At 63.3% G+C, this 57167-nt stretch carries 48 protein-coding genes and 2 pseudogenes (1 of these 50 only partly in view); 26 read left to right on the forward strand and 24 right to left on the reverse strand.

Going from position 1 to position 57167, the window contains the following annotated elements:
- Positions 1-3: 3 nt before the first annotated feature.
- From phoR to pstS, 7 genes are all read right to left on the reverse strand, one after another.
- Positions 4-1317 carry a phosphate regulon sensor histidine kinase PhoR gene (gene phoR, locus FHS03_RS07110; RefSeq protein WP_183440315.1) on the reverse strand — a complete coding sequence of 438 codons (1314 nt, stop codon included), beginning with the start codon at positions 1315-1317 and terminating at the stop codon, positions 4-6.
- Complete coding sequence (locus FHS03_RS07115; RefSeq protein ID WP_050408469.1) at positions 1314-2006, reverse strand: response regulator; 693 nt, start codon at positions 2004-2006, stop codon at positions 1314-1316. Before FHS03_RS07115 ends, phoR begins: the two co-directional genes overlap by 4 nt.
- Before the next feature lie 6 nt (positions 2007-2012).
- On the reverse strand, positions 2013-2720 hold the full coding sequence (gene phoU / locus FHS03_RS07120; protein ID WP_050408470.1) for a phosphate signaling complex protein PhoU: 708 nt from the start codon (positions 2718-2720) through the stop codon (positions 2013-2015).
- A 38-nt stretch (positions 2721-2758) separates the two neighbouring features.
- The gene (pstB, locus tag FHS03_RS07125) at positions 2759-3538 is read right to left on the reverse strand and encodes a phosphate ABC transporter ATP-binding protein PstB (protein WP_050408471.1); all 780 of its coding nucleotides are present in this window, start codon (positions 3536-3538) and stop codon (positions 2759-2761) included.
- Positions 3539-3554: 16 nt separating this feature from the next.
- Positions 3555-4412, reverse strand: a complete 858-nt coding sequence (gene pstA / locus FHS03_RS07130; RefSeq protein WP_176348489.1) for a phosphate ABC transporter permease PstA — start codon at positions 4410-4412, stop codon at positions 3555-3557.
- Positions 4409-5353 (reverse strand): phosphate ABC transporter permease subunit PstC, encoded by a 945-nt coding sequence (pstC, locus tag FHS03_RS07135; protein ID WP_371871631.1) that lies wholly within the window; start codon positions 5351-5353, stop codon positions 4409-4411. The genes pstA and pstC overlap by 4 nt, the downstream gene beginning before the upstream one ends.
- A gap of 186 nt (positions 5354-5539) precedes the next feature.
- Positions 5540-6583, reverse strand: coding sequence for a phosphate ABC transporter substrate-binding protein PstS (gene pstS / locus FHS03_RS07140; protein ID WP_183440316.1), 1044 nt, complete (start codon positions 6581-6583; stop codon positions 5540-5542).
- Positions 6584-6855: 272 nt separating this feature from the next.
- Between pstS and ppk1 the strand changes: the two genes are divergently transcribed.
- Positions 6856-8952 carry a polyphosphate kinase 1 gene (gene ppk1 / locus FHS03_RS07145; protein WP_183440317.1) on the forward strand — a complete coding sequence of 699 codons (2097 nt, stop codon included), beginning with the start codon at positions 6856-6858 and terminating at the stop codon, positions 8950-8952.
- A gap of 13 nt (positions 8953-8965) precedes the next feature.
- Positions 8966-9433, forward strand: coding sequence for a SixA phosphatase family protein (locus FHS03_RS07150; RefSeq protein WP_183440318.1), 468 nt, complete (start codon positions 8966-8968; stop codon positions 9431-9433).
- 306 nt (positions 9434-9739) lie between these two features.
- Here the strand turns inward: FHS03_RS07150 and FHS03_RS07155 are convergent, their stop codons facing one another.
- Positions 9740-10795, reverse strand: coding sequence for a polyamine ABC transporter substrate-binding protein (locus FHS03_RS07155; RefSeq protein WP_229426113.1), 1056 nt, complete (start codon positions 10793-10795; stop codon positions 9740-9742).
- Between the two features lie 253 nt (positions 10796-11048).
- Here FHS03_RS07155 and FHS03_RS07160 point away from each other — a divergent pair, with 253 nt between their 5' ends.
- The gene (locus tag FHS03_RS07160) at positions 11049-11267 is read left to right on the forward strand and encodes a hypothetical protein (protein WP_183440320.1); all 219 of its coding nucleotides are present in this window, start codon (positions 11049-11051) and stop codon (positions 11265-11267) included.
- A gap of 4 nt (positions 11268-11271) precedes the next feature.
- Positions 11272-11523: a hypothetical protein gene (locus FHS03_RS07165; protein ID WP_183440321.1), complete on the forward strand. Its 252-nt coding sequence runs from the start codon at positions 11272-11274 to the stop codon at positions 11521-11523.
- Positions 11524-11541: 18 nt separating this feature from the next.
- On the opposite strand, the gene fliD is transcribed toward FHS03_RS07165, so the two are convergent.
- From fliD to alr, 4 genes are all read right to left on the reverse strand, one after another.
- Positions 11542-12927 carry a flagellar filament capping protein FliD gene (gene fliD, locus FHS03_RS07170; RefSeq protein WP_183440322.1) on the reverse strand — a complete coding sequence of 462 codons (1386 nt, stop codon included), beginning with the start codon at positions 12925-12927 and terminating at the stop codon, positions 11542-11544.
- 132 nt (positions 12928-13059) lie between these two features.
- Complete coding sequence (locus FHS03_RS07175; RefSeq protein WP_183440323.1) at positions 13060-13380, reverse strand: PilZ domain-containing protein; 321 nt, start codon at positions 13378-13380, stop codon at positions 13060-13062.
- 137 nt (positions 13381-13517) lie between these two features.
- Positions 13518-14894 carry a DNA repair protein RadA gene (gene radA / locus FHS03_RS07180; RefSeq protein WP_183440324.1) on the reverse strand — a complete coding sequence of 459 codons (1377 nt, stop codon included), beginning with the start codon at positions 14892-14894 and terminating at the stop codon, positions 13518-13520.
- Between the two features lie 2 nt (positions 14895-14896).
- On the reverse strand, positions 14897-15985 hold the full coding sequence (alr, locus tag FHS03_RS07185; RefSeq protein ID WP_183440325.1) for an alanine racemase: 1089 nt from the start codon (positions 15983-15985) through the stop codon (positions 14897-14899).
- 173 nt (positions 15986-16158) lie between these two features.
- Here alr and FHS03_RS07190 point away from each other — a divergent pair, with 173 nt between their 5' ends.
- From FHS03_RS07190 to lplT, 3 genes are all read left to right on the forward strand, one after another.
- Positions 16159-16797 carry a hypothetical protein gene (locus FHS03_RS07190; protein ID WP_183440326.1) on the forward strand — a complete coding sequence of 213 codons (639 nt, stop codon included), beginning with the start codon at positions 16159-16161 and terminating at the stop codon, positions 16795-16797.
- Between the two features lie 53 nt (positions 16798-16850).
- Entirely contained in the window at positions 16851-17573 is a 723-nt protein-coding gene (locus FHS03_RS07195) for a hypothetical protein (RefSeq protein ID WP_183440327.1), read from the forward strand.
- A 90-nt stretch (positions 17574-17663) separates the two neighbouring features.
- Complete coding sequence (gene lplT, locus FHS03_RS07200) at positions 17664-18926, forward strand: lysophospholipid transporter LplT (protein WP_183440328.1); 1263 nt, start codon at positions 17664-17666, stop codon at positions 18924-18926.
- A gap of 1 nt (position 18927) precedes the next feature.
- On the opposite strand, the gene FHS03_RS07205 is transcribed toward lplT, so the two are convergent.
- From FHS03_RS07205 to tsaB, 4 genes are read right to left on the reverse strand one after another with little or no spacing between them, the layout of a single operon-like run.
- The gene (locus FHS03_RS07205; RefSeq protein WP_183440329.1) at positions 18928-19929 is read right to left on the reverse strand and encodes a DUF1853 family protein; all 1002 of its coding nucleotides are present in this window, start codon (positions 19927-19929) and stop codon (positions 18928-18930) included.
- Positions 19913-20983, reverse strand: coding sequence for a uracil-DNA glycosylase (locus tag FHS03_RS07210; protein WP_183440330.1), 1071 nt, complete (start codon positions 20981-20983; stop codon positions 19913-19915). The genes FHS03_RS07205 and FHS03_RS07210 overlap by 17 nt, the downstream gene beginning before the upstream one ends.
- Positions 20980-21450 (reverse strand): ribosomal protein S18-alanine N-acetyltransferase, encoded by a 471-nt coding sequence (gene rimI, locus FHS03_RS07215; protein WP_183440331.1) that lies wholly within the window; start codon positions 21448-21450, stop codon positions 20980-20982. Before rimI ends, FHS03_RS07210 begins: the two co-directional genes overlap by 4 nt.
- Positions 21447-22160 carry a tRNA (adenosine(37)-N6)-threonylcarbamoyltransferase complex dimerization subunit type 1 TsaB gene (gene tsaB, locus FHS03_RS07220; RefSeq protein WP_183440332.1) on the reverse strand — a complete coding sequence of 238 codons (714 nt, stop codon included), beginning with the start codon at positions 22158-22160 and terminating at the stop codon, positions 21447-21449. The genes rimI and tsaB overlap by 4 nt, the downstream gene beginning before the upstream one ends.
- Before the next feature lie 62 nt (positions 22161-22222).
- Between tsaB and FHS03_RS07225 the strand changes: the two genes are divergently transcribed.
- The gene (locus FHS03_RS07225) at positions 22223-22648 is read left to right on the forward strand and encodes a thioredoxin family protein (RefSeq protein ID WP_183440333.1); all 426 of its coding nucleotides are present in this window, start codon (positions 22223-22225) and stop codon (positions 22646-22648) included.
- Positions 22649-22797: 149 nt separating this feature from the next.
- Here the strand turns inward: FHS03_RS07225 and FHS03_RS07230 are convergent, their stop codons facing one another.
- Positions 22798-25914, reverse strand: a complete 3117-nt coding sequence (locus FHS03_RS07230) for an EAL domain-containing protein (protein ID WP_183440334.1) — start codon at positions 25912-25914, stop codon at positions 22798-22800.
- A 175-nt stretch (positions 25915-26089) separates the two neighbouring features.
- Here FHS03_RS07230 and FHS03_RS07235 point away from each other — a divergent pair, with 175 nt between their 5' ends.
- Positions 26090-26596 (forward strand): DUF1993 domain-containing protein, encoded by a 507-nt coding sequence (locus FHS03_RS07235; RefSeq protein WP_183440335.1) that lies wholly within the window; start codon positions 26090-26092, stop codon positions 26594-26596.
- 141 nt (positions 26597-26737) lie between these two features.
- Here FHS03_RS07235 and FHS03_RS07240 read toward each other — a convergent pair whose 3' ends face one another.
- Positions 26738-26932, reverse strand: coding sequence for a DUF1289 domain-containing protein (locus tag FHS03_RS07240; protein WP_050408492.1), 195 nt, complete (start codon positions 26930-26932; stop codon positions 26738-26740).
- Entirely contained in the window at positions 26932-27492 is a 561-nt protein-coding gene (locus FHS03_RS07245) for a DUF1415 domain-containing protein (RefSeq protein ID WP_183440336.1), read from the reverse strand. Before FHS03_RS07245 ends, FHS03_RS07240 begins: the two co-directional genes overlap by 1 nt.
- A gap of 245 nt (positions 27493-27737) precedes the next feature.
- On the opposite strand from FHS03_RS07245, the gene FHS03_RS07250 reads away from it, so the two are divergent.
- The 4 genes from FHS03_RS07250 (at position 27738) to FHS03_RS07265 (ending at position 31661) form a co-directional block, all read left to right on the forward strand.
- Entirely contained in the window at positions 27738-29114 is a 1377-nt protein-coding gene (locus FHS03_RS07250; protein WP_183440337.1) for a transglycosylase SLT domain-containing protein, read from the forward strand.
- Between the two features lie 199 nt (positions 29115-29313).
- On the forward strand, positions 29314-30105 hold the full coding sequence (gene fabI / locus FHS03_RS07255) for an enoyl-ACP reductase FabI (protein ID WP_183440338.1): 792 nt from the start codon (positions 29314-29316) through the stop codon (positions 30103-30105).
- A 24-nt stretch (positions 30106-30129) separates the two neighbouring features.
- On the forward strand, positions 30130-30720 hold the full coding sequence (locus FHS03_RS07260; RefSeq protein ID WP_229426096.1) for a sigma-70 family RNA polymerase sigma factor: 591 nt from the start codon (positions 30130-30132) through the stop codon (positions 30718-30720).
- Entirely contained in the window at positions 30717-31661 is a 945-nt protein-coding gene (locus FHS03_RS07265; RefSeq protein ID WP_183440339.1) for a hypothetical protein, read from the forward strand. The genes FHS03_RS07260 and FHS03_RS07265 overlap by 4 nt, the downstream gene beginning before the upstream one ends.
- 3 nt (positions 31662-31664) lie before the next feature.
- Here the strand turns inward: FHS03_RS07265 and FHS03_RS07270 are convergent, their stop codons facing one another.
- Positions 31665-34592, reverse strand: coding sequence for a DUF2135 domain-containing protein (locus FHS03_RS07270; RefSeq protein WP_183440340.1), 2928 nt, complete (start codon positions 34590-34592; stop codon positions 31665-31667).
- Positions 34593-35053: 461 nt separating this feature from the next.
- Here FHS03_RS07270 and FHS03_RS07275 point away from each other — a divergent pair, with 461 nt between their 5' ends.
- The 6 genes from FHS03_RS07275 (at position 35054) to FHS03_RS07300 (ending at position 42343) form a co-directional block, all read left to right on the forward strand.
- Positions 35054-36544 carry a DEAD/DEAH box helicase gene (locus FHS03_RS07275; RefSeq protein ID WP_183440341.1) on the forward strand — a complete coding sequence of 497 codons (1491 nt, stop codon included), beginning with the start codon at positions 35054-35056 and terminating at the stop codon, positions 36542-36544.
- Between the two features lie 237 nt (positions 36545-36781).
- Positions 36782-37228 (forward strand): MarR family winged helix-turn-helix transcriptional regulator, encoded by a 447-nt coding sequence (locus FHS03_RS07280; RefSeq protein ID WP_229426098.1) that lies wholly within the window; start codon positions 36782-36784, stop codon positions 37226-37228.
- The gene (locus FHS03_RS07285) at positions 37225-38475 is read left to right on the forward strand and encodes an MFS transporter (RefSeq protein WP_183440342.1); all 1251 of its coding nucleotides are present in this window, start codon (positions 37225-37227) and stop codon (positions 38473-38475) included. Before FHS03_RS07280 ends, FHS03_RS07285 begins: the two co-directional genes overlap by 4 nt.
- Positions 38476-38507: 32 nt before the next feature.
- Positions 38508-39470 carry a LysR family transcriptional regulator gene (locus FHS03_RS07290; RefSeq protein ID WP_183440343.1) on the forward strand — a complete coding sequence of 321 codons (963 nt, stop codon included), beginning with the start codon at positions 38508-38510 and terminating at the stop codon, positions 39468-39470.
- A 256-nt stretch (positions 39471-39726) separates the two neighbouring features.
- A complete protein-coding gene (locus FHS03_RS07295) occupies positions 39727-41010 on the forward strand; it encodes a Glu/Leu/Phe/Val family dehydrogenase (protein ID WP_176348516.1) in 1284 nt (427 codons plus the stop codon).
- Between the two features lie 100 nt (positions 41011-41110).
- Entirely contained in the window at positions 41111-42343 is a 1233-nt protein-coding gene (locus tag FHS03_RS07300; RefSeq protein WP_183440344.1) for a malic enzyme-like NAD(P)-binding protein, read from the forward strand.
- Between the two features lie 61 nt (positions 42344-42404).
- Here the strand turns inward: FHS03_RS07300 and FHS03_RS07305 are convergent, their stop codons facing one another.
- Positions 42405-44225, reverse strand: coding sequence for a DUF885 domain-containing protein (locus FHS03_RS07305; RefSeq protein WP_183440345.1), 1821 nt, complete (start codon positions 44223-44225; stop codon positions 42405-42407).
- Between the two features lie 146 nt (positions 44226-44371).
- Here FHS03_RS07305 and FHS03_RS07310 point away from each other — a divergent pair, with 146 nt between their 5' ends.
- Positions 44372-46438 carry a S9 family peptidase gene (locus FHS03_RS07310; protein WP_183440346.1) on the forward strand — a complete coding sequence of 689 codons (2067 nt, stop codon included), beginning with the start codon at positions 44372-44374 and terminating at the stop codon, positions 46436-46438.
- Positions 46439-46498: 60 nt separating this feature from the next.
- On the opposite strand, the gene FHS03_RS07315 is transcribed toward FHS03_RS07310, so the two are convergent.
- Positions 46499-47791: a Xaa-Pro dipeptidase gene (locus tag FHS03_RS07315; protein WP_183440347.1), complete on the reverse strand. Its 1293-nt coding sequence runs from the start codon at positions 47789-47791 to the stop codon at positions 46499-46501.
- 128 nt (positions 47792-47919) lie between these two features.
- Here FHS03_RS07315 and selD point away from each other — a divergent pair, with 128 nt between their 5' ends.
- From selD to FHS03_RS28515, 5 genes and pseudogenes are all read left to right on the forward strand, one after another.
- Positions 47920-48969: a selenide, water dikinase SelD gene (selD, locus tag FHS03_RS07320; protein WP_183440348.1), complete on the forward strand. Its 1050-nt coding sequence runs from the start codon at positions 47920-47922 to the stop codon at positions 48967-48969.
- A 158-nt stretch (positions 48970-49127) separates the two neighbouring features.
- Positions 49128-49976: pseudogene (locus tag FHS03_RS07325) on the forward strand (choice-of-anchor A family protein); the annotation flags it as partial.
- An 18-nt stretch (positions 49977-49994) separates the two neighbouring features.
- A pseudogene (locus FHS03_RS28620) lies at positions 49995-50084 on the forward strand (PEPxxWA-CTERM sorting domain-containing protein); the annotation flags it as partial.
- Positions 50085-50578: 494 nt separating this feature from the next.
- Positions 50579-52273, forward strand: a complete 1695-nt coding sequence (gene leuA / locus FHS03_RS07330; RefSeq protein WP_183440350.1) for a 2-isopropylmalate synthase — start codon at positions 50579-50581, stop codon at positions 52271-52273.
- Positions 52274-52466: 193 nt separating this feature from the next.
- On the forward strand, positions 52467-54059 hold the full coding sequence (locus FHS03_RS28515) for a methyl-accepting chemotaxis protein (RefSeq protein ID WP_183440351.1): 1593 nt from the start codon (positions 52467-52469) through the stop codon (positions 54057-54059).
- Here FHS03_RS28515 and egtB read toward each other — a convergent pair.
- Positions 54051-55310, reverse strand: coding sequence for an ergothioneine biosynthesis protein EgtB (gene egtB / locus FHS03_RS07340; protein WP_183440352.1), 1260 nt, complete (start codon positions 55308-55310; stop codon positions 54051-54053). The genes FHS03_RS28515 and egtB overlap by 9 nt on opposite strands.
- Before the next feature lie 15 nt (positions 55311-55325).
- Positions 55326-56327, reverse strand: coding sequence for an L-histidine N(alpha)-methyltransferase (gene egtD, locus FHS03_RS07345; RefSeq protein ID WP_183440353.1), 1002 nt, complete (start codon positions 56325-56327; stop codon positions 55326-55328).
- Positions 56328-56527: 200 nt separating this feature from the next.
- Between egtD and FHS03_RS07350 the strand changes: the two genes are divergently transcribed.
- Positions 56528-57167, forward strand: partial view of a putative selenate ABC transporter substrate-binding protein gene (locus FHS03_RS07350; RefSeq protein WP_183440354.1) — the 5' portion only. Its footprint extends 239 nt past the window's final position; 640 of the gene's 879 nt are visible here — the first part of the coding sequence; its start codon is at positions 56528-56530; its stop codon lies beyond the right edge, outside the window.

Consider the following 57167-nt stretch of genomic DNA (forward strand, 5'->3'; position numbering starts at 1 on the left):
GGCTTAGCCGGCCAGCAGCTCAGGCTGGGGCGCGGCGGCCGTGGACTTGGGCAGGGTGACGATGAAGGAGCTGCCCTTCCCTGCTTCGGACTTGATGGTCAGGCTGCCGCTGTGGCGCAGCAGCACGTGCTTGACGATGGCCAGGCCCAGGCCCGTGCCCTGGGTCTCGCGCGAACGGCTCTTGTCGACGCGGTAGAAGCGCTCGGTCAGGCGCGAGATGTGTTCGGGGCTGATGCCGATGCCGGTATCTTCCACCACGAACTGCACGCCCTTGGCCGTGTCGCGCCAATGCAGATGGATCTTGCCGCCGGCCGGGGTGTAACGCACCGCGTTCGAGGCCAGATTGCCGAAGGCGCTGTGCAGCTCTTCGGCGCTGCCCATCAGGTCGCCCGCTTCCACCGTCATATCGATTTCGTGCTTGCCGGCGGACAGGCCGCGCGCTTCGCGCAGCACCTGTTCCATCAGCTTGCCGATATCCACGTGCTCGGGACGCAGCGGGTGGTCGACCGATTCCAGGCGCGACAAGGTCAGCATGTCCTCGATCAGGTGTTGCATGCGGTGGCCCTGCTCCGTCATCAGCTTCAGGTGGGCGGCGCGGGTGGCGGCGTCCAAGTCTTCGGAGGCGGCGATTTCGAGGAAGCCGACAATCACCGTCAGCGGCGTGCGCAGCTCGTGCGAGGCGTTGGCGATGAAGTCGCGCCGCATCATTTCCGCGCGCTGGGTTTCCGTGATGTCGTGCGTGACCAGGATCTGGCGCCGGTTCTCGAACGGGATGATGTGCACGATCAGCTTGCGCTCGCGGAAGCTCAAGGTCAGCGGCTGGTCATAGCGGCCCAGGATCAGGTAGTCCATGAAGTCCGGACTGCGCACCAGATTGGTCACGCGCATGCCCTTGTCGCGGTCATGGCGCAGGCCCAGATGCTCTTCGGCGGCCGGATTGCACCACTCCAGGAACAGCACGTCGTCCATGATCACCACGCCGTCCGGCAGCAGGTGCATGGCCTGGCGGAAGCGCGCCAGCCATTCGGTCAGCTCGGCCTCGTTCTTTTCGTCGTCGCGGCGCAGGCGGTAGAGGCGGGAAAAGATGCTGGTCCACGCGCCCCAGCCGTCGGGCAGCTTGCCGCTTTTCGGATCGTCCAGCCAGTCGCTCAACTGGTACAGATAATTCAGCTGCACGAAGACCATCACCAGCAGCGCCACGAAGGCGGCCACCAGGGCCGGCAGCGCGCCGAACAGCCACCACAGCACGCCCACTCCCAGCAGGATCAGGCCCATGCGCAGCGCCGCCGGGACCCAGAACAGCAGTTTCGGATTCATGATTTTTCAGACAGCATGTAACCGACGCTGCGCACCGTCTTGATCAAATGTTCCGCTTCCTTGAGTGCCTTGCGCAGGCGCAGCACATGCACGTCCACCGTGCGTTCCTCGATCACCACGTGATCGCCCCAGACCTTGTCCAGCAGCTGGCTGCGCGAGAACACGCGTTCGGGATGGGCCAGGAAGAACTTGAGCAGCTTGTACTCGGCATGGCCGATGTCGATCTTGTTCTCGCCCATGGAGACGGTGCAGCTGACCGGATCGAGCGTGATCGGACCGGCGCGCATGGTCGAATCAGCGTGCTCCGGGCTCTTGCGGCGCAACAGCGCCTTGGAGCGCGCCAGCAGCTCGCGCGGCGAGAAAGGTTTGGTGATGTAGTCGTCGGCGCCGCCGTTCAAGCCCGCCAGCTTGTCTTCTTCCATGCTCTTGGCGGTCAGCATGATGACGGGGATGTCGTTGAACTGGCGGTCGCCGCGGATGCGGGCCAGCAGGCGCAGGCCGCTCTGGTCGGGCAGCATCCAGTCCAGCAGGATCAGCTGGGGCGTGCGCTTCTGGATGAAGTCCCACGCCTCCTGGGTGCTTTGCACGGCCGCGCAATTCCAGCCGGAATCGCGCAGGGAAAATGTTACCAGTTCAACAATCGCCGGTTCGTCTTCTACAATCAGTACAGTCGTCTTGTCGGATGCCATAAATCTTTATTCTCCGCTGGCCTCTTCGCTGGGCGGCACGGTACGGGTATGGCGGATATCCCTGCCTTCCACCACGTAAATCACATACTCAGCGATGTTTTTCGCATGGTCGCCGATACGCTCGATGGCTTTCGCCACCCACATCGTATCCAGCGCCGCCGAGATTGTACGCGGATCTTCCATCATGAAGGTAATCAGGTTGCGCATGATGGAACGGAATTCGTGGTCGATGATCGCATCCTGGGCGATCAGCTGCAGCGCCTGCTTGCCATCGTTGCGGGCAAAAGCGTCCAGCGCGTCGTGCAGCATATCGCTGGTGGCGTTGGCGATGGAGCGCACCATTTCGTAATGGTTGACGGTGACGGCGCCGCGGCTGTGCAGGCTCTTGGCCGTGCGCGCGATCTTGGTCGCCTCGTCGCCGATGCGTTCCAAGTCGGTAATCACCTTGATGGTGGCCATCACGGTGCGCAGATCGTTGGCCGTGGGCTGGCGGCGCACGATCAGGTGGCTGCAGGCGTCGTCCAGCTGCACTTCGAGCTGGTTGACGGAATCGTCTTCGCGCATCACGCGCTCGGCGCGCTCCAGATTGCCGATGCGGAAGCAGGTCATCGCATCGAGGAACTGGGTTTCCACGATGCCGCCCATCAGCAGCACCTTGGAGCGGATCGCTTCAAGTTCGTTGTCGTACTGTTTGGAAGAATGCTCGCCAATCATGCTGCTCTCCGGATATGTAGTGTAATTTTATTGTGTAATCAGCCGAAGCGGCCGGTGATGTAATCCTGGGTTTCCTTGCGCGCAGGATTCATGAAGATCTGGTCGGTTTCGCCGAATTCCACCAGCTCGCCCAGGTACATATACGCCGTGTAGTCGGAGCAGCGCGCCGCCTGCTGCATATTGTGGGTGACGATGGCGATGGTGTAGTCCTGCTTCAGCTCGCTGATCAGCTCTTCCACTTTCGAGGTCGAGATCGGGTCCAGCGCCGAGGTCGGCTCGTCGAGCAGCAGCACGTCGGGCTTCACCGCCACGCCGCGCGCGATGCACAGGCGCTGCTGCTGGCCGCCGGACAGGGACAGGCCGCTCTTGCCGAGCTTGTCCTTGACTTCGGTCCACAGCGCGGCCTTGTTCAGTGCCCATTCGACGCGCTCGTCCATTTCGCCTTTCGACAGGTCTTCATACAAGCGCACGCCGAACGCGATATTGTCGTAGATCGACATCGGGAACGGGGTCGGCTTCTGGAACACCATGCCGACCTTGGCGCGCAGCATGTTCACGTCCTGGTCGGCGTCGAGGATGTTGCGGCCGCGGTAGGCGATGGTGCCTTCGGCGCGCTGGCCGGGATACAGGTCATACATGCGGTTCAGGGTGCGCAGCAGGGTCGATTTACCGCAGCCGGACGGGCCGATGAAGGCCGTCACCTGCTTTTCGTGGATGTCCAGGTTCACATTGGTCAGGCTGCGGGTCTTGCCGTAGTAAAAGTTCAGGCCCGAAATTTCAATAATCTTGCGCTTGTTGCTCATGGTCTCTTGGCTCATGTGAAATATTCTCGATTTAGTTCGGTATCTTCTGCGTGAAGACGGTGCGCGACAGCACGTTCAGGGCCAGCACGCTGAAAGTCACCAGCAGGGCGCCGCCCCAGGCCAGGGCGCGCCAGTTGTCGTAAGGGCTCATGGCGAACTGGTAAATCACCACCGGCAGATTGGCCAGCGGCTTGTTCATGTCGGCGCTGAAGAACTGGTTGTTCAGGGCGGTGAACAGCAGCGGCGCGGTTTCGCCCGAGACGCGGGCCACGGCCAGCAGCACGCCGGTCACCACGCCGGCCTTCACGGCGCGCAGGCGCACCATCATCGCCACTTTCCAGCGCGGCGCGCCGAGGGCGAAGGCCGCTTCCAGCAGGCTGTTGGGCACCAGGCGCAGCATATTGTCGGTGGTGCGCACCACCACCGGCACGGCGATCAGCGACAGCGCGATGGAGCCGGCATAGCCGGAGAAGTGCTTCACATTGGCCACATACATGGCGTACACGAACAGGCCGATCACGATGGACGGCGCCGACAGCATGATGTCGGTCACAAAACGGGTCAGCTGGGCCACCTTATTGTCCTCGCCGTATTCGGCCAGGTAGATGCCGGCCAGGATGCCGATCGGGGTCGACACCAGCGTGGCCAGGCCCACCATCAGCAGGCTGCCGACGATGGCGTTGGCCAGGCCGCCGCCTTCGCTGCCCGGGGCCGGGGTGGTTTCGGTGAACAGCGCCAGGTTCAAGCCGTGGAAACCGTTGATCAGCAGGGTCGCCAGGATCCAGATCAGGGCGATCAGGCCGACCATCATGGCGCCCACCGACAGGGCGATGCCGATGCGGTGCGCGAACAGGCGCTTGCGGTAGACGGGATTGATGGCCTGCTTCATTTCACACCTTCTTTACGGGACATGCCAGCCAGCATCAGCTTGGCGGCGGACAGCACAATAAACGTGATCGCAAACAGGATCAGGGCCAGCGCGTACAGCGAGGACACATGCAACTGCGAGGACGCTTCAGCGAATTCATTGGCCAGGGTGGAGGCGATCGAGTTCCCTGGCGAGAACAGCGTGGCCGACAGCTTGTTGGCGTTGCCGATGACGAAGGTCACGGCCATGGTCTCGCCCAGCGCGCGGCCCAGGCCCAGCATGACGCCGCCGACCACGCCGGTCTTGGTGTAAGGCAGCACCACCTTGCGCACCACTTCCCAGCGCGTGCAACCGAGGCCGTAGGCGGACTCCTTGAGCACGGCCGGCACGATTTCGAACACATCGCGCATCACCGAGGAAATGAAAGGGATGATCATGACCGCCAGGATCAGGCCGGCGGTCAGGATGCCGATGCCCATGGTCGGGCCGCGGAACAGCACGCCGACGAAGGGCAGCAGGCCCAGCGTCGATTTCAGCAGCGGTTGCACATAGTCGGCGAACAGCGGGGCGAACACGAACAAGCCCCACATGCCGTAGATAATCGACGGCACGCCGGCCAGCAGTTCGACAGCCGTGCCCATCGGGCGGCGCAGCCAGACCGGGCAGATCTCGGTCAGGAACAGGGCGATGCCGAAGCTGACCGGGAAGGCGATCAGCAGCGCGATGCCGGACGTGGCCAGGGTGCCGACGATGGCGATCAGGGCGCCGTATTCATCGTTGACCGGATCCCATTCGACGCGCGTGATAAAGCCCGGCCCGAACTGCTGCAGGGCCGGCATGGCGCCGAGGATCAGGGAAATGATGATGCCGACCAGTACGAACAGTACGGACAGGGCGAACAGCATCGTGATTTTATGAAAAATGAAGTCCTGGATGCGCTGCTTGCGCATGGTCGAATGCATGGCGGCCTGGGCGGCAGCTTCATTCACGGGAGACTCCGTAATCCGGATAGGTGGGGAAGTAAGGTCTGCACTCATGGTATCTTGTTTTAGGTGTAGGCTAGCCGGGAGCCGCAAGCGAAGCAGCGGGAAGCTGCGGCCGACGGGTCCCGGCTAGCCTCCTCGGCCGGGACCGAGGAGGCAGACTGATTAGTAGACGGCTTTGCCCGAAGCGTCTTTCAGGTTGGCTTTCCAGGAATCCTGCACCAGTTTGACCACGCTTGGTGGCAGCGGTACGTAGTCCAGTTCAGCGGCAGCGGCGCCACCGTTCTTGAAGGCCCAGTCGAAGAACTTCACGACTTCCTTGCCTTTGGCGGCATCAGCCTGGGTTTTGTGCATCAGGATGAAGGACACGCCGGTGATTGGCCAGGAAGCTTTACCAGCCTGGTCGGTCAGCACCACGCCGAAGCCTGGGGTCTTGGTCCATTCGGCGTTGGCGGCGGCAGCTTTGAAGTTGTCGTCGTCAGGCTGCACGAAGTTGCCATCCTTGTTTTTCAGCTGGGTATGCTGCAGCTTGTTTTTCTTGGCGAAAGCCCACTCTACATAACCGATCGCGCCCTTGATGCGCTGCACGTTGGCGGCCACGCCTTCGTTGCCCTTGCCGCCCACGCCGGTCACCCATTTCACAGCCGTGCCAGCGCCGATCTTGGTTTTGAACTCAGGGCTGGTTTTCGACAGGTAGTCGGTGAACAGGAAGGAGGTGCCGGAGCCGTCGGCGCGGTGCACCACGGTGATCTCGGCGGCCGGCAGTTTCACGCCTGGGTTCAGGGCGGTGATGGCGGCATCGTTCCACTGGGTGATCTTGCCCAGGTAGATGTCGGCGATCACAGGGCCGGTCAGTTTCAGCTGGCCAGGGGTCAGGCCGTCAACGTTGACCACGGTGACCACGCCGCCCATGATGGCTGGGAACTGGGTCAGGCCTTCCGCGTCCAGCTCTTCGCCTTTCAGCGGGCTGTCGGTGGCGCCGAAATCGACGGTCTTGGCTTTGATCTGTTTCACGCCAGCGCCGGAACCGACGGACTGGTAGTTCAAACCGTTGCCGGTAGCGGCTTTGTACTGCTCAGCCCATTTGGCATAGATCGGGTAAGGGAAGGTCGCGCCGGCGCCGGTCATGTCGGCCGCGGCTGCCGTGCCGAACGCCAGGGCAGCGGAAGCGCCTACTACGAAAGTGGTCAACAGTTGTTTCATACGCATATCAAAGATCCTCTTTGGGGGTTACGGTTTGAATGCTGCGCAGTCTAGCGAACCAATATGACAGCTTTATGACATAGGAAAAAAATTATGACTTTGGCGTTTCCAGAGGGGCGGCGGCGCGGTTTGTCATATTTCCCCGCCCCTATCCGGGGAAATATGACAGCAAGTCACGAAGTTGTCATATTTCACATTTACACTCTCTCGCGGGCCGCGCTGATGTGAAAAAAAGGCTAAAATTAATCATCTGTTAATGAAAAGTAATAGACAAAACCATGAAGCCTGATATGCGTATGGAAGCGAACAGGAACAGCATCCTGCTGGACCGCGAAATCTCCCAGCTGATGTTTAACCGGCGCGTGCTGGCCAACGCCGAAGATCCGGCGATTCCTTTATTAGAGCGCCTGCGCTATCTATGTATTGTCAGCAGCAATCTCGACGAATTCTTTGAAGTGCGCGTGGCCAGCCTGCTGGCGGCGGCCAGTGTTGATGGCGCCCTGTCCGAGCACCCTGCCCTGGTGGCGACGCTGAACCGGGTCAGCAACGAGTGCCACGCCCTGGTCAAGCGCCAGTACGAAGTCTTGAATACCGAAGTACTGCCGGAACTGGCGGCCAAGAATGTGCACCTGCTGCGGCATAGCGAACGCAACGAGGCGCAGCGCGCCTGGGTCAAGGAATATTTCGAACGCGAAGTGCGTCCCCTCTTGACCCCGATCGGCCTCGATCCGGCCCACCCCTTCCCGCAGGTGGTCAACAAGAGCCTGAACTTCATCGTCGCCCTGAGCGGCAAGGATGCCTTCGGCCGCGGCACCGCGATCGCCATCGTCAAGGCGCCGCGCGTGCTGCCGCGCGTGATCCGCCTGCCCGATGAATTGTCGGGCGACGGCAGCATTTCCTTCTGCCTGCTGTCCTCCATCATCCACGCCCATATCTCGGACCTGTTCGCCGGGCGCGAAGTGATCGCCTATTCCCAGTTCCGCGTGACGCGCGACTCGGACCTGTGGGTCGATGAGGACGAGGTGAAAAACCTGCGCCAGGCCCTGAAAGGCGAGCTGCAGGGCCGCCAGTTCGGCCGCTCGGTGCGGCTGGAGGTGGCCAAGAACTGCCCGCCCGAGCTGTCGCAATTCCTGCTCGACCAGTTCGGCCTCGACCAGAGCCGCCTGTACCGCGTCGACGGCCCGGTGAATATGGTGCGCCTGAACGAGATCATCGAGCACGTCAAGGACGCCTCGCTGCGCTTCCCGCCCTTCTTCCCTGGCTTGATCACGAAAGTGGCCAGCGGCGACATCTTCGCCACCTTGCGCGAGCACGACATCCTGCTGCACCACCCTTTCCAGAGCTTCCAGACCGTGATCGACTTCGTGCGCAGCGCCGCGCTCGATCCGAACGTGGTGGCGATCAAGCAGACCGTGTACCGCACCGGCATGAACTCGGACTTGATGGAAGCGCTGATCGCCGCCGCGCGCATGGGCAAGGAAGTGACGGTGATCGTGGAACTGATGGCGCGCTTCGACGAGGAAGCCAATATCAACTGGGCCGACAAGCTGGAACAGGTCGGCGCCCAGGTGGTGTACGGCGTGGTGGGCCTGAAGACCCATGCCAAAATGGCCCTGGTGATCCGCCGCGAAGAAGGCGCGCTGCGCTACTACGCCCACCTCGGCACCGGCAACTACCACCCGACCACGACCAAGTTCTATACCGACTTCGGCCTGCTGACCTGCGACCCGCAACTAGGCCGGGACGTCAACGAAGTCTTCATGCACCTGACCAGCCTGACCAAGCCGCAAAAACTGACCCACCTGTGGCTGGCGCCCTTCGCCCTGCAAAGCGAAATCATCAAGGCCATCCGCAACGAGGCCAAGATCGCGCGCGCCGGCCGGCCGGGCCGCATCATCGTCAAGGTCAATGCGCTGGTGGATGAATCGGTGATCCGCGCGCTGTACGCCGCCTCCCACGATGGCGTCAAGATCGACCTGATCGTGCGCGGCGCCTGTACGCTGAAGCCGGGCGTGCCGGGCCTGTCGGAAAATATCCGGGTGCGCTCCATCATCGGCCGCTTCCTCGAGCACAGCCGCATCTACTACTTCCGCAACGACCTAGCGCACGATGTCTACCTGGCCAGCGCGGACTGGATGAACCGCAATCTGTTCCGCCGCATCGAAGTGGCCTTCCCGGTGCTGGACAAGGCGCTCAAGCGGCGCGTGCTCACCGAGGGCTTGAATCCCTATCTGAAGGATAATACCAATGCCTGGGAGCTGGAACCGGACGGCCACTACCAGCGGCGCAAGCCGCGCGGCAAGCAAGTCCTGTTCGGCGCCCAGCAGCATCTGATGGACATCCTCGGCACGCCGGCCGACCAGGCGGGCAGCTGAACAGGGAGACAGCATGGACCTGATACTGTGGCGTCACGCGGAGGCGGAAACGGGCGGACCCGATCTGCCCGATATGGAGCGCGCCCTGACCGGCAAGGGCCAGAAGCAGGCGCGGCGCATGGGCCACTGGCTCAATTCCCAGTTGCCGGAAAACTGCCGCATCCTGGTCAGCCCCGCCGTGCGCACCCTGCAAACGGTGGAAGCGCTGGGCCGCAAGTTCAAGACCCATCCCGACCTGGCGCCGGACGCCGATCCCGAGGACGTCCTGCGCGCGGCCAATTGGCCGGCCGGCAAGGAAGCGGTGCTGATCGTCGGCCACCAGCCGACCCTGGGCCAGACCGCCGCGCTGTTAATGACGGGCGAGGTGCAGGAATGGGAGATGCGCAAGGCCGCCGCCTGGTGGTTCGTGCAGCGCGAGCCGGGCGACCCGGCCAGCCTGTATTTGAAGGCCGTGATGTCGTCCGACCTGGTCGTGAAGTAAGTCCGCAACACCGGCGCACGCCGCCCCTCGGCAGGGCTTGAAAATTGTTCTTGGCCTGCTAAAGTTTAACTGTATCAACTAAGGGGGGCAGCGGCCTGAAAGGGTGCTGCATGTATCATGATGACCCTGTTTACCATGGGTATTTTCGCCTGCATGATCGGACTGATCGTGTTTGAGATCGTGGCGGAAGGCCGGGGAAGTCACCACAAGCTGCTGGACCGCTATCACGAATAGCTCGAAGCTTCACTGAAGCTCAGGCTCCCGCTGCGGACATGCGCATGTCCGTAGCCGGAGCCTTCATCATTTTTACATGCCGGTCTTGAACTTGGTATAAGCGCGCGTGATAGTGCGGCGGATATCGGCCGGCACCGCTTCCGGCGCCTGCATGCGCTTCTTGTCCTCGTCGGACAGGAAGACGTTCTTGTTTTCAGCGATATCCTTGCGCACGAACTTGACGCTGGCCGCATTCGGATTGGCGTAGAACACCTTGTTGGTCAGGCTCGCATGCACTTGCGGACGCAGGATGTAGTTGATGAACAGGTGGGCATTGTTCGGATGCGGCGCGTCGGCCGGGATGGCCATGGTGTCGAACATCAGGGCGGCCGAGGTCTTCGGCACCAGCACCTGGATCTGCTGGCCGTTCTTGGCGTCGATGGCGCGCTGGCGCGCGATATTGATGTCGCCCGACCAGCCCAGGGCCACGCAGACGGCACCGTTGGCCATATCGTTGATATAGCCCGAGGAGCTGAACAGGGTCACATAGGGACGGATGGCGCTCAGCATCTTGCCCGCTTCCGCGTAGTCGGCGGCCGCAGTCGAGAAGGCGGGCTTGCCCAGGTAGATCAGGGCGGCCGGCAGCACTTCCGACGGCGAGTCGAGGAAGGACACGCCGCAGGACTTGAGCTTGGACGCGTATTTCGGATTGAAGATCAGCTCCCAGGCATTGTCCGGCAGCGGCATATTGCCGAGCGCGGCCTTGACCTTGCCGACGTTGATGCCGACCGTGGTATAGCCCCACAGCCAGTCCACCAGGTAGTCGTTATTGGGGTCGATCTTGGCCAGCTTGGCCTGGATATGCGGGTCCAGATTGGACAGATTGCTCAGCTTGCTCTTATCGAGCTTGCGCAGCAGCTTGGCGTCGATCTGCAGACGCGCCCATTGCGCGGTCGGCACCACGATGTCATAGCCCGACTTGCCGGCGGCCAGCTTGGAATTGAGGATTTCGTTATTATCAAAAACGTCATAGCGGACCTTGATGCCCGTCTCTTTTTCAAAGTTTTTGATCGTATCGTCGGCGATGTAATCCGACCAGTTGTAGATGTTCAGGACTTTCTCTTCCTGCTGCGCCTGAGCTTGGCCCATGATGGCCGCAGCCGCCAGCAGACCCAGACCGAAACGCTTACCCCAACCATTCACCGCCATAATTCCCGCCTCCAATGAAAAGGAACCCGCCAAAAAGGCGAGATGATCCGGCATTGTGCCACCGAATGCAAGCGCCCGCCGCACCCGGGATAAAAAAGCCCGGCCATTTTGCCTGCGCTCAAATCCGACGCGCCGCGATGGGCGTACAATTTTCTTTCGCCCTAGGCGTCCTGGCAAGCAGAGGAGGAAGATCATGGTTGAAATGACTTTTGAGATGACCGAGGAAATCGAGGATCGCCTGAACGAGATTTCCCAACGCCACCACGTACCCATAGGCGAAGCAATCCGGCTGGGACTATGCCTGCTCTCCATCGCCGACCGCGAGTTCGGCAAGGGGAACAGTCTGGCGGTAGTACATGAGGACGGGGACAAGATCGAACCTGTCTATGTGCTGGAAAGCGTCTTTTGCTGACCCTATGAGTGACAAATGGCCCAAGGAGTTAGGCGGTCGCGGCGATGTCTCCCGCATCAATGCCGCGACCCGGCTTCGCTTTGCACGCCAGATCCTGCTTTGCCTCTTCCTGCTCTGTATTCTCGTATTCAGTGCCTACTGGCTGCAGCCGGAGAGCCCGGCTGCAGCCGCAGTGTTCGAACTGGTGAAGGTGGGCGTGCTGCCGCTGGTGACCCTGGTCATCGGCTTCTACTTCCCCAGCAGCAAACGCAACTAGGCGCTCAGCAGCAGATGCTTACGCCAACATATCGAATAGCGAACGCGGCCCGGTATAGCCCGGCAGGGCGGGATTGCTGCCCATCTGTTCCTGCTGCGTGTACAGCTTGACCAGCGCATTGGCCTGGGCCGTCAGCGCTTTCGACAGCTCGGCGCGCTTGCCGTTGAGATTGGTGATTTCCTTGCCCACCGACGCGGCTTCCCGCTTGAGCGCGCTGTCGGCGCCCGTCAGGCTGTCGATACGGCCTGCCACCTGGTCGGCAATGCCCTTGCCGCCATTGGTAAACAGGGCCGACACGGCGGCGGGATCGGCGGCGATCGCGGCCTTGAGTTTTTTCTCGTCGAGCTGGGCCTTGCCCGAGCTGTCGAAGCTGATGCCGGCATCGGCCAGCGCCGTGGTCGAAATATTGCCGCCACCGGTACGCATCAGCTGGCTGAGCTGGGTGCTGGCCTGGGTCACGGCATTGCCGGATTTCAGATCGCCTTTTTGCAGCACGCCCAGGCGGGTATTCAGACTGTTGAACGCTTCCACGAACTTGCCGACATTGGACGCGATCTGACTGGCGTCCTGCGTCACCGTCACATCGGTCTTGCCCTTGCCGGTCAGGGTCAGCTTCAAGCCGTCGACGGCCTTGTCCAGGGTGTTGCTGGCGCTCTGCACCTGCTTGCCGTTCACCGTCAGCAGCGCATCCTGGGCCGCCTGGGTCTGGGTCAGCTTGGAATTGGCCGCGCCGTTGTAGGCGAGCATATCCTTGACCGCCGCATCGCCGGTGACGCTGATGCGCATGCTCTGCGCTTCGCCGTCCGCGCCCTTGATCGCCAGCGCGAAACCGCCGCCGGTCTTGACCACGCTGGCATCGATGCCGGCCGCCTTGAATGCGGATGCAATGCCGTCCAGGGTGTTATTGCTGCTGTCGATGGTGATGCTCTTGACCGCGTCCTTGCCTGGCGTAAAGCCCTTATCACCCTGCACGCCAAACTCGACTTTGATCGTGGCCGGCGCGCCGGTGCCGATCTTGGCGCTGTTCGACAGCTGCGTCTCGCTGGTCAAGACCTGGCCCTGGGCCAGACGGCTGACATCGATCGCATAGCTGCCGGCCTTGGCCGTGGCGCCGCTGCTCACATTCAGCACGCCCTTGCCGGACGAGGTGGCACTGGTGCTCAGCCCGCTGCCCGACAAACCCTTGGCCACCGCCTGGAAGTCGGCCAGCGCGCTCTGCAACTGGCCCAGGCCGGACAGCTTGGTCTGGCTGCTGGCCAGGCTGGTGTTCAGGCGCTGGGCCACGCCGGCCTGGCCGGCGAGCGCGCGCTCCACTTTGGCGTAGACGGCGGACGAGGGCGAGCCCAGGCCACCCAGGCTGCCGCTATTGCCGTACATGGAGGAAATGATGGAAGGATTGATCATGGCTGAGTGTCCGTGTATCCGTGGGAAAAGTTAGATGGTCCGAGGGATGATCTTAATTATTATCCACGTTTGGCGCTTTTTCAAAACGGCGAACAGAGGTGGAATTGCCGCCCTGCCCGCCGCCGCCCCGGCTCAGCGCATAAAGCGCGTCAAGGCCGTCAGTACGGCCTGATCCAGGTTCTGGAAAGCGAAGCCGACCTTGAATTCGTCGCCGCTGAAAATGCACTGCGTCACTTTCGAACGGCAAGTCAACAGTTGCGGCTTGCCGTCCACCAGCATCTCGAAGACCACCTGGCCCAGCTTGCCGATCTCGACTTTATGATCGCTCGTCACCGACATGCCGGTGGTGCCGAGGTCGAAGGTGCGGGCGGCCATCGGGGTGCCGCCATCCATCAAAATCATTGCCTTCACGCGCAGGATCTTGCGCGCCGCTTGTCTTTGGTCTGCTAGCACTTTAATCGCTCTTTTGAGTATCAGGACGGAAATGGCGCGGAGGGCGCCACGCCGTGGTGCCAGCGCGCCACGGTCGGAACACGCGGTATTCTACTGCGCATTCAATCGCCTAACAGTTCAAAATTGCCAAATACGAACTATTGCAGTTCCCGCAAGCGGCTGAAGGCATCGTCGATGCGCTCGACGGCGATGATGGTCATGCCTTCGACCGGCTGTTTCGGGACGTTCGCCTTGGGAATCATGGCGATGGAAAAGCCCAGCTTGGCCGCCTCGCGCAAGCGTTCCTGGCCGCGCGGCGCGGGCCGGATCTCGCCCGCCAGCCCGACTTCGCCAAAGACCACGAAACCGGCCGGCAGCGCCTTGTTGCGCATCGAGGAATTGATGGCCAGCAGCACCGCCAGGTCGGCGGCCGGCTCGGTGATCTTGACCCCGCCGACGGCGTTGATGAACACGTCCTGGTCGAAGGCGGCGATGCCGGCGTGGCGGTGCAGCACGGCCAGCAGCATGGCCAGGCGGTTCTGCTCCAGGCCGACCGACAGGCGGCGCGCGTTCGGCAGGTGGCTGGCGTCGACCAGGGCCTGGATTTCCACCAGCAGCGGCCGGGTGCCCTCCTGCGTCACCATCACGCAGGAACCGGGCACCTGGTTATCGTGCTGGGACAGGAACAGGGCCGAGGGATTGGACACGCCTTTCAAGCCCTTGTCCGTCATGGCGAACACGCCCAGCTCATTGACCGCGCCGAAGCGGTTCTTGATGGCGCGCACCAGGCGGAAGCTGGAATGGTTGTCGCCCTCGAAATACAGCACGGTGTCGACGATGTGTTCGAGCACGCGCGGCCCGGCCAGGGCGCCCTCCTTCGTCACGTGGCCGACCAGGATGATGGTCACGCCGCTCTGCTTGGCCATGCGCGTGAGCTGGGCCGCGCACTCGCGCACCTGGGCCACCGAGCCGGGGGCTGAACTCAGCGCGTCCGAATACAGGGTCTGGATGGAGTCGATCACGGCCACCTGCGGCTTCAGCTCATGCAGGGTGTTGAGGATTTTCTCCAGCTGGATTTCGGCCTGCAGCTTCAGCTCATGCGCATCGACGGCCAGGCGCTTGGCGCGCAGCGCGATCTGGGCGCCCGATTCCTCGCCGCTGACATACAGCACGCTTTTGAACTGGGCCATATTGGCCAGCGCCTGCAGCAGCAGCGTCGACTTGCCGATGCCGGGATCGCCGCCGATCAGCACCACCCCGCCCGCCACCAGGCCGCCGCCCAGCACGCGGTCGAATTCCTCGATGCCGGTGCCGAAGCGCGGCACGTCGAGCGCCTCGATATCCTTCAGCGACAGCACCGGCGCGGTCTGGGCCAGCGCCTGGTGCGCGCTTTGCGAGAAGCGGTTGGCGCCGGGCGCCTCGATCACCGTCTCCACCATCGTGTTCCATTGCTGGCAGGCGGCGCACTGGCCGGTCCATTTGCTGCTGATGCCGCCGCATTCGCTGCAGGTGTAGTTGGTCTTTGCCTTGGCCATGTTCAGCCTTCGACGACGGGCACGCGCGGCGCCAGGGCGCACATCAGCTCATAGCCGATGGTGCCGGCGGCCGTCGCCACCTCGTCGATCGGCATGCCCTCGCCCCACAGCACCACGCGGCTGCCCACCCGCGCCTGCGGCAGCGGCGTCAGGTCGACGGTCAGCATATCCATCGAAACGCGGCCGACGATGCGGGTGCGCACGCCGTCGACCAGGACCGGCGTGTCGACCGGCGCGTGGCGCGGATAGCCGTCGGCGTAGCCGCAAGCCACCACGCCGATGCGCATGCTGCCCGCAGCCTGGAAACGGCTGCCGTAGCCGACGTAGTCGCCGGCTTCGATCTGCTGGACGCCGATGATCTCGCTGGCCAGGGTCATGGTCGGGAGCAGGCCGAATTCCTCGGCGCTCTTGCCGCCCGGCGTGCCGCCGTACAGCATCACGCCGGGACGGATCCAGTCGCTGACCAGCTCGCCGTCGAGCGCGTCCATCTGGAAGATGCCGGCCGAATTGGACAGGCTCAGCGGCCCCGCCAAGCCGTCCGCGCCGAGCTTGAAGCGGCGGATCTGTTCGCGGATCGGCAGGCAGGCATGGGCCGCCTCGTCGGCGTTGGCGAAGTGGGTCATCAGGGTGATTTCGCCCACATGCGGGATGGCGCGCAGGCGCGCATAGGCGGCGCGGAACGCTTCCGGCTTGAAGCCGAGGCGGTTCATGCCGGTATTCATTTTCAGGTGCACATCGAGCTTGCGCGCGGGACGCGCCGCTTCCAGCAGCGCCAATTGCTCCTCGCAATGCACAGCGCCGTTCAGCTGGTAGTGGTCCATGGTCTGGAGATCGGCCGCGTCGAAGAAGCCTTCCAGCATCAGCATAGGCTTGCTCCAGCCCAGCTCGCGCAACCGCACCCCGTTATCGAATTCGACCAGGGCCAGGCCATCGGCCTCGGCAAAGCCGCGCATGGCGCGCTCCAGGCCATGCCCATACGCATGCGCCTTCACCACCGCCCAGGCCTTGGAATCGGGCGCGCAGGCTTTGGCGCGCGCCAAATTATGTTTCATCGAGTCAATATGAATACTTGCAAGAATCGGCCTAGGCATGGAGTTTCCGGACAAATGAGGGAGCCGGTATTTTACCCGAGCCAGGCGAAAGATATGGTTGCCTTGTCAAGCCGCTGCTCTATCGTATTCCCGCCACACTGTTACATTTTGATAGTCTTTACAAGATTTCCCAAAGGTATTATTTTCATTTTCTCAACCTTAAGGAAATCTTAATGCGTCATCTGCAAATCTGCGCTGCCGCCCTGGCGGCACTGGCTTCCCTGAGCGCCCATGCCACCGCCTACCGCGAGCTGCCGACCGGCGGCGTGCTGCGCGCCGGCGACTTCATCGAAACCGGCGGCGAATACTGCGTGGTGCAACAAGCCGACAGCAATCTGGTGGTCTACAAACGTCCGCGCAGCAATACCTGCACCGGCGGCACCCCGATCTGGGCCAGCTACTCCAGTGGCGCCACCCATACCGTGATGCAGGCCGACGGCAATCTGGTGCAGTACGACGACGCGGGCAACGCCAAATGGGCCAGCAATACCGGCGGCCGCGCACCGGGCAATTACGGCTTCAGCGTGCATGCCACCACGGGCGCGCTGAACATCACGCTGTGGGATGCCGAACACCGTTACGGCACGACCTTCTGGTCCACCCCGGCCGATCCGAATCCAACGCCACAGCCGCCCAATCCGAAACCGCCCGGCCCCACCTGCCCGAATGGCGCCCCGGTCAGCATTTACACGGTCTGCATCTCGCCCCGGCTGCAATCGCGCATGACCTACAAATTCCCCGCTTGCAGCCAGCGTGACGCGCAGATGCTGGCACTGCAAAACGGCTGGGCCTGGGGTGCCTGCAATCCCTAAGCTGCTTCTTTCGTGATTTCCTGGCTGCCGGCCGGTCCGGCCAGCAGCCAGGCATGCTGCAAACCATTTTGATGAAAAAAATTTTCGCGCTGGCCGCCATGGCCGCAGCCCTTCTCTATTTCACCTGGCCCGCCGAACAAAACACCGTGCCGGCAGCACCATCCGTGCCCATCGCCAGCGCAGCGGCGCCAGCCGGCAAAGCCGCGGCACCGGCCGCGCCGGCAGCATCGGCCAGTCCCGACACCCCATCCTGGTCCCGCTCGCCATTCGGGCGCGCAGCCCCGCTCGCGGAAAGCCAGCCACGGGCGATCGAGCGGCGCAAGGAGCAGATGAAAGAAGGCGGCTACTACACGCCGGAGGAATACTTCACGCTGCCACTGAAGGAATTGCAGAAGCGCGCCAAGGCCGGCGACATCTATGCCCTGCTGCAGCTGGGCCAGCAATACTATTACGAGGGTCCGGCCCTGCTGGAAGAAGATGGCTACCAGCTGGATGAAGATCCGCGCTTTGTCGGCAAGCGCCATTTCGCCGACGCGGCGGTAGGCGGCCACGGTCAGATGCCTGCCGTGCTGGCTCAGCTATATGCGGCGGAAGGCGATATGGTGAATGCCTACGCCTGGCGACTGTTCGGCGAGCAATTGGGCGAGCATTATGCGAAGCCGCTGGATATCAGCAAGCTCAACAATCAGCAGCAGAATCTGGCGCGGCAGCAAGCCAGCCTGCTGCTGGGCCGCTTCATGAGCCGCGCGCCGGTGGGCGCCATTCCGCCGCAATAAGCGCAGCCCGGGGCTGGAGGGCTGAAACTACTGACTGTCATTTATTTATGGTATAAAGCACGCCAAGATAAGTTTCCAGGTCCCCCCAGAATGAATCGTGGTTTTTATACCATCATGGCAGCGCAGTTTTTTTCGTCGCTGGCGGATAATGCGCTGCTCTTCGTAGCAATCGACCTGCTCATTTCGATGAAATCCCCGGCGTGGATTACGCCGCTGCTTAAGCTGTCGTTCGTACTGTTTTACGTGCTGTTGGCCGCTTTTGTCGGCGCTTTCGCCGACGCCCTGCCCAAGGGCCGGGTCATGTTCATCGCCAACCTGATCAAGATTTTCGGCTGCATGCTGCTCTTCGTGCATGTGCATCCACTGTTAGCTTACGCCATCGTAGGTTTCGGTGCGGCAATTTATTCTCCGGCCAAATACGGCATCCTGACCGAATTGCTGCCGGCCGAAAAACTGGTGGCCGCCAACGGCTGGATTGAAGGCCTGACCATTTCCTCGATTATTCTGGGCACCGTCATGGGCGGCGCCCTGGTGGCGGGCAAGACCGCCACCATGCTGCTCAATTTCGATATGCCGCTGATCGAAACCGGCATCGATACCGTGACCGAATCGGCCCTGGTGGTGCTGGGCTTCGTCTACGTGCTGGCGGCGCTGTTCAATCTGCGCATTCCCGATACCGGCTATGTGTACGAGCACCAGGAACGCAATCCGGTCAAGCTGATCGCCGACTTCTCCCGCTGCGTCAACATCCTGTGGAAAGATAAGCTGGGCCAGATTTCCCTCGCCGTCACCACCCTGTTCTGGGGCGCCGGCGCCACCCTGCAATTCATCGTCGTGGAATGGGCCAAGAAGGCGCTCGGCATGAGCTTCGACAAAGCCACTACCCTGGTCGGCGTGGTCGCCATCGGCGTGGCGGTGGGCGCGGTCATGTCGGCGCGCATCATCACCCTGCGCAACTCGCTCAGCGTGATCCCGCTCGGCATCGCCATGGGCATCATCGTGGCCTGCATGCCGCTGGTGCATTCGGTATATGTGGCCTATGCCCTGCTGATCGTGATCGGCGTGCTGTCCGGCTTCTTCGTGGTGCCGATGAACGCCCTGCTGCAGCATCGCGGCCACGTGCTGATGAGCGCCGGCCATTCGATCGCGGTGCAGAACTTCAACGAGAACCTGTCCATCCTGACCATGCTGGCGATGTATTCGCTGATGCTGCGCCTGGGTCTGGGCCTGAACGCAATCATCATCATGTTCGGCCTGTCGGTGGCCGGCCTGATGTACTACATCATGCGCCTGCATGCGGCCAATCAGCGCGAGAAGGATTCGCTCTCGCTGATCGGCGAGCACAAACACTGATCTAGCTGGGCAAGTCGCCCGCGCTGCGGCGGGCGGCGGCGCGCTCGCGCCAGTCGTCCGGCACGATAAAGGCGCGCTCGGTTTCCAGCAGCCAGCCCGCTTCCTCCCTGACCGTCGCCACCATCACCGGCGACGGGTCTTGCGCAAACTTCTCCCTCAACAGCGCCTGCAAGGCAGCCCGCTCCTGCGCGGGCGGCGTCGGCGCCGGCTCGCCATTGACCGGCGCCGCCGTGGCTTTCAGGGGCGCCAGCCATTGCAGGCGCGGCATGACGACAAAGCGCTCGCCTTGCGCCGCGCCGAATTCCTCCAGCGTGCGCCAATGACCGCGGCAGTGGCCGGGGCTCACGCCTTCGAACACGGGCGGGTTCTGCTGCGGATAGAAGAGCCAGCCCTTGATCAGCGCCTGCGCCTTGTCCACCGGCTGCGCCAGCATCGCCTGGGCGGCGGGATGCCAGGCCAGTTGCAATTGCTGGGCAAAGATCTTGCGCATTTTCAGGCCCAGGGTATCGGCCAGATTCGGACCGACCAGGCGGTTGAAGTTGCCGGGATCGGGCTGGCCATCCAGCAGATAGAACTTGGTGGCGAATTCGATATGCACCAGCTCCCCCCGCTGCCGCAGCAGGAAGTCGAACTCGCCCACGGTTTCATTGCGCGCCGTACGCACTTGCAGGCCATGCGCCTGCAATACGCCGTGCTGCTCGAAATAGAAGGCCATCAGCTTTTCGGCATACAGGCCAAGGCGCGAGTAGAACTTGTTGCCCAGCGCCGCTTCCAGCGGGGCGGGATCGGCATCCAGCGCGGCCAGCCAGGTGGCGGTGGCGGCGCTGGGCGTACCCAGGGTGGCGATGCGGTCCTGCCAATGCGGTGAGGCCGGGTCGAGCAGGTCGGGAGAATCCAATAACCAGGCCAGGGCGCGCACCGCAGGCCGCGTCAGGTGGCCCCAGGCGCGGTGGAAGCGCGCCTGGTAACTCAATGGATTGGCGCTGTCAGAGTCGTCCAGCATGGGCGGAACGGGCCAGGCACAGATCGGCCCAAGCCTTGCCTTTGTCTTCAGGACGGCGCAGCAGATCGGCCGGATGGTAGGTCGCCACGGTCGGACGGCCATCGTAGCGCAGCACCTTGCCGCGCGCGGCGGCGCCCAGCAAGCCTTTGCCGGCCGGGTGGCCGATGGCCAGCAGCAGACGCGCGCCGCTCAATTCCAGTTCGCGGTCGAGGAAAGGACGGCAGGCCGCCACTTCGTCGGCGCTCGGCGCGCGCTCGCCGCCGTCGGCGCCGGACGGGCGGCATTTGACCAGGGTGCCGATGTAAGCGCCTTCGACGGTGCTCAGATCGACGGCTTTCAGCATATTGTCCAGCAGCTTGCCGGCTTCGTCACTGAGCGGGCCGGCATTGCCGCCGGCGGCGGCATCGGCTTCGTCGGCAGCGCTTGGCGCGGCGGCCAGCACCAGCCATTGCGCATGCTGATCGCCCCGGCCCGGAACGGCGGCCTTGCGGCTGTGGCATAGCTCGCAACGCGTGCAGGATTTGACGGCGGCTTGCAGCTGCGGCCAATCCATGGCGGCGATGGCGGCGTCGGAGACGGGACCGGCTGCCGGCGCCGCTGCGGCCGGCGCGCGCGCCGGGGCTGGCGCGGGCATGGGCGCGTCGTCGAACCAGGCTGTCGAATCGTCCAGCGGCGGCGCAGGCGGACGCGGTGCGGCCGGGCGCTGCGCTGCGGGCTGGGAAGGGGTTGCCGGCGCGCGCATGGGCGCGGGGGCGGCGGCTACCGGGGCCGGCGCTGGTATTGGCGCATCGTCAAACCAGGCGTTCGAGTCATCCGATGCCGCGGCAGACGGCGCGACGGCAGACGGTGCAGCCACGGGCGGCGCAGTCTGCACGGCGGGAGCGACGGTTTGCGGGGCGGATGGCGCAGGCGCGGCCTGCGCTGTTTCCACGGGATGCAGCACGGCATCCGGCGCCTCATCCTGGAACGCATCGGCGTGCTGGCGCAGCTTCCAATGCGGAGCGATGCCCATCTCCGCCAGGAAGACGGCGCTGCGTTGTGAAGTCTGACTCATAATTCGAACCGCATGACGATGGCGTCCTCGCGTTGCTGGTTGGCCGCCGGGTAGTAAGCCTTGCGCCGCCCGATTTCAATGAAGCCATAGCGCCGGTAGATATCCAGCGCCCGCTGGTTCGAGGGACGCACTTCCAGCAGTATCGATTCCATGCCCAGCCCACGCGCGCAAGCCGCGGACTGGTTCAGCAGAAAACGCCCCAATCCCTTGCCCTGCCAGCGCGCCGCCACGGCCACGTTCAGCAAATGGGCTTCATCCACCACGCCCATGATCAGGAAATACCCCAGCAGCTCGCGCGAGGCGTCGCGCAGCACCCAGGCCTGATAGCCTTGGTTTAGCGAATCGGCAAAATTGGTCCGGCTCCAGGGGTGGGGATAAACGAGCTGCTCGACCGCCACCACCTCATCCAGGTCGCTGTCCTGCATCGGCTCGTAAATCAGCTGCGCCAGATCCCATTGCTGCGTCATGCGCCCGCTCCACCGGCCTTCATTTCCTCGCGTTCGGCCTTGGTATAAGCGACCTTATTGCGCAGATACAGGGGCTGGGCGGCGGCGGCCGTGACGCCCTGCCCTGCGGCGAAAGCGATGCCGCCGAGCTGCGCGATCTGCACCGCATGCGGCATCAGCGCCGCATGGGCGCCGGCGGCGCAGGCCAGGCCGGACAAGGCCTCGGCATACGCCGTAAAACCATTGCCGCAAGCGGCCAGCGCGCCATCCACGGCGGCAGGCTGCACGCCTTCAGGCGCGGACAGCATCGGTGGCAGCATCGCCTGCGGCGCCTCACCGTCGAAACGGTACTGCGCCCAATACACCTCGTTCATGCGCGCGTCGAGCACGGCCAGCACCGCGCCGGCGCCATGCCGCTGGCGGCAAGCCAGGGCCACGGCGTCCAGCGTCACGATGGGCAGCAGCGGCTTGGCCGCGCCAAAACCGAGACCTTGGGCGATGCCGCAGGCGGTGCGCACGCCGGTAAAGGAACCGGGACCGGCGCCATAGGCGATGGCATCGACATCGGCCAGGGCAATGCCGGCTTCGGCCAGCAGCTCCTGGATCATGGGCAGCACGGACTGCGAATGGGTGCGCACGCCCGACGACTCGCGGGAATAAATCTGGTCATCGCGCAGCAGCGCGCAACTGGCCATTTCGGAGGAAGTTTCAATTGCAAGGATAATCGGCATTCCGGTATTTTAACCCGCCAAGGCGGCAACGGCCCAGCGCGGCGATGTACAATACCCACCCTATGCACGCCACCACCCTTGATACCGACAACCGCGCCGAAGTAGCCGCCGCCCTGGCCCAGGACCGCCTGATCGTCGCCTGCCTGTGCGCCGCCTGGTGCGGCACCTGCGGCAGCTACCGCGCCACGTTCGAAAGCCTGGCCGCGCGCAATCCGGACAAATACTTCCTCTGGGTCGACATCGAAGACCACGCCGACGTCGTCGGCGACCTCGATGTGGAAAACTTCCCTACCCTGCTGATCCAGCGCCACGACACCGTCGCCTTTTTCGGCACCATGCTGCCCGACGCCAATGTCGCCCAGCGCCTGATCGAAACCCAGGCCGAATCAAGCGACGAAGAAATGCAGCGCCTGGCCGCCAGCAGCGCCGAGCGCCGCCAATGGCAGCAAGACTGCAATCTGCGCACCCTGCTGCACGCCACCCTCTAAGCCCTAAGGCTCAGCCCGTGTCCACCTTGGTGCCTGGCACCAAGGTGGACACGAACTGAGCCGTGTAATCGGCATCTTTGCCTGTGTCATAGCAGAGCTTGTGTCCGATTTGGGGTCTGACCCCAAGGTGGACACGGGCTCGGCTGTAGTCAGCTTTTCCAGCGCTGCAGCAGGTCTTCCGGGCTGACGGGGCGGCTGTAGTAGTAGCCTTGCGCCTGGTTGCAGCCGTGGCGCAGCAGGAAGGCGGCTTGCTCGTCGGTTTCGACGCCTTCCGCGATCACGGACAGGTTCATGCTCTTGCCGAGCTGGATGATGGCGATGGCGATGGCTTCGTCGTTGACGTCGGTGGAGATGTCCTTGATGAAGGAGCGGTCGATCTTCAGCGTCTGCACCGGCAGCTGCTTGAGGTAGGCCAGCGAGGAGTAGCCGGTGCCGAAATCGTCGATCGCCAGGCCGACGCCGATCTTGTGCAGGTCATTGATGAAGGCCATGGCGTCGCCGGTGTTCATGATGACCGATTCCGTCACTTCCAGCTGCAGGCGCTGCGGCTCCAGCCCCGTTTCGCGCAGGATGTCGGCCACCATGCTGACGATGGAACCGCGCTCGAACTGCTTGACCGAGAGGTTGACGGCGATCTTCGGCACATGCAGGCCGGCCTCCTGCCAGCGCACCATCTGGCGGCAGGCTTCATACAGCACCCATTTGCCCAGCTGGTTGATGAAGCCCGTATCCTCGGCCAGGGGGATGAAGCGGAACGGCGGCACCAGCCCCAGTTCCGGATGGTTCCAGCGCAGCAGCGCTTCCACGCCGATCAGTTTGCCGGTATCGATTTCAACCTGGGGCTGGTAGTTGAGGAAGACCTCTTCCTTTTCGATGGAGCGGCGCAGGAAGGTTTCCAGGCGCAGGCGCTCGACGCCCTCGCCCGTCATCGACGGCGCATAGAAGCGGTAGCCGTTGCGGCCGCGCGCCTTGGCCTGGTACATGGCCACGTCGGCATTGCGGATCAGCATATTGATGTCCTGCGCATCCTCGGGGAACAGGCTGATGCCCACGCTGCAGGTGACGAACAGCTCGTGTCCCGCCACCATGAAGGGCTGCTCGAACATGCCCACCAGCTTTTCCGCCACCAGACTGGCGCTGAACTGCCCGTCCACGTTTTCCAGCAGGACGATGAATTCGTCGCCACCCAGGCGGGCCAGGGTATCGCCTTCGCGCAGCTTGTCCGACAGGGCGTGCGCCACCTGCTTCAGCAGCTCGTCGCCGATGTGGTGGCCCAAGGTATCGTTGACGTTCTTGAAGCGGTCCAGGTCGATGAACAGCAGCGCCAGCTGCTCGCCTTCGCGTCCGGCGCGCTGCAAGGCGTGCTGCAGGCGGTCGTTGAACAGCAGGCGGTTGGGCAGCGCGGTCAGCGGATCGTGGTGGGCCAGATGGTCAAGCTTTTCCTGCGACTCCTTGACCTGGGTGATGTCGCTGAACACGCCCACATAGTAGGTGGCGATGCCGCGGCTGTCGCGCACCGCGCTCAGGGTCAGCCACTCCAGATACTGCTCGCCGTTCTTGCGCAGGTTCCAAATCTCGCCGCGCCAGTAGCCGGTGGTTTCCAGCTCCTTCCACAAGCCTTCGTGGAAGGCGTCGTCCTGGCGCCCGGAGCGGGTCAGCATGCGGTCGCGCCCCAGCGCTTCTTCCTCGGTGTAACCGGTGATCTGGGTAAAGGCCGGGTTGATGGCGACGATGGTGCCGCGCGCATCGATCACCATCACGCCATCGGCAATATGTTCCAGCACGGTGGCCGACAGGCGCAGCTTGTCCTCGGCCTCCTTGCGCGCCGTGATGTCGGCATAGACCCAGATGCTGCCCTCATTCGGGCGGTTCTGGTCGATGGCGCAGCCGCTCACCATGCACCAGAACAGCGTGCCGTCCTTGCGGCGGTAATGGCGCTCCTCGCTGAAGTATTCGCCGTTGCTCAGGGTCGGGTACTGGCGCGCGCCGGCCGATTCGAAGTCGAAGGAAGTCGGGAACACGATCGAGGTCGAACTGCCCAGCATCTGGCCCGGCTCGTAGCCGAACAATTCCTCGCAGCGCCGGTTGACGGAGACGATGGCGCGGTTGCGCACGAACATCACGCCGAACATCACGTTGTCGAGAATCGCGCTCTGCTCGGCCAGCAAGGCCTCGATGCGCATCTCATTGTTCTTGCGCGGACTGATGTCGGAGATGATGCCGTCCACCCAGGGCGCGCTGCCGGCGTCGGACGGCTGCGGCTGGCCATTCTCGGCCACCCAGCGCTCGGTGCCGCTGGCATCGACGATGCGGTATTCGATTTCGTAAGGCCGCCCATCCTTGATCGCCTGGGTCACGGCGCGGCGCTGCATCTTGCGGTCTTCGGGGCAGATCAGATTGGCCCAGGAGTGGGTGGTGCTGCGCATGAACTGGGCCGCGCTGTAGCCGGAGATATCCTCGATGGCGTCGCTGACGAAATCGATAGGGCCATCGGGGCGGAAACGGAACACGGCGCCCGGCACCTGGGTCACGATGGTGCGGAAGCGCTCCTCGCGCTGGCCGATATCCTCGAACAGATGTTTGATCGCCACCCGCATCTGCTCCAGCTGGCCGGCCAGGCGGCCCAGCTCATCGCCGCTGGACAGTTCCATGCGCGTTTCGAAATCGCCATGCGAGAGGCGATCGGAAAAGCGCATCAGCTTGCGCAAAGGCTTGATCAGGCGCGCGTTCAGAAACAGCACGATCAGCACCAGCGACACCGTCAGCTGCGCCGCCAGCACGAAAACATAGGACAGCTGCTTCTCGCGCAGCTCCTGCTGGCTGCGCGCATCGTCCATTTCGACCATGATGCGGCCGATCCGTTCGCCGCGCACCATGATTTCACGCTCGGCACGATAGACATTGCCGATGGCGCGCTTGGGCGCCTCCACATGAATGAACTGGGTATCGGCCTGGCCCGTGACTTCCACCTGCAACACCGAACGGTCGCGCATCACCGATTCGACCAGGGAGTTGGCCGATTCGGCATTCATATTCCACAAGGATTCCTGCATGCCCAAGGCCAGGATGTCGGCATTGCGCTGCAGCGACTCATTCAGCGCGGTGCGTGCCGATTGCTGCTCGTGCACGCCGATCAGCAAATAACTGCCAATAATGGCGGGAATGACAAGGCCGCCAAACACGACCAGCATTAAAGCGCCGTAGATGGATAGGCCGTAGAGGGCGCTCAGTCGGAGGCGCAGGCTGCGATAAATATTACTGGCCATGCAGAAGCGGTGCCGTGGCGGCTGGTTGGAATGGCATCGGTTGGGCAATCAGACAATTATCTAACAGCAATTATGCACATAAAACGGGCGGACAGCCATCACAAAGCAACACACAGGCCAGGCGCAAGCGGCGCAAACTTGCTATGATCGCCAAACTTTTTAACAGGAGCCTGTCATGTCGTTTTCCATGTATTCCGCATCCATCCCCGTGTTCAAGCAGATCCTGGGCAGTTTGCACGCCATCCTGGTGAAAGCCGAAGCCCATGTCGAGGACAAAAAGCTCGATCCGAATGCGCTGTTGCAATTCCGCCTGTTCCCTGACATGCTGCCGTTCACGCGCCAGATCCAGATTGCCGCCGACTTCGCCAAAGGCGCCGGCGCCCGCCTGGCCGGCCAAGACGTGCCCGCCTACGAAGACACGGAAAAGACCCTCGCCGAGCTCAAGCTGCGCATCACGCGCACCCTGACCTTCCTCGACAGCCTGCCGCAGGACGCGATTGACGGCAGCGAAGAGCGCGCCATCACCACCGGCAGCGGCGAAAAGACCAAGCACTTCGTCGGCCAGACCTATCTGCTGCACTACGCCCTGCCCCACTTCTTCTTCCACGCCACCACCGCCTACGACATCCTGCGCCACAACGGCCTCGACATCGGCAAGAAAGACTTCATCGGCAGCTACTGATTTGACCTAAATCAAACAATGTCCCACCCTGGTGTCAGGCACCGGAGTAGGACATTGTTTGCGCTGGATCAAGGAATGTCCAACTCTGGTGCCTGACACCAAGGTTGGACATTGTTTGATTTGGCGCAAAGGGTGGCGGGGTCAGCCGTTGCGGCGGGGATAGCCTTGGGACAGGATGCGCACCCAGACTTTTTCTTTCTCTTCGGCGCTCATCGAGACCCAGTGGGCGACTTCGACGTAGCTGCGGCCGCAGCCGCGGCAGATTTCGTCGAAGGTGGTGGAGCAGACGGCGACACAGGGCGTGTCGGGCCGTTCGGGCAATGCGTCGTCGGCCATTACTTCACTTTCAGACCGAGCTTGGCCCAGCCTTCGTGGCCCAGCTTTTCCATCGTTTCGATGTTCTTTTCAAAGATGTCTTCGGCTTCGGGGAAGGCTTCCACGGCACGGTCGATGCTGTCTTCGCGCAGCAGGTGCAGGGTGGGATAGGGCGAACGGTTGGTGTAGTTGCCGATATCGTCTTTTTCAGTGTCGGCGAACTGGTAATCCGGATGGAAGCTCGCCACTTGCAGCTCGCCCACCAGTTGCATGTCTTCCAGCGCGGCGTCGGCCACGTCGAGGAATTCGTTGTAGTCCTCGAAATCGGTCAGCACGTGGGGATGGATCAGCAGCGTGGTGTCGACTTTCTCGGGGTCGGTGTCGGCCAGCAATTGCAGCTCGTCCATCAACTGCTCCAGCAGCTCTTCCGGGGTGGTGGCCTCGGACACCACATAGCGCACCTGCTTTTTCACGTGCACGGACTTGGCAAAAGGACACAGGTTGAGGCCGATCACGGCCTTTTCCAGCCATTCTTCGGTGGCGGCGATCACGGCGTCGCGCTCGGCGGCAGGGGTACTCATCAGCTTATTCCTTGAAGTAAATCATTGCTCTGAGCCAGCATTGTACGCACCCGGCGCCCATCGCGCCAAATACCGCTATTTAACGTAAGTTTTATGTTAATTCCCATGTATTTGCCGCCATTATTAAGCCAAATAAACTGTCATCCGGATGACATATTTCCTTGACTCGCCCCCCGCAACTTACTTACACTCCACGTTTAATGATAGTCCGTCCGATGTTTCTCTCGCGACAACAATGGAACACTATGCAAGCACGAATTAAGTACACCCCCCTGTTGGCGGCGCTCGTAATCGGCGCAGCGCCCGCGATCAGCCAGGCTGGCGACAGCGCCGCCGCGACGAATCTGATCCCGCTGTCCACGACCGCCACGGCCAAATCCTCCGCTTCCGACCTCCCTTCTTCCGCCAAGACTGCCGCCAAACCGGCCGGGGAAGAGGCTTACCGCGAAAAAGACGTCTGGGGCCGCATCCGCTCCGGTTACGCGATTCCGGACGTGGACAATTCCCTGGTGACGCGCCATGTCAATTGGTACAGCACCCGTCCCGACTATATCGACCGCACCACCCGCCGCGCTTCGCTCTATCTCTACCATGTGGTGAGCGAGCTGGAAAAGCGCGGCATGCCGACCGAACTGGCCCTGCTGCCCTTCATCGAGTCCGCCTTCAACCCGCAAGCCCTGTCGACCGCGAACGCGGCCGGCATGTGGCAGTTCGTGCCGGGCACGGGCCGCGACTTCAACCTGAAGCAGAATGCCTTCAAGGACGAGCGCCGCAGCGTGCTGGCTTCGACCGACGCCGCCCTGACCTATCTGCAGCGTCTGTACGATATGTTCGGCGATTGGCAGTTGGCCCTGGCCGCCTATAACTGGGGCGAAGGCTCGGTGCAGAAGGCGATCAAGCGCAACCAGGCCGCCGGCAAGCCGACCGATTTCGAGAGCTTGGCCGAACTCATGCCGGCCGAAACGCGCAACTACGTGCCGAAGCTGCAAGCGGTCAAGAATATCGTCGCCAATCCGGCCCAGTATGGCCTGACCCTGCCGATGATCCAGAACCAGCCTTACTTCACCGCCATCGACAAGACCAGCGATATCGACCTGGCCCTGGCCGCCCAACTGGCCGAGCTGTCGATCGACGAGTTCAAGGCGCTGAATCCGCAGTTCAACCGCCCGGTCATCACCGGCGGCGAGCAGACCCAGATCCTGCTGCCGAAGGAAAACGCGGAGAAGTTCCACCTGAATCTGGCGCAATGGGGCCGCGCGCTGTCGAGCTGGACCACGCACAAGATCACCAATGCCCGCGAGCGCATCGAAAGCCTCGCTTCACGTTTCGGCACCACGCCGGAAGTGATCCGCCAGGCGAACAATATCCCGCAGAAGACGCTGCTCAAGGCCGGCTCTACCATCCTGGTGCCGAAGACCTCGGCCAGCACCAGCGATATCGCGCCCGAAATCGCCGACAACGCCACCGTGGCGCTGGAAGCCGACCGCGGCGGCAACAAGCGCAGCAGCTATCGCCAGGCCGGCGCCGCCAAATCGAATGGCAATGCCCCGGTTTCCCTGGTCAAGGCCCGCGTCTCGCGCGCTGAAGCCGGTAAAAAAGCCAATCACCGCCGCAGCAATTGATCCGCTGATACACCGGCATGCCGCGACTGCAGCACATCTGTTGCAGTCGCGCTTCTCTCCCCCTACAATTTCACTCTTGCGGCGCCGGTTTCCGGCAGGCCGCTAGTCGTCATTCAACGTAGTTCAAATAACAATAAGCCATATCCACCGGGCCGCGCTGCGCGTACCGGTCATGGCCGCAGTTTTGTGTGGAGTAATCATGGCTTTCTTGCAAGGCAAAAAAATTCTCATCACGGGCGTTCTGTCCAACCGTTCCATCGCTTACGGCATCGCCCAAGCCTGTCACCGCGAAGGTGCGGAACTTGCCTTCACCTATGTCGGCGAACGCTTCAAGGAACGCATCACCGAATTCGCCGCCGAATTCGGCAGCACCCTGGTCTTCGACTGCGACGTCAGCAGCGATGAGCAGATCGCCGCGCTGTTCGCCGATCTGGGCCAGCAATGGGAGCATCTGGACGGCTTCGTGCACGCCATCGGTTTCGCCCCGCGCGAAGCGATCGCCGGCGAATTCCTCGATGGCCTGACGCGCGAGAACTTCCGCATCGCCCACGATATCTCGGCTTACAGCTTCCCGGCCATGGCCAAGGCCGCGCTGCCGCTGCTGCGTCCCGGCTCCTCGCTGCTGACCCTGTCCTATCTGGGGGCGATGCGCGCCATCCCCTTCTATAACACCATGGGTTTGGCGAAAGCCTCGCTGGAAGCCTCGGTGCGCTATCTGGCCGAGAACCTGGGCCAGCATGGCATCCGCTCCAACGGCATCTCGGCCGGCCCGATCAAGACCCTGGCCGCCAGCGGCATCAAGGACTTCAGCAAGCTGCTGGGCTTTGCCGCCAGCCACGCGCCGCTGCGCCGCAATGTCACCATCGAGGAAGTGGGCAATACGGCAGCCTTCCTGCTGTCCGACCTGTCCTCCGGCATCACCGGCGACATCATCTATGTGGATGGCGGCTTCTCGCATGTGATGGGCCTGAACTCCAGCGATTACCAGTAAGCGTTCGCGCCACGCTGGCCGTCCATGTCCGAGCTGCCTGACGATGAGCTGATGCTGCGCTACCGCGACGGCAATCTGGCTGCTTTCCAGGAGCTGTATCGCCGTCACAGCCGCGGCTTGTACCGCTTTATCGCCTGGCGCTCCGCGCGCCGCGAATGGGTGGACGAGGTGGCGCAGGACAGCTGGCTGGCCCTGCACCACGCGCGCGGCCGTTATCAGCCGCAGGGCAGCTTCCGCACCTGGCTCTATCAGATCGCCCGCAACCGCTTGAGCGATCTGCAGCGCCAGCAGCAGGACATGCTATTGGGCGATATGGCGCAGGAAAGCGATTTCATCGCCGATATGCTGGCTGAAGCGGCGCCGCCCGTCGCCCTGGCCGACGCCGCGCTCGATCAGCGCCAGCAGACCGGCGCGCTGCATGCGGCCATCCGCCAGCTTCCCGCCGAGCAGAAGGATGCGCTGGTGCTGCAGCATTTCAGTGGCCTGAGCATCGAAGAAATCGCGCAACTGTGCGAGGTTCCGGGCGAAACGGTGAAAAGCAGGCTACGCTATGCCATGCGCAAGCTGCGCGAACACTTCGCGCACGAAGCCAAGCCGCAAGAGGAAAAAGCATGAAGGCCGACAAGGACCAGCTGGATCAGCAGGAATTGGAGCGCAAGCTGACGGCCCTGCCGCAGCCCGCGCCTTCCGCGGCGCTGGATGCGGCCATCCTGGCGGCGGTGCAAGCCGATCTTGCCGCCACTTCCACGCCGGCGCATCGGGCCACGCCCGCCGCCAACGACGCACCGGCAACACCGCCCGCCGCGCGGCCGCCCGCGCGCAAACGCTGGACGCGCTGGCAACTGCCGCTGGGATTGGCGGCATCCTTCATACTGAGCTTGAGCGTAGTGCTGAAATTGCAGGAGCATGAGACGCAAACCACCGCGCCTCAGCCGCTGGCCGCGCCTGCGCCAGCTCCAACCAGCGCAAACATGGAGAGCACCGCGCCTGCGGCACATGATGCCCAAGCGGATAATGCGCGGGAAAAACGAGCCGCCGTTCAAGCGGCGAGGCCCGGCAGCTTCGCCACACCGGCTCCAGCTATACCGGCGCCAATCAAACCGACTCCAGTCACGCCGGTTCCAGCCGCGCCAGCGCCAGCGGCAGCTCCAACTCAAGCAGCGCCGAATGACATTGAACGCACCGCGCCGCCGCCAAGCGCGGACGCCGTGGCAACGCGGGAGTTCCAGCGCGCTCCGCAAGCCGCGCCGGAATTCAAGCTTGCTCCACCCGCAGCATTGGCGCCGCCGCCCCCTCCGGCGCCATCGTTTGGCGCGCCACCTCCGGCTGTAAGTGGCGCGATCGCGGAACGCAGGGTACAGATCACGGGGTCGAGGATCATCTCCCCGCAGCAGGACGCCGTGTCGCCCGAAACTTGGCTGGCGGCCATCGACGAGATGCTGAAAGCGGGCCTGCGGCGCGATGCGCTGGAGGAATGGCCGCGCTTCCGCCAGGCCTATCCGAACTATCCGGTACCGCAGGAGCTGTTGGAACGCCTGCAAGTGCCGAAGGACTAAAGCTTACTTCTTCGGCTTCACCTCAAACTCGCCGACCAGCACCGTGCTGCCCTGCCCCGCCAGGCGCAGCGTCACCATCTGGTCCTTGGCCGCCGCCGTGCCGAAGCCGGTACTGAACTTCAGCTGCAAGGTGGTGGCGCCGGCGACGACCTGTTGGCGGTGCCCATAGAAATGGGCCTCGACCCGGTAGACGCCAGGCTTTGCATGGCGCAACGAGAATTCTTCCGGACCATATCCGCCCGTCATATCAGGCGACATCATCCCGCCCTGGTACGTCAGGCGGTGGCCATAGAAGGAGCGCTCGCCGTTCGGGTCGGTCACCCATAAGTCCATATCGCTATTGTCCGCATCCCAGGTCAGCACCACGCGCAGATCCAGCGGCAGGTTTTTCAGCAGGCGCGAATCGATCTGGCCCACATCCACCTTGACGCCCTTGGCCTGCGCTTTCGCCAGCGTCTCATTCATCTCGGCCAGCGCAATCAGCTCGATCTCGGGGAAGCGCCCATCCCAGGGCCGCAGCACGACCTCGTACAACTGGTCCACGGCGCGCTGCCAGCGTCCGCAGTCGGCCAGCGCCAGGCCCAGGTCGCGGAAGGATTGTGGCTCCTCCTCGCCCAGCAACTGCACCTGCTCGAATACCGGAACCGCCATTTCGGGCGCACCGGCCTGCATCAGACGGTAGCCCAGCACGCGCAGCACCTGGCGGTTTTCCAGCTCCATCTCGGCCAGATTGGACAGCACGCGAAGGGCCAGCTCGCGCTGTCCCTTCTCGAACAGGATGCCGGCGGCGTCGAGGAAGAAGGCGCTGCTGTTCGGGTAGGAGGGCCGTTCGTCCAGATACACGGCATAAATCCTGTCCGGCGCGGCAGCCTTCATGCGCTGGATATAGGGCGCGTCGGCCTGCCATTTCTTCAGCGCGATCGACGCGCCGCCGTTCTGCCTGGACTCCCGTTCGACATCGCGGGAGATACTTGAACCCGTCACCGTCACCATGCGGGTATCGGCACGGGCAAAGTTCGATGCCATTCCACCAGGCGCGAGATAAGACGGCGGCGGTGGCGGCGCGGCTGGCGCCGGCGCGGGCTGCGGCATCGCTTGCGGCGATTCGCTGCGCTGGTATACGCCATCTTGCAGCACCACGGGCGGCCTCGGTTTCACCGGCAAAGGAATGTCCTTGGGGTAGCCCTTCTCCCACCATGCCACCTTGCGCTCGAAGGCGCGCACCACACTATCCAGCTGCTTCAGGCGCTTTTGCGCAAGCTGCTGGCCGCGCACCATTTTCAGCTTCTCGTATGCGGCGCGCATGGACTCCGGCGGCAGTACCTCATGACGCACATAGTCCTCCAGCCTTTCCAGCACGATCAGCGAAGTCTCGCGGGTGGGGATGCCGAATTCCGCGCCCAGGCGGCGGATTGCGCCGCGCCGCAGCTCATGCTCGCCATCCAGCTCCTGCAGCTTGCGGCTGGCCCACCACCAGGCGGCCAGGCTGCCGGACGGCGTAGCCGCGTCGATATCGAAAGCAATGGCGCGCGGCTTGCCTTGCTCCAGCACCGTCAGCTCAATGCGCGCTGTGGACGCCGACAGCTTGCCCGCAACGCGCAGCAGACCATCGCGCGCGCCAGCCACGTCGGCCAGCAGCTCGCCGGCGCCGGACGCGTTTATGGCGCGCAGTTGCGGGCCATCGCCCAGCAAAGCCTCCGCTGCCGCTTCGGGACGCTGCGGATCGATGGCGATCAGCTGGCCGCCGCTACGCTCCGCCAGCGAAGCCAGGCGAGCCGTGTCCGCGCCCAGTTGCGGTGCCAACGCATACAGGCGCTGGTTTGCCGCCAACGCCGGGAAACGCTGACCGCCGTAATTGCTCAAGCCATCGCTGAACAGCAGATATTCGCCGACATCGGCTTGCGGCTTCCAGTCGCTCAACGCACTGGCGCCGTCATACACGGTGGTGGACAGCGCTTTGCGCAGCGCCTCCCAGTTGCCCTCGGCGATGCGGAAGACTTGCGGCGCTTCGGCACGGTCGCGCAGGCGGGTCAGGCGCACCTCGGCGCGGCCCAGCGCCTTGAAGTAACGGTCCAGCGCCTGCAACTGCGCCTCATGCGGATGGCTGGCGGCGGAACCGGAGCTGTCCCACAGCAGCCCCACCACCTTCGGCAGCGGCCGCGCCACGCGCTGCGTGCCGACCGGCAGTTCGGCCATGAAATAGCGCGCGCCGCCAAACTCCTGCACATACACCCGCTGCGCCAGATCGGCGTCCAGCAGCAGCTTCAGCGCGCCATCCGCCGCTTTCAAGGGACGCGCCAGCCGCGCGCGATAACCGCCGGCGTGACGTTCAAAATTCAGCAGGCCGGACGCGTCGATCTGCGCCGGCTCTTCCCGCACACCGTTCAAATCCAGCTCCAGCCGCGTATCCTGCGGCAGCGCGCCGTAAGACAGCGGCAGCAGCCAGGCCAGGCGACCCTGCTCGCGTTTCAGCGTTTCGACATAGCGCAGCTCCACCGTGCGGCTGCCGCCGGCCGGAATCGGATACACGCGCAAACGGAACTGATTACCCACGGTCTGTTCCAGCAGGCCGGGATCGATGCCGCGCCGCTCCTCGGCCTCCAGAATCTCGCGACCGCGTTTTTTCTCCACCGGCACGGCCGGCCGCAGCGCGCCGTCGATATCGAGGGAAAAACCGGTCAACTGCTGGCCCTCGGCCAGCGGAAACTCCAGCGTCCCCTCCAGCTGGCGCAGGTTCGGATTGAAGAACACCATGCGCACCGTGGTTTCCGCCATGCTGCCGCTGACGGCGCCGCGTATCGCCAGGCTTTGCAGGCGTACCGGCTCGCTTGCCTCCGGCACCCGCATCAGCGGCCAGCGCGCGATTTGCGCCTGGGCCTGGGCCGCGAGCAGGAGCAGGAGCAGCAAAAATGTAAATATTCGCATCAACATGATTTAACCCTTATGGTCCGTTATTCGACTCACGGTATTAAACGGAGCACAAGACAAAACGGGGTTAAATTCGCAAAATTATTATTTTGCAAGGCGTGGTTGCCCGCGGCCGGCTTGCAGCCGGATACCATTAGTTAATGTTAACTTTATGCTTCATTGCAGCGGTGCCAACAAAAACCCGTGCAAAACGCTCGGAAATACGGTATAGTTACGCCTTGTGCGCTGCAACACCCCGCAGCTGCAAAGAATTACACAACTAGCAGCTTCGCGAACCTCAGCTGGCAACCCATCTGGTTGCCGCTTAAAGCCCTCCGCCTTATGTGTCGAAACCTGACACAGTCCCGGCGCAAAGCTTTTGTGCCGAAATTTCTAAAGTATTAGAGTCGTTTCGTTATTGGTTAGCGTTGCTATTCTGCGTTCTGCTTTTCCGCACGAGCGCCTGATTTTTACGAAAGATAAGAATGACGTTTGAAACCCTTGGTCTGAATCCCTCCATCCTGAAAGCCCTGACCGACGCCGGCTATACCAAGCCGACGCCGGTACAGGAGCAGGCCGTGCCTGCCGCGATTCAAGGGAAAGACCTGTTGGTGTCTTCGCAGACCGGTTCCGGCAAGACGGCAGCCTTCATGCTGCCATCGCTGCACCGTCTGGCCGACGCCGAACCTGCGGCAGGTGGCCGCACTCACAATCAAGAACTGCAAGCTGCGCGCGCGCGCGGCGAGCGTCCACGCTTCCGTCCTGCCCAGCCGAAGATGCTGGTGCTGACCCCGACCCGCGAACTGGCGCTGCAAGTCACCACGAATACCGATAAATACAGCATCAACCTGCGCCGCATCAAGGCCGTTTCCATCCTGGGCGGCATGCCTTACCCGAAACAGATGCAACTGCTGTCGCGCAATCCAGAGATTCTGGTGGCGACCCCTGGCCGTCTGATCGACCATATGGAATCGGGCAAGATCGACTTCTCCCAGCTGGAGATCCTGGTGCTGGACGAAGCCGACCGCATGCTGGACATGGGCTTCATCGACGACATCGAAAAAATCGTCGAAGCCACCCCGGCCACCCGCCAGACCATGCTGTTCTCGGCCACGCTGGACGGCGTGGTGGGCAATATGGCGCGCCGCATCACCAAGGACCCGCTGGTCATCCAGATCACCAGCACCAGCAACCGTCACGAGAACATCTCGCAGCGCGTGCACTTCGTGGACGACCTGTCGCACAAGAACCGCCTGCTGGACCATCTGCTGCGTGACGAATCGCTGGACCAGGCCGTGGTCTTCACCGCCACCAAGCGCGACGCCGACACCATCGCCGACCGCCTGAACATCGCCGGTTTCTCCGCCGCTGCCCTGCACGGCGACATGCACCAAGGCGCGCGCAACCGCACCCTGGACGGTCTGCGCCGCGGCAACGTGAAAGTGCTGGTCGCCACCGACGTCGCCGCGCGCGGCATCGACGTGCCGAACATCACCCACGTGTTCAACTACGACCTGCCCAAGTTCCCTGAGGACTACGTGCACCGCATCGGCCGCACCGGCCGCGCTGGCCGCAACGGTCTCGCCATCTCCCTGGTGAACCACGCCGAAGGCATGCACGTCAAGCGCATCGAACGCTTCACCAAGCAGACCATCCCGGTCAATGTGGTGGAAGGCTACGAGCCGAAGAAATCGGCTCCGTCGCGCGCCCCGCGTCCAGGCTGGAAACCAGGCGACAACCGCAAGCCAGGCCAGCGCAGCTTCAGCAAGCCAGGCGCCGGCCCGCGCAAGGAAAGCCACTACCGCAGCGAAAGCACGCCATTCCGTAGCGAAGGCAGCGGCCACCGTAGCGAAGGCGGCCAGCGTGAAGGCGGCTTCCGCGGCAGCGAAGGCGGCTTCCGTCGCGAAGGCAGCGGCGGCTACAAGGGCAGCAACCCACGTCCCGACAGCCAGCGCCGCAGCTGGGGCGAGCGCTAATCCCCCAATAGCCTGACCCCAAGGCCGCCGTTCTGGCGGCCTTTTTCTTTGATCCAAATCAGCAAATGTCCCACCCTGGTGTCAGGCACTAAGGTCGGACATTCTTTGATCTGGCGCAAGGAATGTCCGACTCTGGTGCCTGACACCAGGGTGGGACATTTTTTGTGCTAGATCAAAGTGCGTCTTCTTGTTTTTTGATATATACTTGCTTTATCAAGTATTTTTCAAGGAGTAATCATGGATCAAGAAGAGATGTCGGGAGTGGCGCTGGAGTTTTGCTTGCGGCTGGCGCGGGCGCAGGCGCTGGTGGTGCGGCGGCTGGATACGGTGCTGGGCGGCCATCATGGTCTGAGTTTTGGCGACTTTGTGTTGCTGCACCATTTGTCGAAAGCGCCGGGCGGACGTCTGCGCCGCGTGGATCTGGCGGAGAAGCTGGGCCTGACGGCATCGGGCGTCACGCGTACCTTGCTGCCGCTGGAGAAGACGGGCTATGTGGCGCGCCAGGCCGATGCGCGCGATGCGCGCGTGAGCTACGCGGCCATCACGCCGGCCGGGCATGAGATTTTCGATAACGCGCTCTTCACGTCAAAAGAGACGTGCAATGAGCTGCTGCGCCACGCGGCGCCGGATCAGCTGGAAGCCATGTCGGCGGCGCTCGGCTACGTCGCGGGGATGAGCGCATGAGCGCCGCGCTGAAAGGCAACGCCAACTTTCGCTGGCTGATGAGCGGAGCGACCATCTCCATGCTGGGCGACCAGTTCACCTTGATCGCCCTGCCCTGGCTGGTGCTGCGCCTGACCGGCGATCCGCTCTCGCTCGGCCTGGTGATCGCGCTGATGAGCATTCCGCGCGCGGTCTTTATCTTGTTGGGCGGCGCGCTGGTGGACCGCTATTCGCCCAAACAGGTGCTGATGCTGACCAAGTACGCTAGCACCCTCCTGCTCGGCGCCCTGACCTTTGCCGTGCTGACCGACCAGGCCAGCCTGTCGCTGGTGTACGCGCTGGCCTTCGGCATCGGCTTGGCCCAGGCCTTCGCGGTGCCGGCCGGCAGCTCCATGCTGCCGCGAACCATCGAGCCGAATCTGCTGCAGGCGGCCAACGGCATCATGATGGGCCTGCGCCAGCTGACGCTCTTGGCCGGGCCCTTGCTGGCGGCGCTGATCCTGGTGCTGGAGGGCGGCAATGGCGCGGTGGCCAGCATGCGCGCGCTCGGCATCGCTTTCGGCATCGATTGCGTAAGCTATCTGGTGTCGGCGTGGACGCTGTCCCAGGTCAAGCCGCTGGATGTGGCCAAGCCGCCGCAGGACCAGCATCTGCTGCGCTCCGTGGGCGAAGGCATTACCATGGTCTGGCGCGATACGGATATGCGCAGCTGCTTCCTGTATTGGGGCCTGGTGTCCTTCTTCGTCGGCGGCGCGATGCAGGTGGCGATGCCGCTGCTGGCGCAAAATACGCTGCACGATGCGGCCTCGCTGGGCGTCCTATTGGGCGCGCACGGCATCGGTACCCTGATCGGCATGGCCGCCTCCGGCCTGCTGAAGAAGCTGCGCTGGCTCAGTTTCGGCGCCATGATCCTGAGCGTGGATGCGCTGGCGGGCTTGTTCCTGGCGCCGGTCGGGACGATCAGCGCCAGCTGGCAAGGCGTGCTGCTGATGCTACCCCTGGGCCTGATCGGCGGCTTCGTGCAGATCGCCGTGTTCACCTGGATCCAGCAGCGCGTGCCGCCGCAGATGATGGGCCGCACCATGAGCATCTTCATGTTCATCTTCATGGGGCTGGCGCCGCTGTCTGCCGCGAGTACCGGCTGGGTGCTGCAGTACCTGACGCTGACCGAGCTGTTCGCCGGCGGCGGCGCCCTGCTGGTGTGCTTCGCGCTGGGCGCCTGGCTGTTCACGCCCATGCGCCACATCCGCCACAGCGCCGCCGGGTAAAATGGAGGATTGTCAGCACGCCGGATCATGCAATGGAAACCAAATGGCTGGAAGACTTCATCTCCCTGGTCGAAACCAATAACTTCAGCCGCTCGGCCCAGCTGCGTCATGTGACGCAGCCAGCCTTCTCGCGTCGCATCCAATCGCTGGAAAACTGGCTGGGCACGGACCTGATCGACCGCACCTCCTACCCGACCCGGCTCACGCCGGCCGGGCTGGTGTTCTACGAGCAGGCGCTGGAGATGCTGGGCCAGATCAACGGCGTGCGCGAACTGCTGCGCAATAAGCGGGTGGCGGCGCTCACCAGCATCGACCTGGCCGTGCCGCATACCCTGTCGCTGACTTTCGTGCCGAAGTGGATCACGGCGCTGGAAACCGATTTCGCGCCCATCAACAGCCGCCTGATGGCGCTCAATGTGCACGACGCCGTGCTGCAGCTGGTCGAAGGCGGCTGCGACCTGCTGCTGTGCTACCACCATCCGCGCCAGCCGGTGCAGCTCGACCCGGGCCGCTACGATATGCTGGTGCTGGGCCGCGAGGCGCTGCGCGCCTACGCCCGCTGCGACAAGAACCGCCAGCCCGAATTCATGCTGCCGGGGCGCAAACAGTCGCCCCTGCCCTTCCTCTCGTATACCAATAATGCCTATCTGGGTCGCATGGTCGACCTGATACGCAGCGACACCAAACAGGCGCTGCACCTGGAACAGCATTATGAAACCGATATGGCCGAAGGCCTCAAGATGATGGCGCTGGAAGGGCGCGGCATCGCCTTCCTGCCCGAATCGGCGGTGACGCGCGAGGTCAAGCAAAAGCTGCTGGCGCGCGCCGACGGTGGCGGCACGGAATGGGAAATCGAGATGGAAATCCGGCTTTACCGCGAGCGCCCTTCGGCCGCGCGGCCCGGCAAGACCATCGTCGGCAAGCTGTGGGAGTTCCTCGCCGAGCGTCAGAAACCGGCCGCCGCGCGCCGCCGCATCCCCGCCTCGGAGCGCTGAAACGCGCCATTGGTGCGCGCCAGCGCTGCCGAAGAATTAACAATTCGACCAAACTAAACGCCGGAATCGCCCTGCCATTCCGGGCGAAAGTTCGGCCTTTTTCCGGCCGTCCGGAGGTTATGCAAAATTTGCATAGCCGGATGCTGATACGGCATTGGCCGCACTGTTGACTCAAGCCTATGATTCGCTCGCCTGCCGCCGCAGCCCATGCGCGGCGCCATAACGAACAAACACACCGCGAATCAGGAGTCACACAATGACGAATCACGCACTGCCTTCCTACCTCAATCCCGAAGACCTCGGCCCATGGGGTCAGTACCTGAAACAGATCGACCGCGTTACCCCCCACCTTGGCGGCCTGTCGCGCTGGGTGGAAACCCTGAAGCGCCCTAAGCGCATCCTGACCGTTGACGTGCCGATCGAGCGCGACGACGGCTCCATCGCCCACTTCGAAGGCTACCGCGTGCAGCACAATATGTCGCGCGGCCCAGGCAAGGGCGGCGTGCGCTTCCACCAGGACGTAACCCTGTCCGAAGTGATGGCCCTGTCGGCATGGATGACCGTGAAAAACGCGGCCGTCAACGTCCCATACGGCGGCGCCAAAGGCGGTATCCGTGTTGATCCGAAAACCCTGTCGCGTGGTGAACTGCAGCGCCTGACCCGCCGCTACACCAGCGAAATCAGCATGATCATCGGCCCAACCAAGGACATCCCGGCACCGGACGTCAACACCAACGAACAGGTGATGGCATGGATGATGGACTCCTACTCCATGATCGAAGGCAACCTGTCGACCGGCGTTGTAACCGGTAAGCCAATCTCGCTGGGTGGTTCGCTGGGCCGCCGCGAAGCGACCGGCCGTGGCGTGTTCGTGGTCGGCGTGGAAGCCGCTGCGAAACGCGGCGTGGCAATCAAGGGCGCACGTGTCGCCGTTCAAGGTTTCGGCAACGTGGGCGGCATTGCTGCTAACATGTTCGCTGAAGCTGGCGCCAAAGTGATCGCCGTTCAGGATCACACCGGCACCGTGGTGCACCAAGGCGGCCTGGATGTGGCCCTGCTGCATAAGCACGTGGCAGAAGCTGGTGGCGTTGCCGGCTTCCCGGGCGCGGAAGCACAGCTGGACCGCGACGCCTTCTGGGGCATCGAGTCCGACATCCTGATCCCGGCCGCACTGGAACAGCAGATCACCGCTGCCAACGCACCGAAGATCCGCACCAAGATCATCCTCGAAGGCGCTAACGGCCCTACCACGCCGGAAGCGGACGACATCCTGAACGACAAGGATGTGCTGATCGTACCGGACGTGCTGGCTAACGCCGGCGGCGTGACCGTGTCCTACTTCGAATGGGTGCAGGACTTCTCCAGCTTCTTCTGGACCGAAGAAGAGATCAACGCCCGTCTGACCCGCATCATGCAAGACGCATTCAAGTCGGTATGGGATGTGGCACAAGAGAAGAAGGTTTCGCTGCGTACCGCGACCTTCATCCTGGCGTGCACCCGCGTGCTGCAAGCGCGCGAAGTACGCGGCCTGTACCCTTAATACACAGCCTGACGGGCGTCCCACCGGATGCTCGCCAGAACGCGCCCGCACAGGCTTTGCGCCGTGCGGGCGTTTGTCGCATCGGAGAAAGATAAAAATTATGAGCACGCTTGAGAAAAAAGCCCTCGAATACCATAAAGCCGGCAGCCCCGGCAAAATCGCCACCGCCGTCACCAAGAGTGTGGCCAGCCAGGATGACCTGGCGCTGGCTTACTCTCCCGGCGTGGCTGTGCCATGCGTGGAGATCCAACGCGATCCCGAGCTGGCCTACGACTACACCGCCAAGGGCAATCTGGTGGCGGTCATCACCAACGGCACCGCCGTTCTGGGCCTGGGCAATATCGGCGCACTGGCCGGCAAGCCTGTGATGGAAGGCAAAGTCGTGCTGTTCAAGAAGTTCGCCGGCATCGACGCCTTCGACATCGAGATCGACGAAACCGATCCGGACAAGCTGGTGGACATCATCGCCGCCCTGCACCCGACCTTCGGCGGCATCAACCTGGAAGACATCAAGGCGCCGGAATGCTTCTACATCGAGCGCAAGCTGCGCGAACGCCTGTCGATTCCGGTCTTCCATGACGACCAGCACGGCACCGCCATCGTGGTCGGCGCCGGCATGCTGAACGCGGTGGAACTGACCGGCCGCGATATCGCCGACGTGAAAATCGTCTGCTCCGGCGCGGGCGCCGCAGCCATCGCCTGCCTGGAACTGCTGGTCGATATCGGCGCGCGCCGCGAGAACATCTTCGTCTGCGACTCCAAGGGCGTGCTGAGCACCGCGCGCGAGCTGACCGAAGAGAAGCGCGCCTGGGCCCAGGATACGCAGGCGACCACGCTGTCGCAGGTGATCGAAGGCGCCGACGTCTTCCTCGGCCTGTCCGGTCCTGGCCTGCTGTCGCAGGCGGATGTGCAGAAGATGAAGGCAAGCCCGATCGTCTTCACCCTGGCCAATCCCGACCCGGAACTGCGTCCGGAGCTGGTGCGCGAAGTGGCGCCGGATGCGGTGATCGCCACCGGCCGTTCGGACTACCCGAACCAGATCAACAACGCCCTGTGCTTCCCTTACCTGTTCCGCGCGGCGCTGGACTCCCACGCATCGACCATCAACCAGGAAATGAAGCGCGCTTGCGTGACCGCCTTGGCTGGCCTGGCCCGCGCCGACGCGCGCTTCGGCAAGGACTATGTGGTGCCTGGCTTGCTGGACGAGCGTCTGCTGAGCGAAGTGACGCCGAAGATCGCTGCCGCGGCGGCGCGCAGCGGCGTGGCGCGCAAGCCGGTCGATCCAGTTGCTTACAGCGCCCGTCTGGCCGCCCTGGCCCAAGACCTGCTGTAATCCTTCGCGGATAGCAAAAAGGGCTGGCGCAATGCCAGCCCTTTTTCGTTTACGCGAAGCCTCAGCCTTTGCGGCGCACGGCGATCCAGTCGTCCACCACGCGGTTCAGCACGATCAGCGGCAGGGCGCCGTGGCTCAATACCTCACGGTGGAACTGCTTCAGGTCGAACTTATCCCCCAGCTCCTGCTTGGCGCGTTCGCGCATACCCAGTATGGTCAGCATGCCTACCTTGTAAGCCAACGCATAGCCGGGCAGGACGAAGTAGCGCTCCACCTCCGCCGTCACCTCCTGCTCGCCCATGCCGGTATTTTCCATCATATAGGCAATCGCCTGCTCGCGCGTCCAGCGCTTGTAGTGGATGCCGCTATCGACCACCAGGCGGGTGGCGCGCATCATCTCGTCGCGCAGGCGTCCAAGGCTGTCGAGCGGATCGGGTTCCAGACCCATTTCGCCGGCCAGGCGCTCGGCGTACAAGCCCCAGCCTTCCTGATAGGCGGTGAAGGGAATCACACGGCGGAAGAAAGGCACGTCCGTCATCTCCTGCGCCACCGACATCTGCATATGGTGGCCCGGCATGGTTTCGTGATACACCACGGTACGCATGGCGAATTTCGGCACTTCGCGCGGCGCGCGCAAGTTCACGTAGAAGACGGCGGGACGGCTGCCGTCGATCGCGGCCGGCACATAGTAGGCGCCCGCGCCGCTGGCCTGGGACACCTCCGGTACCGCGCGCACTTCCAGTTTCTGCTTGGGACGCAGGTCGAAGGCCTGGCTCATATTGCGGTCCGCCTCGCTGACCAGGACGCGGAAACGCTCCAATAGCGCTTGGCGGCCTTCCGTCGTATCAGGATAGTGCTGGCGCGGGTCGCTCGCCAACTGCTGCACGCGGGCGCCGATGCTGCCCTCGCGCAGGCCATGGGCCTGCAGAATCTTGTCCATCTGCGCGCCGACCTTGGCCACTTCGGCCAGGCCCAGCTCGTGCACCTGGCGCGGCGACAGATCGGTGGTGGTGTGCGTGCGCACGGCCCAGGCGTAATAGGCGTCGCCATCGGGCATGCTCCAGGCGCCGTGGCTGCTCATCACGCGCGGCAGCAGATCGGCGTAATGGGCGATCAATTGGGCATAAGCCGGATAGACCTGGTGGCGGATGGCCGATTCGGCATCGGCCAGCAGCTTGGCGCGGGTCGCCTCGTCCATGCTTTCAGCGGGGATGGCGGCCAGCTTGTCGCGCAGATTCAGGTAAAGCTGATGTTCCTTGGCCGGTTTGCCGGTATAGGCCTGCATCTGCTCCAGCACGCGTTCGATGGCAAAGCGCGGCATGAAAATGCCCTGCTCCTCGCTCAGCCGCGTGCCTTCCAGCTTTTGCGCGAACTTCTGCGGGAACAGGCGCAGGCGCGCAATATAGGCCTTGGCCTCGGATTTGCTACGGATCTGATGCAGTTCCGTCATAAACTCGGGCAGGGCATTCTGCTCGCCAAACGCCGGATTGAATTCGAAGAAATGGCGCTGGAAGGCCTCGCCTTCGATTTCCATGCGCAGGTAGTAGTGCAGGATATCGTAGGACAGCTGGTCGGCGCGGCCGAGGGCATTGCGGTCGTACTCCTCCAGCGTGGCCATATTGGCGCGCAACTCGTCGGCCGTGGCGCGCTCCTGGGCCAGCGAAGCGTCGTCCAGGCGGCTGCTGTGAAAATCCAGCCAGCCGGACAGCATGCCCAGGCTGGTCAGCATTTCCGGGCTTTCCAGCGCCAGCGAGGCGAAGGCGCGCGTGTAAAACCACTCCAGCTTCAAGGGCTTGAAGAACCACGTCTGGGTGAACAGGATCACCACGGCAAAGAGCAGCGCCATCAGCGCCGTACGCAGCCACACCCCGAAACGCCTCATGCAATGGTCTCCACAGAACTAGATGCTCACGACATTATAGTTGCAAGCGCGAGCCGGAAATACACTTGCGGCCAGCAACCTTGGTATCATGCGCGCTCGGCCAGCCCCGCGCGCTGGTCTTTCTATAACCAGATCGGAGATACCGAATGACTTTACGCCTGCTGGTAATGGGCGCCGCCATCGCTGCGGCCACCAGTGCCGTGGCCGCGCCGCGCGGCCTGACCGTTGAAGACCTCGCCAACATGGACCGCGTGGGCAGCCCGGTGCTGTCGCCGGACGCCAGCCGCGTCGTGTACACCGTGCGCAGCACGAATATGGAAAAGAACCGCGGCGCCACGCAGCTGTGGATGATCGATCTGCGCGCCGCCAAGCCGGCGCCGCAGCAGCTGACGCAGCACGATTCCAGCAGCCGCGATCCGGAATGGTCGGCCAATGGCGATGCGATCTACTTCCTGTCGGGCCGTTCCGGCTCGTCCCAGGTCTGGCGCCTGCCGGTGGGCGGCGGCGAAGCGGCCAAGGTCACCGACCTGCCGCTGGACGTGGAAAGCTTCCGCCTCTCGCCCAAGGGCGACCGCCTGGCCCTGAGCTTTGCCGTCTTCCGCGACTGCGCCGACCTGGCCTGCAGCAAAAAGCGCGGCGACGAGCAGGCCAAGAACAAGGCCACCGGCAAGCTGTATGACCAGATGTTCGTGCGCCACTGGGACACCTGGGCCGACGGCCGCCGCAATGTGCTGTACAGCGCCCCGCTGGACATCAGCGGCCGCGTTTCCGCCGCCCCGGTCAACCTAAGCGGCGCGCTCGATGGCGACGTGCCGTCCAAGCCTTTCGGCGACCATGGCGAATATCAGTTCAGCCCGGATGGCAAGAGCATCGTGTTCTCGGTGCGCGTGGCGGGCAAGACCGAATCCTGGTCCACCAATTTCGACCTGTACGAAGTGCCGGCAGCCGGCGGCAAGGAGCCGCGCAACCTGACCGCCGACAATCCGGCCTGGGACACCAAGCCTTCCTTCTCCCCGGACGGCAAGACCCTGGCCTATGTCGCCATGAAGCGTCCCGGCTTCGAAGCCGACCGCTTCCACATGGTGCTGATGGATGTCGCCAGCGGCAAGAAGCGCGTGCTGGCCGAGAGCTGGGACCGCTCCATCGCCGACTACCGCTGGCGTCCTGACGGCAAGGCCCTGCTGGCCACCGCCGATGACGTCGGCCAGCACCGCCTGTTCTCGCTGGACGCGGCCAGCGGCAAAGTCACCGCGCTGACCGGCAAAGGCTACGCCGGCGAATTCGACGTGCGCGGCGACACCGTGGTCGTAGCCCAGGCCAGCCTGTCCTCCGGCGCCCAGCTGTTCAAGCTGAAGGCCGACGGCGGCGCCGAGCCGAAAGCGGCCCAGCTGACCAATCTGAACGCCGAACGCCTGGCCGATGTGCGCATGGGCGAGTACGAGCAGTTCTCCTTCACTGGCGCCAACGGCGAAACCGTGTACGGCCACGTGATGAAGCCATGGAACGCCCAGCCGGGCCAGAAATATCCGGTCGCCTTCCTGGTGCATGGCGGCCCGCAGGGCAGCTTCGGCAACTCCTGGAGCTACCGCTGGAATCCACAAGTTTATGCAGGCGCAGGCTACGCCACCGTCTTCATCGACTTCCACGGCTCGACCGGCTACGGCCAGCAGTTCACCGACTCGATCAGCAATGACTGGGGCGGCAAACCGCTGGAAGACCTGCAAAAAGGCCTGGCCGCGGCAGCCCAGAAATTCCCATGGCTGGACCGCGAGCGCAGCTGCGCCCTGGGCGCATCGTATGGCGGCTACATGATGAACTGGATCGCCGGCAACTGGAACGACGGCTTCCGCTGCCTGGTCAACCACGACGGCGTGTTCGACCAGCGCGGCATGGCCTACGCCACCGAAGAACTGTGGTTCACCGAACGGGAAAACGGCGGCACCTACTACGCCAACCCGAACGGCTACGAGAAATTCAACCCGGTCCACCACGTCAGCAAATGGAAAACGCCGATGCTGGTGATCCAGGGCGACCTCGATTTCCGCATCCCGACCTCGCAAGCGCTGGGCACCTTCACTGCCCTGCAACGCCAAGGCATCGAAAGCAAGCTGCTGGTCTTCCCGGATGAGAACCATTGGGTGCTGAAACCCGCCAACTCGATCATGTGGCACCACACCGTGATCAACTGGCTCGACAGCCACCTGAAGAAATAAGCCACAGTCCAGCCCGTGTCCACCTTGGTGTCAGGCACCAAGGTGGACACGGGCTCGGCCTTAGCGGCGGATGATGGCGCCGCCTTTCATGACGAAGCTGACCTTGGTGAGCTGGCTGGCATCGGCGGCGACGTCGCCGGGGGCGGCGATGATGTCGGCGTATTTGCCGACGGTGATCGTGCCGATGCGGTCTTTCCAGCCCAGCAGGTCGGCGGCGTGCACGGTGGCGGCCTGGATGGCCTGCATCGAGGTCATGCCGTATTGGGTCATGTACTTGAACTGGCGGGCGTTGTCGCCGTGCGGGTAGACGCCTGCGTCGGAGCCGAAGGCCATGCGGGCGCCGCCCTGCCAGGCCTTCTTGAAGTTATCCCTTTGCAGCTGACCCAGGGCGCACTCCTTCTCGATCGACTCGGGCAGCATGCCCGCTTTCGCGCCTTCCTGCAGGATGAAGTCGTCGTTGTAGATGTCCATCACCAGCCAGGTGCCCTTCTCTTTTGCCAGCTTGATACCTTCTTCGTCAATCAGGCTGGCATGCTCCACCGAATCGACGCCGGCACGGATGGAGTCCTTGATGCTGGTGGCGCCGTGGGCGTGGGCCGCGACCTTGCGTCCCAGTTTGTGCGCTTCGTCGACGATGGCTTGCAGCTCTTCCAGCGTGTATTGCGCGGCACCCGGCTCGTCGCCCTTGGACAGCACGCCGCCCGAGGCGCAGACCTTGATCACATCGGCGCCGAACTTCACCATCTCGCGCACCTTGGCGCGCGCCGCCCATGGGCCGTCGGCCACGCCGCGTTCGGTGTAGTTGAAGTCGTGCGCCAGCAGGTTGTTGTCGCAATGCCCGCCCTTGATGCTCAGGGCATAGGCCGAGGTGCGCATGCGCGGGCCGACGATGTCGCCGTCGTTGATGGCGTCGCGCAGAGCCACGTCGCCAAAGCCGCCCGCGCCCACATTGCGCACCGTGGTAAAGCCGGCATCGAGCGTCACGCGCGCGGCGCGCACCGCGTACAGCGCGGAGCGGATGTCGGACACGCCGAGCGAGTTGTAGCCGTTCAGATAGGCGTCGCTGGTCAGATGGGTATGCGCGTCGATCAGGCCGGGCAGCACCGTCTGCGAGGAGAGATCGACCACTTCCGCGCCCGCCGGCACTTGGACCGCGCTGCTCGGCCCTACCGAAGTAATGCGCTCGCCGGTGACGATGATGACCTGGTCGCGCAGCACCGTGCCTTTCTCCACATCGATCAATTTACCGGCGCGTATCGCCACCACTTTCTGTTCTCCCGCCGCGATGACGGAACCTGCTGCCCCTAAGGCCGCGGTCAAGGCGGCGGCAATGGCGATACGCTTGAAGATCATGCTGGTCCTTTCTTATCAAAACAGTTTGCATAAATAATAACCACGTATCGATTGTAGCGGCTTTTTCGGCAAAAGCCTCTGGCTTGGTGGATAATCCGCTGCATTCCCCTTCTTCCCGCGCGACGACCATGAGCACCGAACCAATCAAACTGACTTCCTTCTCCCACGGCGGCGGCTGCGGCTGCAAGATCGCGCCCGGCGTGCTGGCCAATATCCTGAAGAACAGCCAGGGCTTCCCGCTGCCGAAGGAACTCATGGTGGGCATCGAAACCTCGGACGATGCCGCCGTCTATAAGCTGAACGAAGAGCAGGCGCTGATCGCCACCACCGACTTCTTCATGCCCATCGTCGACGATCCCTTCGACTTCGGCCGCATCGCCGCCACCAACGCCATCTCGGACGTGTATGCCATGGGCGGCACGCCCATCATGGCCCTGGCCCTGGTCGGCATGCCGATCAACAAGCTGCCGCTGGAAACCATCGGCCAGATCATCAAGGGCGGCGAGGCTGTCTGCGCCGAGGCGGGCATTCCCATCGCGGGCGGCCACACCATCGACTCGGTGGAGCCGATCTACGGCTTGGTGGTCATGGGCCTGGTGCACCCGTCCAAGGTCAAGCGCAACGCCGATGCCAAGGACGGCGATGTGCTCATCCTCGGCAAACCGCTGGGCGTGGGCGTGCTCTCGGCCGCGCTGAAAAAGAATGTGCTGGACGCGGATGGCTACCAGGCCATGATCGCCAACACCACCAAATTGAACAAGCCGGGCAAGGCACTCTCCGAGCTGGCCGGCGTGCATGCGCTGACCGACGTCACCGGCTTCGGCCTGCTCGGCCACCTGCTGGAACTGGCGCGCGGCGCCGGCTTGGAAGCGCGCCTGGACATGGGCCGCATTCCCCTGCTGCCCGGTGTCGAACAGCTGGCCAAGGACGGCTATTTCACCGGCGCCTCCGGCCGCAACTGGGAAGCCTATGGCCAGGACGTCAGCCTGTCGCCCGCCATCAGCCCGGCCCAGCACACCCTGCTGACCGACCCGCAAACCTCGGGCGGCCTGCTGGTGTCCTGCGCGGCGGATAGCGTCGATGAAGTGCTGGCCTTGTTCGCGCGCGAAGGTTTCGCCCACGCCGCCGTCATCGGGGAAATGCGCAGCGGCGCCCCGCGCGTGCAGGTGGATGCTTAAAAATACGTCATAAGGGAAGCCCGGGTGCGGTACTAAACTGGTACTAAAAATTGTAACAATCGTTGTTCCGGTGAAAATATCATTATTTTTTTGATATAATTCGAACCTGAAATGCTGCGGTTCGTATCAAAACCGATCAACAATACCAATTTAATACCATGCCAAAATTCGCAAAACTGCTTCCCGCCCTGCTGGGCGCATCCCTGCTGCTCCCTCTGCAAGCTGGCGCAACCGCCATCGATCTGGGTGTGGCTTCCGGCTATAGCGGCTTCTTCTACGGCAACGCCAAAAACTTCACCGACATCGAAGGCCGCCTGGCCGTCGGTGGCGACGTGACCGCCAACGCCTCCATCGGCTACCGCGCGCCTTACGGCAGCAAAGGTCCAAGCCTGGTCGTGGGCGGCAACGTGAAACTGGGCACCGGCGATATCTTCAACGGCCCAACCACCAATGTGAACACCAACGCTTCGGTTGGCCCGATCACCGAATACACGAAAGCTCCTGGCTACGGCGTCTACGGCGGCAAAAACCTGTCGGCCAACGGCTACCACGATCTGCGCAAACAGACCGGCGTGGTGGACTTCGGCGCGGCCAAGACCCAGCTGACCAACCTGTCCTCCAACCTGGGCAAGCTCTCCAGCAACGGCCTGGTGGAAAACAAATGGGGCGGCACCTACCTGACCGGCGACAATAAGTCGGACATCCAGGTCTTCACCATCAACAGCAGCAACCTGTCCAACCTGTTCCTGCAGGACGTGAGGGCCGATGCCCACGTGGTGATCAACGTGGTGGGTGGCGGTAAGTTCAGCATCACCGGCGGCCAGGACGGCCAACTGAAAGACCTGCGCGACCGTCTGCTGTACAACTTCCTCGACGCCAGCAGCGTGACCGTGGGCACCTTCGCCTACGGCACCATCCTGGCGAACAAGGCCGACATCCTCGGCGGCGGCCACCTGGAAGGCAATGTCATCGCCAATTCCCTGTCCTCCGCACTGGAAATCGGCTACGAGCCATACAAAAACATCAGCGCCGTACCAGAGCCGCAAACCTGGGCCCTGCTGATGGGTGGCCTGGCCTTCGTCGGCTTCGCCGCGCGCCGCCGCAAGCAAGCCTGATCGCTGTAGTACGATCAGCACAAGCGCCGCTAGATGCGGCGCTTTTTTTATGTTCCGAAGTTTGTACGGCCTTTTTCTGCTTGACAGCTGCAAAGTTCATCACTTACATTAAAGCCCATGTTCACGCATCTGCATCTATCCGCTTTCCTGCTGCCGTTCGCTAGCGCCCTATCGCTAGCAACGCGCCTACTAGCACGCGCTTAATTCGCGTTCTCTGTTGTACCCGCGCCGGCCACGAGCCGCGCGAAGTCCCAAAACCCAGGAAAGATTGCACCGATGTTCACAACGGCCACCCCGACTCCATTCCGCGCAGGCGCTTCGATCGCCCTGACGGCTGGCGTGCGTGCGCCGCTGCGCCCTCTGCTGCCCCTACTGCTAAAACTACCGATCGGTTGCCTGGTCTAGCGCCCCGTGGCCATCAGGCAGCCATCCGCCACATGCAAGTAGTCCGACCCGTTCGGCTTTCCCGATTTGAGAGACTCCAGGAGTACACCATGATGTTGCAGAACCCAGCCGCCAAATACCGCGCCTTCCCCGCCGTTCAATTGTCCGACCGCCAGTGGCCCAACGCCATCATCAGCAAGCCGCCGATCTGGATGAGCACCGATCTGCGCGATGGCAACCAGGCGCTGATCGAGCCGATGAGCATCGAGAAAAAACTGCGCTTCTTCGACCTGCTGGTGAAGATCGGCTTGAAGGAAATCGAAGTGGGCTTCCCCTCGGCTTCGCAGACCGACTTCGATTTCGTGCGCATGCTGATCGACGAAAAGCGCATCCCGGACGACGTGACCATCATTGTGCTGACCCAGTCGCGCGAAGAACTGATCCGCCGCACCGTGGAGGCGGCAGCGGGCGCCAAGCACGCCATCGTCCACCTGTACAACTCGGTGGCGCCGGTGTTCCGCAAAGTGGTGTTCGGCATGTCGCGCGAAGAGATCACCAATATCGCCACCACCGGCGCCAAGCTGGTGAAAGAACTGCTGGCCCAACATCCTGAAACCGAATGGGGCTTCGAGTACACGCCGGAATCCTTCTCCACCACCGAGCTCGATTTCTCCAAGCATATCTGCGACGCCGTGAGCGCCATCTGGCAGCCGTCGCCGCAGAAGAAGATGATCATCAACCTGCCGTCGACCGTGGAATGCAGCACGCCGAACGTGTATGCCGACCAGATCGAATGGATGTCGCGCAAGCTGGCGCGCCGCGATTCCATCATCATCAGCGTGCATCCCCACAATGACCGCGGCACCGCCGTCGCCTCGGCCGAACTGGCCGTGATGGCGGGCGCCGACCGCGTCGAAGGCTGCCTGTTCGGCAACGGCGAGCGCACCGGCAATGTGGACCTGGTGACGCTGGCCTTGAACCTCTACACCCAGGGCGTGCATCCCGGCCTCGATTTCTCCGATATCGATTCGGTGCGCAAGCTGGTGGAAGAATGCAACCAGTTGCCCGTGCATCCACGCCACCCGTACGTGGGCGACCTGGTGTTCACCGCCTTCTCCGGCTCGCACCAGGACGCGATCAAGAAAGGCTTCGCCCAGCAGCAGCCCGACGCGATCTGGGAAATCCCCTATCTGCCGATCGATCCGGCCGACCTGGGACGCAGCTACGACGCGGTGATCCGCGTGAACAGCCAGTCCGGCAAGGGCGGCATGTCCTATCTGCTGGAACAGGATTACGGCCTGGTGCTGCCGCGCCGCCTGCAGATCGAATTCAGCCGCGCCGTGCAGAAAGTGGCCGACCAGACCGGCCTGGAAATCACCTCCGAAGGCATTCACGAGATCTTCCAGCGCGAATACCTGGAGCAGACCGCGCCTTACGCCTACACCGCGCACAAGATGGTGGAAGACAGCAGCAGCGACGAGCCGGTGCAGATCGATATCGCCCTGCTCCACCGCCAGGCGCCAATGGCCCTGCAAGGCGGCGGCAACGGTCCGATCGACGCCTTCGTCGACGCGCTCGGCCTGGATATCAAGCTGATGGACTACCACGAACACGCCATCGGCCACGGCGCCAACGCCAAGGCGGCCTGCTACGTCGAGCTGCGTCTTGAAAACGGCCCTACCCTGTTCGGCGCCGCCATCGACAGCAATATCGTCACCGCCTCCTTCAAGGCGGTGCTGAGCGCCGTCAACCGCCAGCTGAAAATGAAAGAAGCGGCGGCAGCTAGCCAACAAGTAGCGGCTTAAGCGCGGATCGACTATCATGTGACTTGCCACGGTGTGCGAACCGTAGGCGGCAGCGGAAGCCCTCCCTCCTTCCGCTGCCTTCCTCGCCTATCCTGTCTCTTATTCCCATCATCTGCGCGGCCTGCGCTGACACTGGCGAATCCCCATTGCTATACTGGTTTCTCCCCACGCATCCTGGCAAAGGAGAAGCGGCATGGTTATGGCAAACCTGAAAATCGGGACCCGGCTCGGCATCGGCTTCGGCGCTGTCTTTCTGCTGATGATCGCGCTGATTCTGGTTGGGCTGCAAAGACTGTCCAGCATTGGCGATATGAGTTCCACCATCATCGACAAGGACTGGATCAAGGCGGATGCCGCCGCCACCATTGCCACCACCACCCGATCCAATTCCGCCCTGGTGCTGGAGCTTTTCATTGCCGGTTCCGGTGAGGTCGCCGCCATCAAGACGCAGATCGCCGCCAACAGGACCACCATCACCAACGCCATGGACACGCTGGACAAGCTGGTCTACCTGCCCCAGGGGCGGGAATTGATGCAGACCATCAAGCGCGAACGGGCCGCCTACGTACAGTCCTTCGGCAAGGTGATCAAGCTGCTCGATGAGGGCCAGCGCGAGGCCGCAGGCCAGCAGATGCAGGGGGAAACCCTGCCCCAGCTGCGCCAGCTGCAAAACAGCATCAAGTCCCTCAACGATTTGCAGCGCTCCCTGGTCAGCGACCATGGCGCCCTGATCAAGTCCGATATCAGCATGGCCAGCCGGCTGATGGCTGGCCTGGGCGTGGCCGCTGTGCTGCTGGGCGTGATTCTGGCCTACCGCATCTCGCAATCGATCACCAATCCCATCGGCTACGCGCTGAAAGTGGCGCGCGCCGTGGCCGGCGGCGATTTGAGCAGCCATATCGAAGAAGCGGGCCAGGACGAAGCGGGCGAATTGCTGCATGCCTTGAAGGAGATGAACGACAACCTGGCCAATATCGTCAGCCAGGTGCGGCACGGCACCGGCGCCATCGCCAGCGCGTCGAGCCAGATCGCCAGCGGGAATATGGACCTCTCCTCGCGCACCGAGGCCCAGGCCAGTTCGCTGGAGGAAACCGCCTCGTCGATGGAACAGCTGACGTCGACCGTCAAGCAGAACGCGGACAATGCGCGCCAAGCCAACCAGCTGGCCCATTCCGCATCCGAAGTGGCGCAGCGCGGCGGCGAGGTGGTATCCCAGGTAGTGCACACCATGGGATCGATCAACGACTCTTCGCGCAAGGTGGTGGATATTATTGCCGTCATCGACAGCATCGCTTTCCAGACCAATATCCTGGCCCTGAACGCCGCGGTGGAAGCGGCGCGCGCCGGCGAGCAGGGGCGCGGCTTTGCCGTGGTGGCCTCGGAAGTGCGCAACCTGGCGCAGCGTTCGGCCACGGCCGCGCGCGAAATCAAGGAACTGATTTCCGACTCGGTCAACAAGGTCGACGATGGCGCCAAACTGGTGCAGCAGGCCGGGGAGACGATGGGCGAAGTGGTGAACGCCGTGCGCCGCGTGACCGATATCATGGGCGACATTTCGCTGGCCACCAGCGAGCAGACCGACGGCATCGAGCAGATGAACCAGGCCATTTCGCAGATGGACGATGTGACACAGCAGAACGCGGCGCTGGTGGAACAGGCGGCGGCCGCATCGGCCGCCATGCAGGATCAGGCAAACAAGCTGGAAACGCTGGTCGCCCAGTTCCAGCTCTCCGGCGAACGCCGCCTGGCGGCCAGCCGCCAGCTCAAGCTGATACGTTCAAGCTGAAGTGCGCGCCAGGCGGATGCCGCTGAACTGCCAGCGCGCGCCGGCCGGGAAGAAGTTGCGGTAGCTGGCGCGCGCATGCCCTTCCGGCGTGGCGCAGGACGAGCCGCGCAGCACATACTGGTTGACCATGAACTTGCCGTTGTATTCGCCCAGCGCGCCGGCGGCGGCGCGGTAGCCGGGGTACGGCGCGTAGCTGCTGCTGGTCCACTGCCAGCAATGGCCGAACATCTGCTGCAGGGGCCCTTGCGGCGCCGACATGGCGCCTGGATGCAGGCCGCCGCATTCGAGCGTCGCGCCGGCCGCATGCGCCGCCAGTTCCCATTCCGCCTCGCTCGGCAGGCGCGCACCCATCCAGTGGGCGCAGGCGTCGGCTTCGAACAGGGAAATATGCGTGGCGGGCCGGTTTGCGTCCAGCCGCTGCAGGCCATGCAAAGTAAATTCCCACCACTGCCCCGCCTCGTCCTGCTGCCAATACAGCGGATGGCGCAAGCCCATGCTGCCGACCCAGTCCCAGCCCTCGGCCAGCCATAACGACGGGTCGCGGTAGCCGCCCGCTTCGATAAAAGCCAGATACTCGCCATTCGTCAACAGGCGCGAGGCCAGCGCGAAAGGCGCGACATACTGGCGGTGGCGCGGCAGCTCGTTGTCGAAGCAGAAGCCCTCGCCCTGGTGGCCGATATCGCACAAGCCACCGTCCAGCGCCAGCCACTCCAGCGGCGCGGCAGCGGCTGCCGGCGCCAGCGCTTCGGCGGCATAAGCGGGATTGATTGGATTTTGCGCCAGCAGATGCTTCACATCGGTCAGCATCAGCTCCTGGTGCTGCTGCTCGTGCTCCAAGCCCAGCGTGAGCAGCATGGCCAGCCTGTCACGCGCGGCGGCATCGAGAGCGCTGCCCAGCAGGCGCGCCATGCGCTGGTCCACATTGGCGCGGTAAGCGCGCACCTCGGACAAGCCGGGCCGCGTCAGCAGGCCACGGCGTGGACGCGGATGCTTGTCGCCCACGCCGTTGTAATAGGAATTGAACAGCATGCGGAAAGCCGGATGGAAGGGCTGAAAATCCGTCTCCAACTGCTCCAGGATAAAGGTCTCGAAAAACCAGGTGGTATGGGCCAGATGCCATTTGATCGGGCTGGCGTCAGGCATCGACTGCACGCAGCAATCCTCATCGCTGAGCGGCGCGGCCAGGTCCAGCGAACGCTGACGCACGGCGGCGTAGCGCGCGGTCCACAGACCGCTGTCATACATATGCATATCCCCTCCTTCTTCTTATTCGCTGACGGCCTTGGCGTGGAAGACGGCGAACCAGCCCGCGGCATCGGTCCATACGCCATCTTCGGCAAAGCCGGCATCGCGCAGCAGCTCGGCAAAGCTGTCGCGCGTGTACTTATAACTATCCTCGGTATGAATGCGTTCGCCGCGCGCGAAATCGCGCTGGCCGCCAGGCCAATTCACCGTCAGCGCGGTGCGCGCTTCCAGGTGCATTTCGATGCGGCTTTCCTCGGCATTGAAGAAGGCGCGGTGACGCCACTGGCCCACATCGAAATCCGCGCCGACCAGATGATTCAGGTGGCGCAGCATATTCAGGTTGAAGGCCGCGGTCACGCCGATGGCGTCGTCGTAAGCCGCATCCAGCACGGCGCTGTCCTTGATCAGGTCGACGCCGATCAACAGGCCGCCGTCGGCGCAGGCCTGGCCGCGCAGGCGGCGCAGGAAGGCGATGGCTTCATGCGGGGCGAAGTTGCCGATCGAGGAACCGGGGTAAAAGAAAGTGCGGCGCTGCGCGCGCACCGCGGCGGGCAGCTCGAAATGGCCGGAGAAGTCCAGCGCCAGCGCCGTCATTTCGATGGCGGGAAAGCGCTGCCGCAAGCGGCTCACGGCCTCGTTCAGAAAATCGCGCGCGATATCGACCGGCACATACTGCGCCGGCTGCAGCAGCGGAAACAGGCTGGCCGCCTTGGCGCAATTGCCGGCGCCCAGGTCGATCAGCGTGGCGCCCGTGCCGATGCAGTCCGCCATTTCCGCGCCGTGGCTGGCGAAAATGGCCGCCTCGGTGCGCGTTGGATAGTATTCGGGCAGTTCGCAAATCGCCTCGAACAGGCGCGAGCCGAGACTGTCGTAGAGATACTTGGGCGAGGTATGCGCGGCGGGCGCCAGCAGTCCGGCACTGATCTCGGCCACGATGGCCGGTGCGGCGTGGGCTATGCCGAGCGGTATGGCTGGGATGGCCGGCGAAACAACGCGCATCGCCGCAGTACGGGACAAAGGCATATCGGGCTCTTTCTCGGAGTTGTTGGAAGCCATCGCGGCTGAGCCATGCCGGTCCAGCCGCCCCGGCGCCGATGACATTTTTGTTATCATAGCTGAATATCCAAAAACGGGCGTTCGCCACGCCGCTCAGTGCTTCCTTGCACTGTTTGACGAAATAACAAGCACCCGCAACAACCCCTCACCGAAAGGTCTATCGCACCATGAGCCACTCTGCCCTGCGTACCATGAAATCCCTGCTGTGCGCCGCCCTGGGCGCCGGCCTGATGCTGGCGTCCGCGCCCTCGCTCGCGCAGCAGGTGCTGCGCGTGTCCGCCATTCCGGACGAGGCGCCGACCGAGTTGCAGCGCAAGTTCAAGCCGCTGGGCGAGTATCTGGAAAAGAAACTGGGCATGAAGGTGGAGTTCACCCCCGTCACCGATTACGCCGCCTCGGTCGAAGGCTTGATCAACAAGAAGCTGGACATGGTCTGGTTCGGCGGCTTCACCTTCGTGCAGGCCAAGGAACGCAGCAAGGGTCAGGTGGTGCCGCTGGTGCAGCGCGCCGAGGACGAAAAATTCCGTTCGGTCTTCATCACCACCACCAAGGACATCAACAAGCTGGAAGACCTGAAAGGCCGCACGCTCAGCTTCGGCTCCGAATCTTCGACCTCGGGCCACCTGATGCCGCGCTCCTTCCTGCTGGCCGCCAAGATCGATCCGGACAGCGACCTGAAACGCGTAGCCTATTCCGGCGCGCACGACGCCACCGTGGCAGCCGTGGCAGGCGGCAAGGTCGATGCGGGCGCGCTGAATATCTCGGTGTGGGAAAAGCTGGTGGGCGAGAAAAAGGTCGATACCCATG

The sequence above is a fragment of the Pseudoduganella violacea genome (assembly GCF_014191875.1).
Classification (GTDB): domain Bacteria; phylum Pseudomonadota; class Gammaproteobacteria; order Burkholderiales; family Burkholderiaceae_D; genus Rugamonas; species Rugamonas violacea_A.

What these genes read in the sequence shown, in the direction of transcription:
- FHS03_RS07270 (WP_183440340.1), bottom strand. Translation starts at nt 34,592, where the DNA reads ATGTTGATGCGAATATTTACATTTTTGCTGCTCCTGCTCCTGCTCGCG.
- FHS03_RS07275 (WP_183440341.1), top strand. Translation starts at nt 35,054, where the DNA reads ATGACGTTTGAAACCCTTGGTCTGAATCCCTCCATCCTGAAAGCCCTG.
- ppk1 (WP_183440317.1), top strand. Translation starts at nt 6,856, where the DNA reads ATGAAGCCTGATATGCGTATGGAAGCGAACAGGAACAGCATCCTGCTG.
- phoR (WP_183440315.1), bottom strand. Translation starts at nt 1,317, where the DNA reads ATGAATCCGAAACTGCTGTTCTGGGTCCCGGCGGCGCTGCGCATGGGC.
- FHS03_RS07245 (WP_183440336.1), bottom strand. Translation starts at nt 27,492, where the DNA reads ATGAGTACCCCTGCCGCCGAGCGCGACGCCGTGATCGCCGCCACCGAA.
- lplT (WP_183440328.1), top strand. Translation starts at nt 17,664, where the DNA reads ATGAATCGTGGTTTTTATACCATCATGGCAGCGCAGTTTTTTTCGTCG.
- tsaB (WP_183440332.1), bottom strand. Translation starts at nt 22,160, where the DNA reads ATGCCGATTATCCTTGCAATTGAAACTTCCTCCGAAATGGCCAGTTGC.
- egtB (WP_183440352.1), bottom strand. Translation starts at nt 55,310, where the DNA reads ATGCATATGTATGACAGCGGTCTGTGGACCGCGCGCTACGCCGCCGTG.
- FHS03_RS07280 (WP_229426098.1), top strand. Translation starts at nt 36,782, where the DNA reads ATGGATCAAGAAGAGATGTCGGGAGTGGCGCTGGAGTTTTGCTTGCGG.
- fabI (WP_183440338.1), top strand. Translation starts at nt 29,314, where the DNA reads ATGGCTTTCTTGCAAGGCAAAAAAATTCTCATCACGGGCGTTCTGTCC.
- FHS03_RS07295 (WP_176348516.1), top strand. Translation starts at nt 39,727, where the DNA reads ATGACGAATCACGCACTGCCTTCCTACCTCAATCCCGAAGACCTCGGC.
- FHS03_RS07315 (WP_183440347.1), bottom strand. Translation starts at nt 47,791, where the DNA reads ATGATCTTCAAGCGTATCGCCATTGCCGCCGCCTTGACCGCGGCCTTA.
- FHS03_RS07305 (WP_183440345.1), bottom strand. Translation starts at nt 44,225, where the DNA reads ATGAGGCGTTTCGGGGTGTGGCTGCGTACGGCGCTGATGGCGCTGCTC.
- leuA (WP_183440350.1), top strand. Translation starts at nt 50,579, where the DNA reads ATGATGTTGCAGAACCCAGCCGCCAAATACCGCGCCTTCCCCGCCGTT.
- FHS03_RS07150 (WP_183440318.1), top strand. Translation starts at nt 8,966, where the DNA reads ATGGACCTGATACTGTGGCGTCACGCGGAGGCGGAAACGGGCGGACCC.
- FHS03_RS28515 (WP_183440351.1), top strand. Translation starts at nt 52,467, where the DNA reads ATGGTTATGGCAAACCTGAAAATCGGGACCCGGCTCGGCATCGGCTTC.
- rimI (WP_183440331.1), bottom strand. Translation starts at nt 21,450, where the DNA reads ATGACGCAGCAATGGGATCTGGCGCAGCTGATTTACGAGCCGATGCAG.
- pstS (WP_183440316.1), bottom strand. Translation starts at nt 6,583, where the DNA reads ATGCGTATGAAACAACTGTTGACCACTTTCGTAGTAGGCGCTTCCGCT.
- radA (WP_183440324.1), bottom strand. Translation starts at nt 14,894, where the DNA reads ATGGCCAAGGCAAAGACCAACTACACCTGCAGCGAATGCGGCGGCATC.
- phoU (WP_050408470.1), bottom strand. Translation starts at nt 2,720, where the DNA reads ATGATTGGCGAGCATTCTTCCAAACAGTACGACAACGAACTTGAAGCG.
- FHS03_RS07205 (WP_183440329.1), bottom strand. Translation starts at nt 19,929, where the DNA reads ATGCTGGACGACTCTGACAGCGCCAATCCATTGAGTTACCAGGCGCGC.
- pstB (WP_050408471.1), bottom strand. Translation starts at nt 3,538, where the DNA reads ATGAGCCAAGAGACCATGAGCAACAAGCGCAAGATTATTGAAATTTCG.
- FHS03_RS07290 (WP_183440343.1), top strand. Translation starts at nt 38,508, where the DNA reads ATGGAAACCAAATGGCTGGAAGACTTCATCTCCCTGGTCGAAACCAAT.
- FHS03_RS07155 (WP_229426113.1), bottom strand. Translation starts at nt 10,795, where the DNA reads ATGGGCCAAGCTCAGGCGCAGCAGGAAGAGAAAGTCCTGAACATCTAC.
- fliD (WP_183440322.1), bottom strand. Translation starts at nt 12,927, where the DNA reads ATGATCAATCCTTCCATCATTTCCTCCATGTACGGCAATAGCGGCAGC.
- FHS03_RS07195 (WP_183440327.1), top strand. Translation starts at nt 16,851, where the DNA reads ATGCTGCAAACCATTTTGATGAAAAAAATTTTCGCGCTGGCCGCCATG.
- FHS03_RS07225 (WP_183440333.1), top strand. Translation starts at nt 22,223, where the DNA reads ATGCACGCCACCACCCTTGATACCGACAACCGCGCCGAAGTAGCCGCC.
- FHS03_RS07240 (WP_050408492.1), bottom strand. Translation starts at nt 26,932, where the DNA reads ATGGCCGACGACGCATTGCCCGAACGGCCCGACACGCCCTGTGTCGCC.
- FHS03_RS07285 (WP_183440342.1), top strand. Translation starts at nt 37,225, where the DNA reads ATGAGCGCCGCGCTGAAAGGCAACGCCAACTTTCGCTGGCTGATGAGC.
- FHS03_RS07230 (WP_183440334.1), bottom strand. Translation starts at nt 25,914, where the DNA reads ATGGCCAGTAATATTTATCGCAGCCTGCGCCTCCGACTGAGCGCCCTC.
- FHS03_RS07250 (WP_183440337.1), top strand. Translation starts at nt 27,738, where the DNA reads ATGCAAGCACGAATTAAGTACACCCCCCTGTTGGCGGCGCTCGTAATC.
- egtD (WP_183440353.1), bottom strand. Translation starts at nt 56,327, where the DNA reads ATGCCTTTGTCCCGTACTGCGGCGATGCGCGTTGTTTCGCCGGCCATC.
- FHS03_RS07260 (WP_229426096.1), top strand. Translation starts at nt 30,130, where the DNA reads ATGTCCGAGCTGCCTGACGATGAGCTGATGCTGCGCTACCGCGACGGC.
- FHS03_RS07190 (WP_183440326.1), top strand. Translation starts at nt 16,159, where the DNA reads ATGCGTCATCTGCAAATCTGCGCTGCCGCCCTGGCGGCACTGGCTTCC.
- FHS03_RS07310 (WP_183440346.1), top strand. Translation starts at nt 44,372, where the DNA reads ATGACTTTACGCCTGCTGGTAATGGGCGCCGCCATCGCTGCGGCCACC.
- FHS03_RS07210 (WP_183440330.1), bottom strand. Translation starts at nt 20,983, where the DNA reads ATGAGTCAGACTTCACAACGCAGCGCCGTCTTCCTGGCGGAGATGGGC.
- FHS03_RS07115 (WP_050408469.1), bottom strand. Translation starts at nt 2,006, where the DNA reads ATGGCATCCGACAAGACGACTGTACTGATTGTAGAAGACGAACCGGCG.
- FHS03_RS07160 (WP_183440320.1), top strand. Translation starts at nt 11,049, where the DNA reads ATGGTTGAAATGACTTTTGAGATGACCGAGGAAATCGAGGATCGCCTG.
- FHS03_RS07165 (WP_183440321.1), top strand. Translation starts at nt 11,272, where the DNA reads ATGAGTGACAAATGGCCCAAGGAGTTAGGCGGTCGCGGCGATGTCTCC.
- FHS03_RS07265 (WP_183440339.1), top strand. Translation starts at nt 30,717, where the DNA reads ATGAAGGCCGACAAGGACCAGCTGGATCAGCAGGAATTGGAGCGCAAG.
- pstA (WP_176348489.1), bottom strand. Translation starts at nt 4,412, where the DNA reads ATGAAGCAGGCCATCAATCCCGTCTACCGCAAGCGCCTGTTCGCGCAC.
- pstC (WP_371871631.1), bottom strand. Translation starts at nt 5,353, where the DNA reads ATGCATTCGACCATGCGCAAGCAGCGCATCCAGGACTTCATTTTTCAT.
- FHS03_RS07300 (WP_183440344.1), top strand. Translation starts at nt 41,111, where the DNA reads ATGAGCACGCTTGAGAAAAAAGCCCTCGAATACCATAAAGCCGGCAGC.
- alr (WP_183440325.1), bottom strand. Translation starts at nt 15,985, where the DNA reads ATGCCTAGGCCGATTCTTGCAAGTATTCATATTGACTCGATGAAACAT.
- FHS03_RS07235 (WP_183440335.1), top strand. Translation starts at nt 26,090, where the DNA reads ATGTCGTTTTCCATGTATTCCGCATCCATCCCCGTGTTCAAGCAGATC.
- selD (WP_183440348.1), top strand. Translation starts at nt 47,920, where the DNA reads ATGAGCACCGAACCAATCAAACTGACTTCCTTCTCCCACGGCGGCGGC.